The following is a 55,979-nucleotide window of genomic DNA, read 5'->3' as shown; positions in this document are numbered from 1 at the left end:
TCCCAACAGGATTGCTACCTCAGCCTCGACCAGGAAGCTGTTTCTGCCAAAGCGCCCTTTCCTCCTCCGAGAACACCCCGAGCTCCCCCAGGCCCCGCACCAGGCGGGCCCTCACCTCCTCATCACTCCTCAGGGCCGCCGCCCGCCGCTCGGCCCGGTGCATCAGGGCCCAGGCCTCCATCTCCCGCTCGCCGTTCCAGAGGAGGAGGGAAAGAAGTGCCCCAATCTGGTCCCAGAAGCCCCGCCCTTCCAGAAGATCCCGAGCCTTTTGCAGGCACTCCTTGGTGTCCTCCCGGGCGTCCCGCTTCTTCTGGTCGTCCTCCTGACCCTCTTCCCACCCCTCCACGTGCTCGGCCCAAAGCCCCTCCAGCTGGGCCCGGGCCAGGGCCCGGGAGGGGCAGGCGATAAGGTACGTGCGGGCGAAGAGGAAGAGGAGGAGGTAGCCCAGGGCCAGGAGGGAAAGGGGAAGCCCCGGGGCTCCCCCGGGAGAGGCCGGCTCCTGGAGGAGGTCCTGCGCCAGGGCCAGGCTAGCGCAGGCGGACCACCAGGCCGCGGCCATCCGTGCTGCTCCCGTAGGCGTAGACCCGCCCTTCGGGGTCCTTGAAAACAAGGTCACAGTTTACCTCCAGGTTCAGGGCGTAGGGCCCTTCCGTGCCCCCGAGGAGAGCCCACGGGCGCTTCCCCCGGTTGGTGTTGTAGCTGAAGCGCACCAGCCCCTCCGGGAAGCCCGGCAGGAAGAGAAGAGCTCCTCCATTGTTCCCCCCAGGCACCGGCATGTCAAGTCGCGATTTTTGTGGGTTTTTCTTCCACGGCCCAAAGCGGGCCCATGTCCAGGTAACGCCGGAAAGCCCAGTCCTCCGTGGCCCTCAGCATCACCACCGTGGCCAGATTCACCAGGCTCCCCTCGCCGGGGAAGACCCCAACCACCCTGGTCCGCCGCTTCACCTCACGGATAAGCCGCTCCAGCACATTCGTGCTCTTAATGTGCCTCTGGTGGCCGCTGGGAAAGTCCAGGTAGGTCAGGGCCTCCCCCAGACCCTGGGTAAACACCTCCACCGCCCGCTTAAACCGGTCCCGGTAGCGCTCAACGAACCCCCGGGCCAGAGATTCCGCCGTGCCCCGCCGCCGCGCCACAAACACCTCCTGGAGCTCCTCGGCCACCACGCCCCGCTCCGACTGCGGCACATGAGCTAAAACGTTCCGCATAAAGTGCACCACGCACCGCTGCCAGCTGGCCCCAGGAAGCTCCGCCATCACCGCTTGGCGGATGGAAGGGTGGTCGTCGGAAATGACCAGCCTCACCCCCCGAAGCCCCCGCTCCACCAGGCCCTTCAGGAGGTTCCTCCAGGCCTCCTTCCGCTCCCCGCCCGCCGGCTCCACCACCAGCACCTCCCGGTAGCCCTCCGCGTTCACCCCCACCGCCACCAGAAGGGCCAGGTCCACCACCCGCCCGCCCCAGTTCACCTTGAAGTAGGCCGCGTCCAGGTAGAGGTAGGGGTAGGCCAGCTCCAAAGGCCGGCCGCGCCAGGCGGAGAGTTCCTCCTCCAGGCGCTGGGCTACCCTGGAGACCGCGTCCTTACCGATGCGCACCCGGGACAGGCCCTCCGTGATAGCCGCTACCTTGCGGGTGGAGACCCCTTGCAGGTACATCTCCAGCACCGCCTCTTCTACCTCCCCGGTCATCCGCTTGTACCGCTCAAAGCCCTCGGTCAGGAAAGTCCCCTCCCGGTCCCGGGGTACCCGGAGCTGGGCGATCCTGCCCGCCGGCGTGATGAGGTCCCGGGTGTAGTAGCCGTTCCGCTCCCCGCGGCGGCTTTCGGTGCGCTCACGGTAACCCGCAGCCAGGTGCTCGGTCATCTCTTCTTCCAACACCTGCTCAATGACGGCCTTGACCCCTTCCCGGATGCGCCGGCTGATCTCCTCCTTGGTCAACCTCTTGAGCTCCTCTCGGTCCATTCCGCCCTCCATGCTTAACCCACAAAATACGCGACACTACCGCCACAGATCACCGGAGTGCGGCAATGGCTACTCAACTGGATGTGGAAGACATTCGAGGGATCCGATCGGTTGCTGAGGTGGCTGGTCTCTTTGCATCTCTGGGGTACGCTCTGGTGGGGCAACCGTTGGATATAGCAGCGCTGGAGCTACCCGCTGATTTTGACAGACCTCGGGCTGCATATTTCCTGGCGGAATATCGACAGCGGTATTTCCGTCAGGTGGTGCTGCTGCTTGAGTTTGAGGTAAAGCCCAGCCCTACAGGTCGCTTCCCTTCGGGGAAGTGGAATTTAATGAAAACAAACAAACTATGGCAGCCAGGGAAACTGGCGAAAGTTAGGTGGGCGCTTTTCCAAAAAGGCGCGTTTGCCCTCAGCAGCTTCTTCGGTCATGTAGAACAGCAACGTCGCATCTCCGGCCAGCTCCTGCAGCCCCACCTGCCCATCGCAGTCGGCGTTGAAGGCGGCTTTGAGGCAGCGGATGGCTAAGGGGCTGTGCTGGAGAATTTCTTGCGCCCAGCGGATCCCTTCAGCTTCTAGCTCTTCCACTGGCACCACGGCATTGACCAGACCCATCTCTAGGGCTTGGGCTGCGGTGTATTGGCGGCAGAGGAACCAAATCTCGCGGGCTTTTTTTTGCCCCACCACTCGCGCCAGGTAGGCGGCCCCAAAGCCCCCATCGAAGCTGCCCACCCTAGGGCCGGTTTGCCCAAAGATGGCATTATCGGCGGCAATGGTCAGGTCGCAGATGAGATGCAAAACATGGCCACCCCCAATGGCGTAGCCTGCCACTAGGGCAATCACCACCTTGGGCAAAGAGCGGATGATGCGCTGCAGATCCAGCACATTGAGACGAGGGATCCCGGCCTCATCCAGGTAACCGGCCTCGCCCCGTACGCTTTGATCCCCGCCGGCGCAGAAGGCGTACTTCCCATCGGTATGGGGCCCGGCGCCTGTTAAGAGCACTACTCCAATCCTGGGATCCTCTCGCACATCGGCAAACGCATCAATCAGCTCGGCAATGGTCTTGGGGCGGAAGGCGTTGCGCTTGTGGGGACGGTTGATGGTGATCTTGGCAATGCCATCCGTTTTTTCGTAAAGAATGTCTTCGTAGAGCTTGGCCGTCTGCCACATGGTGTCTGGGTGTATCTATTGGGATACCGGGCCAGGAGAGTTCCGTTTGGCTGATGGGGGCTCACTATGAGGAGCACCTGGGTACTCTGCACCGCTACCGCGAACGGCCTGAAAAGGCTAGGTAGAACGGTTGGTCGCTTGGATGAGGGCTTCCACCAATCCTTCCAAAGTATACTCCTGGGCTGCGATGTCCACTCGACCAAATGCAGCCTTGCAGGTTGCGGCCGTCTTGGGGCCAATGGCGGCAATCTGCACGGGTGGATCCCAGATCTCAGGGCCTAGCCCTGCCTGCTGGATCAAGTGGGCAAAATGCTGTACTGTCTTGGAGCTGGCAAAGGTGAGGATGTCCACCTGGTGGGCTTTAAGAGCTTCCAGGACCTGGGGATCCGCTGCTGCTGGACAGGCGGACTGATAGGCGGCCACCTCCACCACCTCTGCTCCTCGCTGCCGCAACCCCTGTACCAGCTCCTCCCGCCCTCCTGACTCAACGCGGGGAAAGAGGATGCGCTGCCCTGAGATCGGCTCCGGCCAAACTTGAAGCAGGGCCTCGGCCACAAACTCTTGGGGCATGAGATCGGGATGGATGCCGTACTGGGCGAGCACGGAAGCGGTCTTGGATCCCACCACCGCCACTTGCAGGGAGTGGAGTGCTCGGCTATCTCGCCCCTGCCGCTGCAGCCGCTCAAAGAAAGCCTGCACTCCATTGGCAGAGGTCAGCAGCAGCCAGTCGAATTGTTCCAGGTTGGCAATGGCTGTATCCAAGGGATCCCAGCTCGTGGGCGGCTGGATCACCAGGGTCGGCATCTCCAGCACCCGCGCCCCCTGGGCCTGCAGCAACTCACAAAAAGCTGGTGATTGCCCCTCAGAACGGGTAACCAGCACCGTCTTGCCTGCCAAAGGAGCCGGTGGCGGCAAGGGTGGGATCCCCGGCAAAAAGTCCTGCCGCAACCGGATCACCTCCCCGACCACCAGCAGACCCGGCAACTTCGCCTGACCCGCCTCCTGCTGCAGCTCCGCCAAGGTGCCTACCCACACCTGTTGCTCTGCTTGCCCCGCCCCCCAGATCAAGGCCACCGGTCGGTCTGCCGGGATCCCAGACTCCACTAGCCGTGCGCCAATGTGCTGTCGCTGCCGGGATCCCATCAAAATCACCAAAGTATCCAACTGGGCCAGGGCGCTCCAGGGCAAGGCCTCTAGATCGTGGGCAGTCAGCACGGCAAAAACGCGGCTTAAGTGCTTATCGGTCAGGGGGATCCCTGCCCAGAGGGGGCCAGCCAGGGCCGACGACAACCCCGGCCAAATCTCAAAGGGACAGCCCGCCTCCCTAAGGGCTTGGATCTCCTCGCGAGCGCGGCCAAAGATCAAGGGATCCCCTGACTTGAGGTGAACCACCTGTTTGCCTTCTCGGCAGCGCTGGATGAGCCAATGGATGCCCTCCTGGAGGCTTCCTGGCCCAGAGCGCCGCCACACCTGCGCCTGAGAGGGTAACTCCGCCAGCAAACGCTCATCCACCAGCTCGTCGATCCAGATAGCCTCAGCCTGCCGTAGGATCTCCAGTGCTCCCTGCGTCAGGCCCGCCCGCCCGCCCAGCCCTGCCCCCACTAGATACACCTTGCCCATGCCCTACCCCTTGGAATGTCGATCTTGCCCCTTGTAAGAAGGGGATCCCGCTTGCTTTGCAAATATAAATCGAAGACGCCTCCCAACAGCTCCTCTTCCAAGGGGTGGCCAGCCTGAGGAAAAACTGGTCTACTTGCGAGATACTGAAAGCGTGGCCGCCTGAGGATCCCTGCCTATGTCCGGTGTAACTCCAGAGCCTTGGCCGCGGCGGCGTTTTTTGGCCAGTGGAGCTGCTCTGCTAGCAGTAGGAGCGGGCTCCCGCCCCTCTTCGGCCAGATCCCGGCCCTTGCGACTGGTCACTAACTGGTACGCCCAGGCCGAACACGGCGGCTTTTACCAAGCCCTGGCCACCGGCATCTACGCCGACTACGGTCTGCAGGTGGAAATCCGCATGGGGGGAACGGCGGTTAACGTGCTGCAACTGCTAGCCGGGGGAGCGGCAGATTTTGTGCTCGGCGGCAGCCCCGACGCTCTGGCGGCTCTGCAAGCTGGGATCCCTGTTCTCACCGTGGCCGCCTTTTTCCAGAAGGATCCCCAGTGTCTCTTGGCCCATCCAGGGGTGGGCATCGAGCGCCTGGAAGACCTGCGGGGCAAGCCCATCTGGGTGTCACCGGGGGCCAACCTCACCTACTGGCCTTTTTTGCGGGCCAAATTTGGCTTTACCGACGAGCAGAAGCGCCCCTACAACCTCAGCCTCACGCCCTTCTTGCTGGACAAGTCTTCTGCCCAGCAGGGCTATGTGACCTCCGAGCCCTTCCGCGTGCGCCAGGAGGGGGGCTTTGATCCCGTCGTTTTTCTGCTGGCCGACTACGGCTATTCCCCCTACGCCACCACCCTGGAGACCACCCGCCCCTTTGCCGAACAGCACCCGGAGCAGGTGCGAAAATTTGTAGCTGCCTCCATCCAGGGCTGGCAGAGCTACCTAGAGGATCCCCGCCCCGGCAATCGCCTCATCCGCCAAGACAACCCCAACATGAGCGAGGCCCTCCTGGCCTACGCCCACCAAGCCCTAAAAGACTACGGCCTTCTCACCAGTGGAGATGCCGCCACGCTGGGGATCGGCGCCATGACCCACCAGCGCTGGCAAACCTACTTTCAGGAGATGGTGGCCCTGGGGATCGGCGCAGCGGGTCTGGAGGTTCGCCAAGCCTATACCCTCGACTTCCTCCCCGGCCCCACTGCCTAAGGGATCCCCACTTCCATCGCCGCCAAACTGTGCAAAAGCGGGGATCCCTGCATCCCCAGCTCATGGCGCCGGTGCATTTGGTTTGTCAGCAAGTAGGCCAAAGGTGGGTGGCCGCTCAGCCGTTGGCGGGGGTGGGGCAGATGGTCGTTGCCGAACTGGTGGCGGTACTCCTCCGAGTCGATAAAGGCATTGACCATGGCCTGCAAGCCCTGGTGCACCAAAATGTCGTGGTAGGCGGCCACCTCCTCCTTGCTGGCCGGGGCCCGTCCCAAAAAGTGCTTGAAGCCCTGCTCTACACAGCGGGTGTTGCAGCCGGCACTGAAAAAGAGTTGCCGGTAGAGCCGGGATCCCCCAATCTGGCGAACCAAGCGCTTAATCCCGATCCGCCCCCGCAAGAAGTCCTGCTCGATTTTCTCCAGCTCTCCTGTTTTCTCGTGCTGGTAGGGCTGGCGTTCCAAAAGCTGTTGGTAGGCAGCCCGCAACAGGTTTTGCAACGTTTGCGGATCCTGCCGGCGCTGGCGCGATTCCATAACCCTAGCTCCCAATCGACGAAGCCAACAAAAACAGAAAAGATCGATTTACAGACAAAATGGGGGACTACTTTAAAGAAATTATGAAGGGAATAGCAAATGGCTCGATACGCTTTTACGGCAAACTTCAGCACATCCTTCTGTAACAAAATTGCCAATAAAAGACCGTGAAGGTTCTACTTAAGATTTACCTTGCCGACAGAACGACCGGGGGAGATCTGCGATAAATATTTACGAAAGGATTGTCATTTTCTCCAATTTACGTGATTTCACTTTGTAACTTTCTAGCCGATAAAAAAATTCCGTGTTTATCCGTAGTTAAGGATTATGACATTTTCATCCAAGATGACCTCATCCAAATCCAAAATAAAGTAAAGAATATAGCCTTCCCCAGAGTTGCTTGTGCGGGACTCATCATCTGAGGTGACCTACATTTAACTTTAATCGACTGGGAAATCAGGTGTTGCCGTAGACCTGCAGAAGGACTGCAGGGAAGGGAGTTAATTGTTGTGATTTGTTTGCGTTGCTTTTACAGTAGATCTTGCCCGCCGGGGTTTCTTGCCTGCCCTTAGCGTTTGGATCCCATCTATGGTTAAACAAATCCGGCTAGAGCCTTTATCTCGCGTCTCAGAGGTCGATACCTACAGCAATCTTCTGTCGGCTATTTTGTCGGAGGAGCTGCATGTCTCGCGGGAATGTAGTGGTCGCGGCATCTGTGCCACCTGTCATGTTTACGTGAAAGAGGGGATGGATAGTCTCACTCCCATCACCCCCCGCGAGGCCAAGACTCTGGAGACCATTACCAGCGCCCGCAGCAATTCCCGGCTGGCCTGTCAGGCGCGGGTGGTTTCCGATGGCGTAGTGGTGGAGCTGCCGCCGGGGATGTACGTGAACTCGCTGAGGGATATCGAAGTGCTCATCGGTCGGCGGGCCGAACAAGACCTGCTGCACCCACGGACGGGGAAGGTTTTGGTGGAGCAGGGCAAGATCATCACTCGCTCTACTGTTAAGCAGCTAGAAAATGAGGACTTCCGCATCATTGGCAATACGCTGGCCCAAACTCGGGAAGTTTGATGGATTGTCGATATTCAGGGATCCCTTGAGCTCGGCAGGTGTTGTTTTATAAACAATCAAACAAGAGTTGAACAATGTTGGATCCCTCAGATAGCTGACCAAGTTTATCGAATGCTTAGCCATTCATTTTGTTGACTCATTGGCATTGTCTGGCCCAGTTGATCCCTACAAATCCCACCAAATCCTGTTGCTTTGCAATCTAGAATTATCCATTTTTTATCAGGAGAGCGCCATGGCCACCACATCTCGACCGGATCCCCGTCCTGCAGTCACCATGCCTGTGGGCCGCGACAAGCATGCCCACTACAGTTACCGCGATTTCTTCCGCTTCAACCGAGATCAGGGCACGATCATCGACTGGAACAACACACAAAATCTCCTGCTCAGCGAAGACTTTATTGTGGGCTTGCAAACAGGCCTGGAACGGGAAGTGGGAGATGCTTCGGCGGCGGTGATGTACACGATTGGCAGAGATTGGGGCATCCGCGATGCCAAGCACTTCTCCGAGTGGTACGAGCGGGAGTATGGGATTGGCGTAAAACAGTCCAACCTTTTGTTTTTGCTGGAGACTTGGTGGTGGCCTTTTACGGCTCAGGGCTGGGGCAAGTGGGAGGTGGAAACCGAATCCAAACAAAAAGGCTTCCTGTTTATCAACTTGTTTGACTCGATGGTGGCTCGCACCCTTGGGGATGTGGGCAAGCCGGTTTGTCATCTCTATGCCGGGCTATTTGCCGGGTTTTTCACCGCTATGACTTCCCGCGAGCTGGCCTGCATCGAGATCCAGTGCTACGCCATGGGGGAAACCTACTGCAAGTTCCTGTTGGGCGGGAAAGAACGCATTGATGCCGCCAATTTTTGGATCACCGAAGGGGCCAGCGCCCGCGAGATCGAGCAGCGTTTGCACCAGTTGTGAGGCTTGCTTGTGGCTTTTGAAGGCTCTCTGGGATCCCTCGACACTTTGGAGAAACGCCCATGGTCACCTTCAACTTAGACACCGATCTGGACTTAACCCAGCCGCTGGCGGTCTTTTTGCAGGGGTTGAACTGGGATAACCGACCCCCGGCCAAGGCTCCCTTTGCTCAAGAGCCGCCGCCGCAGTCCCCCATGCTCTTTGCCCAATCGGTGGGACAGTTTTTTGCCGGCTTCAATTGGTCGGGCATCTGCCCACGCTCAGAGCCGCTGCCGGAATTGCCGGCAGAGGATCCCTTTACTCTTGAGGATTTTGCCGCTTTGTTTGGCGGAGCTTTGCTCTAGCTCTGGTTTGTTCAGGGATCTCGGTTTTGTTTTGCCCTCTGTTTTTAAGGAGACTTCACCCATGGATGACCTTCACTCTTGGCCGGAGCGCATTGCCGATCGAGAAGGGGGTTACCTAACACCCGACGATCTGCAAGACCTGATTCGTTACTCGCTCTCTTTTGAAGAACGGCTGGAGCTCTACCAAGTCTTACAACAGCAAGAGCTGACCTGGATCCAAAAGGTTTGGCAACAGCAGGGGCCAACCCCCGTCGCGACAGCGTTGCTCAGCAGCAATCCCGCCAGAGAGGGGGCAGAACCTTCTCTAACCCCGGCTCAGCGCCTCTTGGCTCGTCAATTGGCCTTTTGTTTGCGCTCCCTGGGCCTGAGTCTGTTGCTGGGGGATCCCACCCCTGTGCAGCAGGTAACTCTTGGTGCGATGGAACAGTACCTAGGGTTGCCGCAAGCGCTCGCTCAGCTACGGGCAGTGGTTCAGGGATCCCTGCCAGCGGATCAGCAGGGTTTGCTTGCCCCCTACTGGCAAGAGCTACAAGCTGTCTGCGCAACTTCTCAGGCCCAATCTCCTTCCCCTTCTTCTTCTGAGATGGAGGTTGACCTGCCCACAGTTCCGCCGGAGAGGGCTCTCACCTTGGCGGAAATGTTTGTGTGAAGCCCACTGAAGGAGGCTCTATCTATGAATTCAAGGGTTGCCGAGCTGATGCAACAAAGCGAAGGCCGCTATCTGCGCCCGGACGAGTTGAAAACTCTACACGCCTACGTGGAAGGGATCCCGAAGCGGGTCCGCCTTTACCAGGTTCTGCAGGCCAAAGAACAAGAGCTGCTGGATCGGGTGATGGAGAAGTTTCAGCCGATGATGCCGAATTTAATCCGCCAGCATGGTCACCTGGCCTGGGAGCGCTGCCGCCGGGATCTGAGCATGGTGTGGCGCTACTGCTGCATGGCCATGCTGCTCAACGACGAAGACTACCTGAGGGATAAATTGCTCTACTGGCTGGAGACGATCCTGAAATCGTTCAAGATGCGCGACCAATGCCAGCCTGCCTACAAGTTAATGCTCGACTCCCTGACCTACATCTTTGGGGCAGAAGAGAGCGAGATGATCCGTCCTTATCTGCTTTTGGCCAAATCCATGCTGGTTAACTAGGTCCATTCGCCCTCAATCTATTCACCAAAGTTCCCTGCGCCCTCCGATAGCGACCTCCTTCTCCCGATTTACTGTATACAGCTTATACAGCTCACTCCTTAATCATTCATTCCCTCACGCCAAAAATTCCAGCCGCTCCCCAATCTATCCATCCCCGCCCTCTTGTCCACCTGACTGCGAGAATAGCCATGATCTCCCTGCAAGAGATTCTGCAAGACCAGATCTTGCCTGGGCACTGCTTTAGCCCTGCCTACTACATCCGCCCTGACATCCACACCGGACTGCTGTACAGCCGCGGAGGATACCGCTTGGCGGCCTTTCCCATGCCCCTGCTGGAAGCTCTCTACTCCGGCCTGCGCTATGAAACTGGCCAAGCCACCCGCGTCATTCTCTACAACTGTGGCCGCGATTGGGGAGAGGCATTTTTCCGCCGTGTTGAAGACGAGCTTTCCGGCTACTACCAGCAGCCGCTGCAGGAATTGCCGATGGGGATCTTCCTGGATGCCCTCAGCGACCTCTGGGCCACCCACGGTTGGGGACGCCTGGAGCTGGACTTTTCCGCTGCTGACCACGGCTTGGTTCAAGCCGGGATCCGCCATTCCGGGTTTGCCCTGGCCGCTCGCGCCAGCTTCAACCTGGAGGAAGCTTCTACACGGCAAGAGCCTGCCGGATACCTAGAGGCGGGAATGCTGGCCAGCCTCTTCTCATTGCTTTCGGGGCGGGATCTCATCTGCGTACAGACCACCTGCGAATCCCTGGGGGCCGACCTCAACCGCTTCCTCATCGGCACGGCTCAGCGGCTGCACCACTGCGAGGAATGGGTGCGCAAGGGCCTCTCCCACGACGAGATTTTGGATCGGCTCACGGCCAGTCCCTAGAAAGGGATCCCTGGCCAGAGCTGTTTTCAGAAGCTCGCTAGGGCAGGTAGGGCTGAAAATCTTGGGTGACCGTCAGCGTCAAGTTGGCATTGGCGTCGATCACCGCCACTTCCGGCGCCGTTACATTGCCGATGACAGCCCCTGCCGCCGCTCCACCCAGCACTTTCTCCGTCGAGATCACGCGGTCGCCGAACAAGCCTCCCAAGATGGCCCCCGCAGCTGCCCCAATCAAGGCATCTTGCACAATCGCTTCCCCGGAAGTGTGGCGGGGATCCTTGCGCAGCGGGATAACCTGGCTCTGAGCGTAGAGGGGGTAGGATTGGCCGTTGAAAATCAAAGCCCGCGAAACAAACTGGGTGCCGCCGCTCACCGGCTGAAATTGGCCTTCCAAAACAGCCCCCGCCGGGACGACCATGTTGCCGTAGATGTCCCGCAGAGGGGTATCCAAGCTAAGGCTGACGGCGCGGGTTTCCCCAGGGGCAATCAAGAGGGTTTCTGGGGAGCGATGCACCGCCTGGATCAGATCCCCAGAGCGCAATAGCAACGTGGTTTGCAGTTGAAAGGGCTGGCCAGGTTGCAGGGGTTGAGGGCCAGGGGGAAGGGGGCGAGGATTCACAGGACGCCATCCCTCACCGGCAGGCGGTGGTGGCAAGGGCCCCATTTGGGCCAAAACTGGGGCGGCCATCTGCGCTGAGAGCAATCCGCCAAGCAGAGGAGCCAACAGGCGGCTGGCTGGGTTGGTCATGGTCTTACCCCCATTCATCATTCCTACGCTAGCTGCAAACCGGACAAAACCGGGAGCCTTTCGGGCCTTACCTATCTTTTACCTATCTTGATCAAAGCCAACTGAATGGAAATGGGCTACCTCAGGTGAGCAGATTCCGCTGCTCTTCGCTCCAGATAGAAGTACGGAAAAACGCTAGGGTTGCCCACTCTGGGATCCCTGCTGTCCATGTTAGATTAGGCCCTAGGTTTCTCCCCCTGCGTGGGGCCGAAGTCTTGCAGCATCCCAACCCTCTTCTTGTAGCTATGAAGCGCAGCACATCCATGCCGGGCCAGCCCTCTCCCGGGTCAGAAGCTTCCGCCCAACCTGCTCAATCCTCTTTCCAGCCTTTTGCCATCTCCACTTGGAAGTCTCTTCTCTCGTCGGTGCTGCTGGTGCTGCTGGGCATTGGGCTGGGAGCAGCTCTGATGGGGGGCAAGGGGGTATCTGCCCAGACGACGGCAACCCCGCCCCAACTGAACCTGAATTTCATCGCCGATGTGGCGCAAAAGGTGGGGCCGGCGGTGGTTCGCATCGATGCTGAGCGGACGGTGCGCGCCCCTGCCCCTTTTCCGGAGGAGTTTTTCAGCGATCCCTTTTTCCGGGATTTCTTTGGCCAAGCGATCCCTTCCATCCCTCGGCAGCGGCGACAGCAGGGAACCGGCTCTGGGTTCATCATCAGCCCAGACGGCCAGATCATCACCAATGCCCATGTGGTCGAGGGATCCGACAAGGTAACGGTGACGCTCAAGGATACCCGCAGCTTTGATGGGCAGGTAATCGGTTCGGATCCGGTTACGGACATCGCCGTGGTGAAGATCAACGCCCAGAACCTGCCGACCGTGAAGCTGGGGCGCTCGGAAACCCTGGAGCCGGGCCAGTGGGCCATTGCCATCGGCAACCCCCTGGGTTTGGATAACACCGTTACGGCTGGGATCATCAGCGCTTTGGGCCGTTCCAGCGGGGAGATTCGGGTGCCTGACAAGCGGGTATCTTTTATCCAAACGGATGCGGCCATTAACCCCGGCAACTCCGGCGGCCCGCTGCTCAACGCTCAAGGGGAGGTGATAGGGGTGAACACCGCCATCATCCAGGGAGCGCAAGGGTTGGGCTTCGCCATCCCCATTGAGACGGCCCAGCGGGTGGCCAATCAGTTGATCACTCGCGGCAAGGTGGATCACCCCTACCTGGGCATCCGCATGCTCACGCTGACTCCAGAGCTGAAGGAGCGCCTCAACCAGGATCCCAATAGCCGCATTTTGATAACGGTGGATCAGGGTGTACTGATTGGCGAAGTCATCCAGGGATCCCCAGCGGAACGGGCAGGGCTGCGGTCTGGGGATGTCATTCTCTCCATCAATGGTCGTGCCGTAACCACAGCCGATCAGGTGCAACAGGAGGTGGAGCGCACTGAGGTGGGCAGCACCCTGGAGCTGGAGATCGAGCGAGCCGGGCGGCGACAGAAGATCCGCGCGGTAACAGGCTCTTTCCCGGCCCCCAGCGGAGGCTGAAAGGACTCCGTCCCGCTGGCGCGATTGGACGTTGTTCACCACCCCTCCGAGACCCCAGCGACACAGCAGGGTTGTTCTCAATGGGGGTGAACTTCCCTCTTCCCCTGGGAGAGGGGCTGGGGCGGTGCTGATCGCGCCAGCGGGACGGAGTCCTTTCGCGCCAGCGGGACGGAGTCCTTTCGCGCCAGCGGGACGGAGTCCTTACACTTGGGCTATTTCAAACCAACTTGCAGTGACCGTACTGGCGATCTCTACGGTTGGTTCTTGCAGTTACGGCTCAGGGAAAATAATGGTTTAATGGTGACTTAACAGTCGAAACTTCCTGGCCCAGGCCGGAACGCTCTCGGCAGGGCCTCTTGTCATTAGCCTGGGATCCCTTCTCCCCTTGCCTATGCTGAAAACCACTCGTCGCTTGGCTTTGCTGGCCCTGTCGGGGCTGGCAGCTCTTGTTCTCACTCCCCATCGCGCCAGCGGGACGGAGTCCTTAGGGGGCCTCGCCAAGCCCATTACCTTCGGCTCCAAGGACTTTACCGAGCAGTTTATTTTGGGGGAAATGTACGCCTTAGCCCTGGAGGCGGCAGGGTTCACGGTGGAGCGCAAGCTCAACCTGGGCGGAACACCGGTAGCCCATGCGGGCTTGTTGAGCGGCGAGATCGATCTCTACCCCGAGTACACCGGCACTGGCCTGCTGACAGTGCTCAAGTTGCCCAGCAGCGGCGACCCGGCAGAGGTGTACGCGACGGTGGCCCGCGAGTACGAGAGCCAGTTCCAACTGATTTGGCTGGATCCCGCCCCCCTGAACAACACCCAGGCCCTGGCCATGACCCGCGCCAGAGCGGCTGAGCTGGGCATTGCCACCATCTCGGACATGGTGGCCAAAGCGGGCGAGCTGGTGATGATCGGGCCGCCGGAGTTTCAAGCCCGCGAGGATGGCCTACCTGGGATCCAAGCCGTCTACGGTAATTTCCGGCTCAAGGCCTACAAAGCAGTGGATCCCGGCCTCCGCTACCAGGGCTTGGTCAATGGGGAAGCGGATGTGGCAGTGGCCTTCGGCACCGATGGAGAAATTGCCGCCTTTGACCTGGTGCTGCTGGAGGATGACAAGCAGCTTTTCCCCCCCTACCAGGTGGCGCCGGTGGTGCGCAAGGACACCCTAGAGGCCAACCCCGGCATTGCCGCTGCCTTAAATGCCCTTTCCCCCCTGCTGACGGACGAGGTGATGCAGCGGTTGAACTACGAGGTGAGCGGCAACCGCAAGGAGCCGGCGGAGGTGGCCAGAACTTTCTTGGTGGAAGCCGGCATTCTCAAGAAATAACCTTGCCTGTTGCATGAGACCCTGAGGTGAGCACCGTCGAGTTCGAGCGGGTATCGCTGCGCTTTCCCCACAGTTCCCAGCCGGCTGTGGAGGAGTGCAGTTTTTCCATAGAATCGGGCCAGTTGGTGGTCATTTTGGGGCCTTCTGGCTGCGGCAAAACCACCCTTCTGAAAATGGTGAATCGCTTGCTGGATCCCACCCAGGGGCAGATTCGCTTGGACGGGCGGGATATCCGCCAGTTTCCCATCACGGCTCTGCGGCAGCGGATCGGCTATGTTATCCAGCAATCGGGGCTGTTTCCCCACATGACGGTGGCCCAGAATGTGGCGGTAGTGCCGCGACTTTTGGGGTGGCCGAAGGAGCGCATCCGCGAGCGGGTGGACGAGCTGCTCAGCTTGGTTAATTTGCCCCCCCACGAGTACCGCCACCGCTACCCTGCCCAACTGTCGGGTGGACAACAACAGCGGGTCGGTCTGGCTCGGGCGCTGGCCGGGGATCCAGGGCTGCTGCTGATGGACGAGCCCTTTGGGGCCATCGATGCCATTACCCGCAGCAAGCTGCAAGAGGAGATCCTGCGCCTGCAACGGCAATTGAAAAAAACCATCCTGTTCGTCTCCCACGATGTGGAGGAGGCGCTGCGCCTGGCGGATCGCATTTTGGTGATGCAGAAGGGGCGGGTGGTGCAGTTCGATACTCCCTTTCGGCTGCTCACCCAACCGGCTACTCCCTTTGTCAGGGAACTGCTGGGGGCAGATGACATGGTGCGGCAGTTGAGTGTGCTGCGGGTAGAAACGGCGATGGCCCGGATCCCTCACAACCACAAAATCCAAGAGGGAGCGATGGTGAGGCCCCAGGCCACTTTGCGGCAAGCCTTGTCCCTGCTGTTGCGCACAGGGGCGGCAGCCCTGACGGTGTGGGAAGACGGGCGGGCCATCGGCGTTTTGACCTTGGATCACATTCGCAGCTTGGCCATGCTGGAGGGGGGATCCGCGTGAGCTATCTCCTCAACCACCCCGGCCTGATGTGGCAGCTCACCCAAGAGCATCTGGCGATGGTGGGGATGACCTTGGGCATGGCGGTGGTGCTGGCGGTGCCGCTGGCTCTGCTGGTTCACCACGTGCGCTGGTTGGCCCTGCCGGTCATGGGGATCCTCAGCATCCTGTACACAGTGCCCAGCCTGGCTTTGATCATTTTGTTGGTGCCCTGGCTTGGCCTCAATGCCCGCTCGGTGGTGGTGGCGATGGTGATCTACACGCAGGTGATCTTGGTGCGCCATTTTTGCGTGGGCCTGCGCTCGGTCGAGCCTGCCATCCTGGAAGCTGCCAAGGGCATGGGGATGAACCTCTGGCAACGGTGGTGGCAGGTGCAGGTGCCGCTCATGCTGCCCATTGTTTTGGCAGGGCTGCGGCTGGCGGCAATTGTGGCCATTGCCATTGCCACCGTGGGCGCCAAGTTTGGGGCAGGGGGACTGGGAACCCTGCTGTTCGATGGCATTGCCCAGGCCGGTCGCTACGACAAGATCTGGGCCGGATCCCTGGCGGTGGGATCCCTGGCCTTGCTGGTGAACACAGCCTTGCTCAGCCTGGAATGGGCGGCCCGTCGTGGCTGAGGGGGTAGACTTAAGGACTCCGTCCCGCTGGCGCGATCGGGCAGGTTTATCCTCTAGTTGTGTGGGGCGAAACTGGGTGTAGCATGGGTGAGCAACCAGGGACTCCGTCCCGCTGGCGTGAGCGGGTGAGAGATTGGTCATCCCGCGCCGATTGGGAGCTGATGGAAGCGCTCAAGGCGGGGCAACCTGCTGCTCTGGCTGCGCTCTACGATCGCTATGCCGGCTTGGTCTATGGGCTGGCCTTCAAGATCCTGGGCCACGTGGCCGAGGCAGAAGACCTGACTCAGGAGGTGTTTGTCGAGCTGTGGCGCAAGGTTGGCTGTGATCCAAGGACTCCGTCCGAGTCGCGCGAGCGGCGGGGATCCCTGAGCAGTTTTTTGTGCATCCTGACCCGCTCGCGGGCCATTGACCGTCTGCGTTCTCAGGGCAGCCACCAACTTCTTTTGAAACGCTGGCAGACCATTCTCAGCGCCGATAGCAAGACTCGGTTCCCTTTTGAGCAGGTTTCCATCGAGGAGCGGCGGCAAGCGGTGCAAGCGGCCCTCAGCCAATTGCCCGAAAACCAACGGCAGATCCTGGAGTTGCTCTATTACCAAGGGTTGAGCCAGGCGGACATTGCTCGCCAATTGGGGATCCCGTTGGGGACGGTTAAGACCCGCTCTCGCCAAGCCCTCTGCAAATTGCGGGGATCCCTGCGCGCCCTTCTGGGTTTCTGCTCGCGTTAGCGGGACCGCGTCCTTTCGCGTTAGCGGGACGGAGTCCTAGGTTTGGAGTTGAGTTCTGGTGTCGGGATGGCCATGTCTGATCGCGTCAGCGGGACGGAGTCCTATCGCGTCGGCGGGACGGAGTCCTTATCCACCTCGCCCCCTTTAACAGAGGAACGGGAAGAACTGGCCGGCTATCTGCTGGGGGACTTGTCTCCCGAGCAGGCGAGTGCTCTAGAGGCACGCCTAACTCAAGACCCTCGGCTGGTGGCCGAACTGCAAGCCTTGCAAGAAACCTTGGAATTGTTGCCCTACGGATTGCCAGGAGTACTCCCGCCTGCCAGCTTGCGCGACCAGGTGATGGCAGAGGTGGGGGCTATGGGCTTGCGCGAACAGGAGATGGCCATCCCCCTTCACTCTCCACTGCCTGCTTTTGGGGTGGGGTGGCGCTGGCTGGGAGGCTTGGTGGCGGCAATTTTGGTTCTGCTCAGCTTAGACAACTGGCGACTGCGGCAAGCACTGCAACTGGCCCAGCTAGAATCGGTGCGGGCATTATCCCATCTCTTGCAACAGCCGGGATCCCGTCTGGTGCATTTGCAGGGGGAGGTGGGGACGGCCAATGTGCTGTTTCGCCCAGGAGACTGGCAGGAGGTTATCTTGGCCGCACGGGATCTGCCCCAACCGGTGGCGGGGGAGCGCTACTCCCTCTGGCTCAAGCTGGATAATGGCGAGTTCCTCCACTGTGGTGACTTTCAGGTGGATGCCCAAGGCTCTGCTCTGGTGGCCCTACGCCCATCCCGCACGTTGCCGGCAGGTACCCGCGCCCAAGAGCTGCTGGTCGCGACCGGCTCCCGCCAACTGCCCGCTCGCGCTACTCGGACGGAGTCCTTGAAACCCCTTCTGACGGGCAAGGTGTGAGGTGAGAGGAAGGGTTGACCTGCGGAGGTTGGCTGTGCTGGTGGGGGCGCTACTGGCCCTTCTGGCCTTGTGGTGGACGGATCCCACGCCAACAACCCTAAGCCAATACGTTACTTCTTTGCAGGAGCGCACTCCTTCTCAACTCCACAACATTCGCCGAGCCGTCCAAAGCCTGGATGGAGTTTACATCATGCCTGCGACACGCTCACAGGAACAGGCAGAAGTGATTTTTTCCTTCAACCAAGTGGTGGGGCCGCGCAGCCTGGAACGAGGCTATGTGCCCGCGCCGGTGTTTATGGTGGCCGAAACCCTGGATTCGGTTGGGGGAGGAATCTGTCAGGTGTCCTCTAGCCTTTACAATGCCGCTCTGTTGGCAGGGCTGGAGGTGGTGGAGAGGCACCCCCATTACCGGCAGGTAGAGTCGGTGCCCCCTGGCTTAGATGCCACCGTTTGGTACGGCTTGGCCGACCTCAAGCTGCGCAACCCTTTCCCCTGGCCGGTGCGCGTACGAGTTCAGATCCGCGGCCCAAACCTGATTGTGTCCGTGCTGGGACGGGGATCCCGCCACGCCCTGAGGATCCCACCCATCCGTGTAGAGGGGCACCGGCTGGATCCCCAGCATTTGCAGGTGAGCGTGTATCGGGGTAACGAGCGCCTCTCCCAAGATCGCTATGTCGTTGCTCCCTAGCCTCTCATCGCGCCAGCGGGACGGAGTCCTTTTTTCGCCCCATTGGCCCCCTACTTCAGCGTCTCAGGAGCAGCTCCCCAGCAACCTCCACACAGGGATCCATGTTAATTTCTACACCAACATGGTTAGCGACAGGGTCGGCGACAAGCCTCAAACCCTGATTCTTCCGTTGACCCGGTCGATCCCGCTCTGGGCAAGGGTTTCAGGCCCCTCGGCGGAGAAAAATAAGGGGAAATTGCAGCCGTTCGCGCCAGCGGGACGGAGTCCTTTCGCGCCAGCGGGACGGAGTCCTTAAACGAGACCCTGTCGATCTAGGCCCCTGGATCCCGCTCTGGGCAAGGGTTATAATCGGCGGGAGTCGCTTCCCTTCGGGGAAGTGGAATTAATGGAAACACTCAAAGCAGACGGCCCAAGCGTTGCCGCAATTCGGTGGCAGCCAGCTCTAGGTGCTCGGGGGTGTAGCCGGTGGTTTCTACTCTGACAGCGAGGTGGGTGTCCTGGCTCTCGTGGAGGTGGATCCACAGAATGTGGCGGCCATCTTCGGTTTTGCGGTTTGAGGCTTTGACGCTGTTTTTGGGGGCAGCGTAGGCGTGTGGATCGTATCGAACCAGATCCACCCAGGGAATGTCTCGCAGGAGTCTTTCCACTTTGGCCCAACTGCGGGGTCGGTGATGGCTGGCATCGCTTCGGATTTGGATGATCTGGGAGCGATCTCGGCCTGAATCGGGGAGATCTGCCCGTGGGATCCGGGGCTGAACTTGCGGCTGTAGGTAGGGCAAGTAGACCAGGGATTTGTATTGCTCATGGATGTAGCAAACCGGGACCCCCAATTGGCTGCCCACCACGGCCATGATCATGGCTTGGGCTTTAAACCCGCCGGTAGCGGCAAAGGTGACGATCCCCCTGGCGCTCTCTGCCAACTGTTTCAACAGCTCGGCCATCCGCTCCAGTGAGGATCCCTCTAGCTCGTAGTTGATGCCGGGAAGGGGAACCAAAGAGACCTGCTGCTGACCCAGCTCTTGCTCAAAAAAGAGCTTCAAAATCTGGGCACACTCCAATCCGTCGGGGGTTTCTGAGTGCAGCAAAATCAAGGCATCATTCGAGGTGGGATCCAGCCGCAAGTAGGTGTTGGTTTCGGCGCTGATCAATTCCAGGTCTGCTTCTTTCATCCAGGCCAGAGCACGCTGGGGATCCCCGATGTTTTTTTGTCCCACCCAGGGGCGCTGCGGCTGCAGGTCTTTGTCAAGGTTGGTGAGCAAGGAGGTGCCCACAGTCATGATGATGGTCTGCATGATAGGCGGTTAACTCAAACTTTTCGAGGGCTCTGTTCCGCTTTGCGCCCAGAGCAGCTTGGCCTTGCGGATTCTGCCATCTTCCTTTAGATCCAGAACTTCCACCTGCACCTCTTGCCCCACCGAGAGGGATCCCGCCTGTTTGGGCTCCTTCTGGGTGAGCTTGGTGTCTGTGTCCAGAATCTGGAAGGTGACTTCGTTGCCCTTGATGTTGGTGATGGTGGCCTTCAGCTTTTGCCCGGTCTGGAAGCGGGCTTTGCGGGCCTGATGCTGGGCCTGGTCTTGTTGGTGTTGATGGTTTTGTTGTTGTCTGTCGTCCTGGGATTTGTTTCCCGCCCCTTGGGGAACGGAGTCCTTGCAACCGGAGTTGTCGTTGGGTTGGGATCCCTGAGGTGGTGAAATCTCGCCAATGGGGATCCCTCCATCCTTGTAGTAGCGAGCCAGCCGGGCTGCCCAGCCCAGGATCTGCAGCATCTCCGCCGGCCTGTCTTGCAGAGGTTGCAAGTACCTTTTGCAGGTTTCGTCAATGAGCTGATGGTACCTTCTGGTTTGTTGGGTACGGCATAGGCCATTTTCCCGCACCAGCTCGCCGGTGAATCGGAAAAAGCGGGATCCCGCGTCAGGGTGATGGGCAACCGAGCGCAGATAGGCGACGCATTTGCTCAACTCGTTGACATCCACCCTTTCCTTGGCCAAGGTCAGGGCGATGCCGTGGGCGAGATCCCAAGATTGGGGGCTGAGATCGACAGTGTCTGACAGCATGGGGGAACCCTCAGTACACTCCGGTGGGCGGCTCGCGCAGAGCAGTGGGACTCAGGATGGCGGCCAATCGCTTGAGTTGTTCGGGCAAGATGTAGCCCTGGGCAGCTCCAATTTGCTCTTGCACAAAGGCTTGGAGGCGTTTTCCTTCCAGGGTATCGGCTTCTGGGGGATCGTAGCGGCTGTAGCGATCTTTTAGGTTGCCGGGCCGCTCGATCTTGTCGAGGGTGACCTGCAGGGATCCCAGGCCCACGGGCTTACCGCCCCCCACCTTCAGCAGCATGGGATGGTTGGGATCCTGCCCCAAAACCGTGAGCAAGGTGCCCAGCTCGGCAGGGGTGAGGTTTTTGAAGTGGATTTGGGTTTTGAAAACTGTGTTTTGTATCGCTTGCTGGGTGGGCGTTCCCCTTGAACTGTTCTGCAACGCGTTTCTGTGGGTGTAGTAGAACTTGCGCCCGATGACTCTGCCGTTTTCCCTCTGAAAATAAGCTTTGCACTGATCCGGGCGTGGACGGTACAGGGGGGGCAGGGATCCGCCGCCGGATCCGGCACTGGTGGCAATGGCATCCCTGAACTCCACCAATCCCTGCCAGTTCAGGGCACCGAAAACGCGGCTGGCCGGACAAAGCTGCTCCTTGTTGCGGCAGGGGTGCCGCTCCGGGGGGATCTGATTTTTGTACCGGCTCGTCATCACCGCAAGGGTGCTGTTGGTGATCGCCTCGTACATGGCCCGGATGGCCCCCTTGAGGGAGCTGCCCTGGATTTTAAGCCTTCCGTTGGGAGTGGTGGTCATGGTTTTGAGCACCGGGATCCCTTTCACCCCGACATCGCTGCCCAAGGCCAAGTGGCCGGTGGAGATGTGGACGGCAGTCTGCACCGTTAGGGTGAGGAAGAGGGTGCCGTGCAACCTATCGGGATGGAACTGGGCGTGGCCGGCGGGCCGCTCCAGCGTGGGGCGCTGGGTGGGAAACGGGATCAGCTCGTAGGGTTTGGGAAACACGGTTGGTTTGCCTCCACTGGGAAACACGGTTGGTTTGCCTCCACCTCGACTGCTGTTGCCGGCAGACGATCTTGCAGATGCGGCCTGGTTGGGCAATGGGCGAGGGCCTTGGGGGGTCATGGTCACCTCGGAATCAGGGCAATAAAGTGAACGCGGGCAGTTCGCTCATCTCGGAAGTAGCGCTGGCCCACCTTGAGATCTTGGGGATGGCTGAGGGGCTTGGGAAAGCGGGTTTCTCGATTTTGGGATCCGTACAGGTCGGCTGCGTGATCCTCCCACCGCCACTCTCCCGGCAGAGGGATAAAGGAGTCCGAGGGAGCTTGGATCCCCAGATACAGCAGATCCCAGCCGTGGGGGGTGCTTTTCCAGCGCAGTTCCCCTTGTTGGGAGAAAACTTGCCCCTCTGGACAGACGGGATCCGCCGGGATCCCCACCTGAATGCCGCTGACTCGATGGGGCCAGCGCAGAAAGGAGTAGGTTTTTTCAGAAGTGGAAAAACAAGCCGAGAGCACTTGGGAAAGCGAGGACTCTGCCCCATCTTGAATCTTGAGGGAGGCGACGTAGGCTGGTTTCATACGGCTTTGGCCTCCGCTTGCAGGAGTTTGGCCCAACTGTTTACGGCGGTGGCGAGCAGATGTTCCACCTTGGCCTCAGACGTCTGATCCCAGGTCAGCCGCGCCCCAAATCCCAAAGGCATTGGCTCCGCTCCCACCGGCACCGCTTGGCAATCGGGTTTGGGGAAGCCGTATTTGCCTGCCTCTTCGGGGGTTAAAAATTCGCCCGCCCCCAACAGGGATCCCTGTGGCCAGGTCAGGGGGGATCCCAGCAGTCGAATCTGCTTGTTTGCCTCATCCACCAGGCAGCCCGGATAGTCCACCACCGCCCACTCGTACTCAACCCGAACGGTGCCCATGCCGCGGGACTTGGCAAAGCCGATGCCAAACCAGCCTTCATCCAGATCCCGCAACGCCAGTCCCAGCAGACCCAGTTGGGCCAGGGTAAAGTTTTTCAGGTGGATCTTGGTTTGAAAGGATCCCTCTACGCACACTTGATAGCTGAACGGCCCCACCGCCACTGAGCCGAAGACGCGGTCGATGGCCACCCCATTACGTTCCTCCAGGCGCAGAGGGGTTCCCGGCTTGGGATAGGCATCTTCGATGCGGACCCGGCTGGCGATGGCTGTGTTGCCGAACATCTGATCCGTAAAGGAAGAAAGGGCGTAAACCTGGTGGGGCTCTTCAATTTTTTCCAGCCATTGATTGACCTTTTGGTCGAGGGGATCGCTGGCCCAGAGTTTGAAGCCTCCCCCCTCAGGACGTCTGTCGCTGCCCACCGTTCGGACGATGCGCTCCGCATGGGCGCGAATTGCCCCTTTGAGGGAGCTGCCGGGAAAATAGACCGTTCGCCCGCCGCCGTGATAGGTTTCGACGAACTCCATATCCGGCTTCGTCGGGTCAGCCCCTTCTTTGCCCGCCTTGATGAGAACAGGGCCATCGGGCTTGAGGGTGAGGCAGAGGGTGCAATGGTTAACGTAGCGTTTGTGCATAGCCTGGGATCCTTCACACCAGAACAGGAGCTTTTGGTTGAGGGGCTTGGGGCGGCAAGCAGTCTGTCCAGTTTGTCAACCGATAGGGGTGGAAAACGCTGACCGTATCGCCAACCGTTGTAGAGTCCATGAAGACCATCGGGATCCCTCCTGACATGAAATAGGGCTAGCGGCGGGGGCCGACCGATTGCCGTTGAGAGGCCGTTGTTAATTTGGCAACCAGGGCTTCCACCCAGTCTTGGCGCAAAGCGGCAGCCTGCTCCGGGCTGAGCGGCTGTCGGGATCCGGCCACCAGCTCTTGAAGGTAGGCCAGCAGCCGTCTTGGATCCCCTTCCGAGTCGAACCAATAGATTGCCGAGATCTGCAGGCGGACAACCCCCAAGCCACGGGAGCGCCCCCCTCCCAGGGGGATCTGTTCCGTTTCCAATTGGTGCAAGCCAATGGCCAAGAGGCCCAGTTCCCATTCCTCGGCATTTTCGACGACGGCATGAAACCGGAAGGGGGTGCTGGCAGGCACCACTTGCAAGTCGTACAGCTTGCCATCTGCCGCCGTTTCCGTATCCCGATCGATGGCCACGCCATCCCGCTCTTGGTACTGGCCAAACCAGGCTTCCGGCACCACGGGCAAATCTCGGATCTGCACCTTGCCGGCCAACCAAGGGGATCCAAACACCTGCGAGACCCAGTCGGTGGCCTCAATGAGCTTTTGAGTCAGAGCCGCATCGTCCCCTTTGTAGTCATTTTTAATTTGGTTGATGATCTGAAATTGCTCGCTGCTGGTCAATTCGCCGGGATCCCTGGCCAGCTCTGGGTTGATGCCCCGCAAGAAACTTTCCAGGCGAGAGCGCATCGCCCCCTTCAAACTGGAGCCGGGAATGAGCGGACGGCCCAGCGCATCCTTGAGAACCGGCAAATCCGAGCCGATGGGTTCGGTGGAGCGGCCCACCCCGATGTGCAGAGCGGTCACGGTGGTGAGGGTGCCGGTGATTTCCAAGCGGTTTTTGAAAACGTCGAACATTGTTCCCTCAAATGGCTGCTCAAGTTAAGGCTTGTACTGCAGAGGTTTGCCATTCCCGAAGCGAGACGGAGCCCTTAATAAAACTCAAGAGGATCCCTAGGATCTGAGCAATTTCTGAGATAAAGTACTCCCTGTCATCGATAAAGAGTTGGTCACCCTCGAGTTTTGCAAATCGCCAGTTGGTTCCTGAGGTTACTGCTCCATAGACACTGTCTACTTGAGAATTGGAGTTCTTGTTAAAGACCTGTGCCCCCACCATACCGGCAACGCACTGGCCCAGACCCCCGATCAAGTCTTCTTTTTTGGCCTCAACGATAATCACCACCGGATCTTGAATGTAGAGTTGGAGAGGGGATAGGCAAATGATGTAGTCGCATAGGCCCACCAACCCCCTCTCGGGATCCACGTTGAATTCCTTGCCGGAAAACAGCGAGATTTGATCCCGACATAGGTACTTCACCTCTCCCAGCACAGGGGCGATGATAAACTCGGAGCGGGCTTTTTCGCTGTTGACCGAGGTGGCCAAGCCGAGATAGCGATCTAGGGTTATTTTCAAGTAATCGGAGCACTCAGTCGGTGGAACCTCTGCAAACAGGCCATGGATGATTCTTGACCTGAGCTGAAAGGTCGAAATGGCTCTCTCAAGGGTAAAACTGCTGTAGGTCACGGTCTAGGATCCTCCTCCCTCTCGCTTGTACTTGAGGTAGCGGGCCCCATAGCCCAGGTAGCGCCGAATCAAGTCAATTTTGATCTCGTTGACTTTGGGGGATGCTCTTTCAATTCCGGCTTCCCTGGCGATGGCTATAGCCCTTTGATGAATCCAGTTGTCGATGTCTTTGATGATGGCTTCTGCCAAAGAGTCTTTGCCCCGCCCCCACTTGTCATCGCGCCCCACCTGGTAGCGCAAAAAGTTCTTGATCACCTCTGAGCTTTCGGTGGAAGCTGCCACGTGCAATAGGTTGCGATATTGGGCCTCTTCCAATCTGTTGAGACCTCTGAAGTTATCCAAGGCGGCTTGAATTCTGGCGACCAGATCATCTTCGGCCAGCCGGATTTGCCGTTGGATCTTGAGCTCTTGTTCCGATGTGATCTCGCTGGTGGCGAAGGTCATAGCGGGTTCTCCCAGAAATGATGATGGAACGGACTGCAAACTTCGATTTGGCCGAATCCTTCAGCAGTGCGTTCGCCAATCCCCCAGTATTCCATCTCCGCCAAAATCGGGATCCAACGCTCCAGTTGCGTGGTGCTCAGCAGAAAGACGCTGCCCTGCGTGGTTACCAATTCTACATCTTTGAACAGACCCCAGGCAGCGTTCCAGCCGGAGACATAGGCGTAGCTGCTGAAGGCCAGCTCCAAAGCCAGGGATCCATCTTCGCAGTTGGCCTCTTCCTGGAGCATCTGGGGGGTGAGCACGGTGGTGCGTTGCCAGCGCTCTTTGAGAATGGCCCCCGACTGCAGCCCAATGGAGAAATACTGCCGCTCCGGCGGAAGGGGCTGCCAGGGATCCCCGAACACCTGCCATTGTTGCCAGCGCTGCCGCAGCTTTTGGTTGAAGGCTTCCACCCGCTGGGCCAGGGAAGGCCGGGGAGCAGCCAGACGCCGAGCCGTGACGTTGACCCGGCCCAATCCCCGCGACACCCCTCCTCCCAAGCGCAGCAGGTGGGCGTGGGCGTTGAGGTAGCGGGTGAGGGTCTCGGCCAGCTTGGGATCCCGCAGGTAGATGTAGCCGCTGAAAAGGGAGCGCTCCAGATGCCCATTGGGGCGGGCTTTGCCCTCGTTCATCACCTCTAGGCTGTAGAGGATTTGGTCGGCAGCAGTGGCGCGGCGACGGTTGATCCCCACCCGCGTGAGCAGGCGTTTGGACACAGCAGCTCGTTCGTAGCGGGGCCCCAGGTCAGACTCCTGCTGGCTGTAGAACCCCCCGAAGGGCTCCACTCTTCCCCCGGAACCGTCCGGCTCTGTGGGATCGAACGGGATTCCCAGCCGCTGTGAGCAGAAGCGATCCAGGAGCGTGTCGAACACCCCCGTTTTGCCCGCCTCTGAGCGGAAGCCGGGATTGTTTTTCGAGCTGAAGGCCGTGGCCGGCAAGACCTTGCTGCCGGATCCCGGATAGGCGTGGGTAAACACAGCAGGCCGAGCTGCCGTAAACAGGGCGGCCAAATCTCCTTGCAGCGCCTCGGCAGGGCGATGTTGGGTTTGGCTGAGCATGAGGTCGGCCAGAGCACCGCGAATCACGCTGCCGGGAATGTAATCCTGGGCCTCGCTGATGGAGCCGCCCGGCTTTTGCCGACCGATGGCCAAGGGAGACTGAGCCGTTAGGGTGAGTTGAATGGCTTCCATCAGCTCCCTCCCTGGGCCAAGAAAGCCCAATCGGCTGCGGTGGGCTGGAGAGCCTGCAGGGATCCAGGATCCCAGTGCAGCCAGCCCAAACCTGCGGATTTGCTGCCCCCCAGCGCGATCAGGTGGTGCAGGGCCGCCAACAGGAGAGTTTTGCCCCAGGAAGGGCAATCGGGCAAAAGCTGCAGGGATCCGGAAAAAGTCAGCTCAGCCGCGGGAGAGGTCTCAATGAGGTAGAGCCGCTGATCCTCGGCGGTGCGGCGGCGGCGGTTGAGGGTGACCCCAGGGCGAAGGGTTGGTTCCAGAGCTGCTGGCGGCACCTCGCAGACGAGATCCTCCACCCACAGGCGGGCAGGCAGGGCCGGATTGCCGAATATCTGGCAGACCAGACAATGGGATCCGGCGTAGCCCTCCACCTGGTATTCGGGGCGGTGGAAATTTCCTGCGCTGCCCTCCCGCTGCGGACACATGCGCTCTGGGTCGGGAGAGCGGCAAATGGCCCAGCCCAGGCCACGGGCCAGTTTCTCGCACTCGTGGCGCAGCCGCCCCTTCAGTTGGGAGCCGGGAATGATCAGCCTGCCAAAGGCATCTTTGAGCAGGGGCTTATCCGCCAGGGAGCCGCTGGAGCCGCCGGCTCCCACCGCCAGGGCAGAGGCGAGGGTGGCCCTCAAAGGGATAGAGGTGATCGTTCGCCCCGCTTGGGGCAGCTCTGCCAGTCTCACCATCACTCCACCTCCGCCAGAACGGGCCGACCCTCGGCCTGGGGCTGTTTTTGCACAAAGGCGTACAAATCCACCAGATCCCGCCAGATGGTTTCATAGGTTGGCGTTGACGAGGATACCTGTGGCTCAACATACATCCAGGGGGGAAGGTGGCCGTCGTTGGTTTTGGCCTTGCACCAGGTGCGCTCAAAAGCCTCCATCAGCGGCTGCCCCTTTTTGCCCAGGCGGCTGCGGAAATAGAGATAGTTGAGGGTGGCGGTGCGTTTGCCTTTTTCCAAGAAGCTGCGAATCTGATAAAGCTGGGAGCGAGGAAAATTGGCCTCCTGCAGGGCTTGTACCGTTCTCAGCAACCCGTGGATTTCCGGGACGGTATAGGGGCCGGCGTAGAGCTTGAGGGTGTGGCTGTTCTGGCGGATCTCCAGAGCTTCCCGACGAAAATCCTGGATGCTGGAGACAACCAGGGCGACCGACTTCAACGAGAGAAAGTCGATGGTGGCCACAGAGCAGTCCTTGTCTTTGGGCTTCAGCTTTTTCGCGTAGCTCTTGGCGGATTTCAACAGTTGTTCGGTGAGCTTTTCGGCGTAGTAAATGGGGGTGTCTTCCGAGGCGATCAGCACCCCCACCGAGGCGGAGAGCCGACAGAGCTTCCGATCTGCCGCCGGGTAGCGGTGAGGCACCTTGCCGGAAGATTGAGCTGCATAGGTTGCCGAGGTGTCCAGCAGGAGCTGCTCAAACTGCTCACAGAAGGTGGCGGCAATTTCCAGGGCTTTGTGGGCAGGCACCACCACCAACACATCGTCTCCGCCGATGGTCAGGATCTCGAAGGGGTGGATCCACTCGCCGTTGCGGTCTCTGCCGGTTTCCGGATCTGGGGATAGGCCGTGCAGCCGATGGGCCTGCAGGTGCTGGGCGAGGGCGTGGTAAACGGCTTTTTCCGTTGCCTCGGAAACATCCCGGCTAAATTGTCGGTAGGCTTCTGGGGTTTGGATCTGCTGCACATAGCCCCCCATGTCGTTGCCATCGGCGTAAAGGTAAGCCACAAAGCCCTGGCTGCCCAGGCTGGCGTTGGCCACTTCCCGTAGAGATTGGGCCTCGCCGATCCCCTGGACAGATCCCTGATGGGGCTGCAAATAGCGCTCCCGGTAGGGCTCGCCGGCGGGAGAGTTGAGAAAGCGGGCAAATCGCGTTACCCAGCTTTCCACAAAGCCGGGATCCCAGGTGGGGAACTTGCGGAACCACCCTTGCTTGCCTGTTTCAATGCGCTTGGCCTGGCGACCCACCAGGGCTTTGCGAGCGGTGGCTTCCGAGAGCCAGGGCTGATCGACCAGGTCGGCTTTGGCGATGGCAGGGCGACGGTCGGTGCTGTCGCGGCGCAGGTAGGGATGGGTTTCAAAAAAGGCGGGATGGGCGCGGCTGGGGCGACCGGGATCCGGATTGCCGTTGCGGCGGTGGTTGAAGCGGGCGGCCAGGTAACCCACCAACTCGTTGAAACTTTTGCGGTCTTGAAATCTGGCTTCGCTGCCATCCCCAAAATAGGCTCTCACCAGGGGATGGGTTTTGTGTTGCGCCAGCCAATCCAGCCAGGGGGTGCGTTCGATGGGATCCCGCAACAGGCCGTAGCGCAGTTCCAGCAGCCGAAAGGCGGATCCCACGGCGCAGGCGTTAGCGGTGAGGGTTTCTTCGGTGTAGCGCCGCTCGATGGCCTCACAGAGATCGTCCACATGGGCCGCCGGGCAAAAGGCCAGGAGATTGCCCCCGGTGGAGTAGATGATGAGCTCCGGGATCAGGGCTTGCGCCAAAGCCGGGTAGTGCTGCTGCAGCCAAGGCCGGATCTGCTCGGCCACATAGGCCCTCAGCTCTGCTTGAGACTCTTTCCCCAAACCTTCCCATCCCAGGTAGGTTTGCTCGGGATCCCCGAAAAAGGCGGGCAGATCCACTAGGTTAATGCGATCCAACAAAGCGGAGGCCCCGCGGATTTCCGACAGCTTGGCCGACTCGAAGACATAGCTCTTGATCTTGGTGGCCCCCCCGTAAACCAAGCCGATGCGGGTTGTCTGCTGCCACAGCTCCGGGTAGCGGGATTGCAGCTCCGCCGGGGTTCTGGGAAAGGTCTTCGCCGCCATGCTCTCCTGAAATTGGCGCACCTGAGCCAAAATGGGCCGTAGCTCTTCTGGGATCCCGGCCTCGTTGTCGGCGCGAACGGCGGCCCGCATCTGCTGCAAGGTCTCCAGGGCAAACTGGGGATCCCGCTGTTCTCCCCACGCCAGGCACCAGGCCAAGGCAACAGGAACGGGAGAGGGAGCAGAAGTAGGGGTCATGAGCAGCACCTGCGAAATGCGAAAAAGGAAGACAAGTCTTGGACAGGGCTTCCATCGGCTGCGACGGACAGATCCCTAAAGGCTGGGGGCAATTGGCCTCGATTTTTAATCCTTCGCGGAAGACCAAAGCCCTTCAAAAAAGGGTTTGCCGGTTGGGTGGGTAACCAATCGAATCAAGCCGAGAGATGCCATTGAGGTTACCGATTGTTTCAGCCATATCCGATAAACGCTCTCGCCTCATGGTTTTCAGTCCTCTAGCTTGCTAGCAGTATAGATCGAGTGCGATGGGTTGCAGACGATTTCAAGGCTTTCTTCAGATTGTGAGATTTTTTCTGCCTGTACAACGGGCAATTCGAGAGTAAACCCAATAAGAAGGGATCCCTTCTAAAATTTTCTCAATGGAAAGTTGGGTTTTGTGTTGATTGTTGCTGTGGACTGGGAATGGGCTGTGCCTATGCTGAGTTTCTCAGAGCCATCTGCTGATAGAGAAGCGAACGGCAAGTGGCCGACGGGATCCGAGTTGGTGGGGATCACCTTGGAAGTTCAGGCTCCTCGGTCTTACCTGCTGGATCCCCACTATGCCAAAGGGCTGCACGCCTGGTTCTTGAGCCAGGTGCAAGAGACAGACCCGCAGCTATCGGCCTATTTGCACGATGGAGAATCGGAGAAACCTTTTACCCTCTCCCGGCTGATGGGGCCGTTCCGCGAGCAGGGGGGGCGACCGCTGATCCCGCCTCATCTCCCCTTCCGCTGGTGGATCACCGGCCTCAACCCGCCGGTGGTGGAGTGGCTGCGAGGGTGGTGCCAACGGCTGCCCACCTGGCTGGAATTGCGGGGATCCCCGCTGCAGATCCTGGGATGGCAGATCTCGATCCCCCCGCGCACCTATCGTCAACTGTTGGAGCAGCCTCTTTCCCCCCGCTCCTGGAGCCTTTCCTTCGTCTCGCCCACCAGCTTTCGCCACCGGGGCCACCATCTGCCGCTGCCGATCCCTCGCAACCTGTTCCACAGCTATCTGCGCCGTTGGAACGATTTTTCCGGTCTGCCCATCGAGGCGGAGCCTTTTCTGGATTGGGTGGATGGGGAAGTGATCATCCAGCGGCACCGTCTGGAATCGGTCAAAACCACCGCAGGTCGCCAGGGATCCGTGACGGGATTCATCGGCTGTGTGCAGTTGGCTGTCTCCTCCCGTGCGCCTGAGCTGTTGCAGCAGCAGCTCCAAGCCCTGATCCACCTTGCCCCCTACTGCGGCACCGGCCACAAAACCCCCTTTGGGCTAGGGCAAACCCGCCTGGGTTGGTTGGCCGAAGAGCTACCCGCCTCCCCTGTCCCTTCCCGGGAAGAGCAGGTGGCCCAGCGGATCGAGGAGCTGAGCGCCCTCTTTCTCAGCCAGCGGCAACGACAAGGGGGATCCCGCGCCGAAAAAACTGCCCAACTGTGGGCGACGATCCTGGCCCGCCGCGAAGGTGGAGAGAGCTTACAACAGATCGCCGCTGATTTGGAGATGCCCTACGAGACGGTGAAGACCTATGCCAAGCTGGCCCGCCGCTCTCTCCAGTCTGGATCCCAGGACTACTCGTCGAGCAGTCTTCCCTAGATGACTTGAGGTACTTTGTTGAGCCTGATACATTCACGCTGAACTCTCCTGAACATGGTTCAGGAAAGAAGCGATCGCATCCTGCCTATCTCTGAGCAGGAAGGCGGTATCCCGCAAAGCCCTGAGGAATACCCCCCGAGCGCTTTCCCCCTTCACTTCCCGGCAACCGTTGCGGTGGACTCAAGGATCAGGGGGAAACTTGGTCTACTATATCCCTCTCAATGACTTTTGCCAAACCGCCTAAAGCTCAGTAAATTCAGCAAAGTTCAGGGTTTTGGGGGTTAGAGGCATGCTCTTGCAGGGAGAAGGTAGAGATCAACCTCACTTCTCTTTGCTCATTACTCGCTTCTCTCTAGTTTCCGTCCCCTTGCGGGGAAAAGGTAGGGATCAACTTTGACTTCTACAACACTAGAGATGCCCAGATGACTAGGTTTCCGTCCCCTTGCGGGGAAAAGGTAGGGATCAACGGATCAATGGTCGACGCCATATTGGCATCGGTCAGTAGTCCGGCTGTCGTTTCCGTCCCCTTGCGGGGAAAAGGTAGGGATCAACGACGGGTGGTACCTAGAGGAAGTCGGAGTCCTGGACAAGTTTCCGTCCCCTTGCGGGGAAAAGGTAGGGATCAACTGGGTCTCGCTCCAGACTGAGCTCAATATTTACAAAGGGTTTCCGTCCCCTTGCGGGGAAAAGGTAGGGATCAACTAACGGTCCTATCCCTCCGGTGCAGTATCCATACTGCACAATGTTTCCGTCCCCTTGCGGGGAAAAGGTAGGGATCAACGGTTTCTGGATGATTGAGGACCGCTACGACTGGCATGTGCCGTTTCCGTCCCCTTGCGGGGAAAAGGTAGGGATCAACCAGCCTGTCGGCCAAGATAAAGCCCGCACAGATCCAGGTGTGGTTTCCGTCCCCTTGCGGGGAAAAGGTAGGGATCAACGTGACACTCCTTATATATAGAGTCAGACTACAGCAGAGGTTTCCGTCCCCTTGCGGGGAAAAGGTAGGGATCAACACGATGGTGCGCAACGACCAAAACCTAACTGGTATCAGGTTTCCGTCCCCTTGCGGGGAAAAGGTAGGGATCAACTATGCTCTGTCCAAAGCAAGTGCGGTGCATTACACGCAGTTTCCGTCCCCTTGCGGGGAAAAGGTAGGGATCAACGGTTGACTATGTATTACACCAAAGAGCAAATCCTGCGGTTTCCGTCCCCTTGCGGGGAAAAGGTAGGGATCAACAGCGGCCATTCGAGAGTCGGTACTCCGGGAGCTGACGTTTCCGTCCCCTTGCGGGGAAAAGGTAGGGATCAACCTCCCTCACCTGCGATCTAGAGTAGTGTGAACTAGCCGTTTCCGTCCCCTTGCGGGGAAAAGGTAGGGATCAACTACCTCAGAAGGAATCCAGAGTACGTAACTAACTGCATACGTTTCCGTCCCCTTGCGGGGAAAAGGTAGGGATCAACAGGTGCTTTCGTACCTCGTTCAAGGGAGTATGCGCCTACGGTTTCCGTCCCCTTGCGGGGAAAAGGTAGGGATCAACCCTATGGACTGGCTCACCGACCTCGAAAGTTGGGACCCCGTGTTTCCGTCCCCTTGCGGGGAAAAGGTAGGGATCAACGAATAACTAACCTCTCCCCAAACGCACCCAGGTTTACACACCTGGTTTCCGTCCCCTTGCGGGGAAAAGGTAGGGATCAACTATTTGGGACGAAGTTGATTACGTCAAGTCCCTGACGTTTCCGTCCCCTTGCGGGGAAAAGGTAGGGATCAACATTACCGGTTGTTCACCGCGGTTTGTAGGGACGTGTCTGTGGAGGTTTCCGTCCCCTTGCGGGAAAAAGGTAGGGATCAACCGTGAACTCGACCGTGCAGCGAAGGAGCGGATCCGGAAGGCGTTTCCGTCCCCTTGCGGGGAAAAGGTAGGGATCAACCTCAGAAAATTATCAAAGGCCAAACACGTATCCTAAAGTTAGGTTTCCGTCCCCTTGCGGGGAAAAGGTAGGGATCAACCATCCCTACCCTCGGAAAAGCCTGAATTCATGAGGTTTTCAAGGTGCGTTCGCGAGGGAGTACGGAGATTCCTCGACACAGATATTAACATTGTCCTCGCGGCCAAGCGCAAGCGGGGAAATTGAGCTTGCTACGGCCATTATGTCACGTTTTTGGGCCAATCGGGGCAAAAGATCTAAAGTTTCCCTTAAAATCTTGTGCCGGCAGAGTCAGGCTGGTGATGGCTCGCCCCGACAGATCGCGCACAAAACTTTACAATTTCGGCCCGGTGGAGCCTCAGAAGATCAGGTAGTCCGGCGGCTCATAGGGGGGAGGCCCCCCGAAGACTTTGGCCTGCTTCTTGGCCGCGGCATCCAAAGGGTAGGCCCGCAGACTGTCTTCCTTGAGATTCAGCAGGGGCAACCACGACTGTTCCAGCTTGTTTTCCAACTCTGCAGTGTCCAGTGGGCATTCGAACACGGAGCGATCCAACTGTTGCAGGTAGGCGGCGATAACATCAATACCCTCCTGTAAGGGGGCAATTTGGCCGCGGGTAGCCCGGTTGTGCAGTTGTAGAATTGCCCGTTGGTTGCGAATCTTGCCGCGCACAATCACCTTGGCCCACCTCAGCCCCCAGGGGGAGTAGGCCCGCTGATACTGGGCCAGACGGATCTCAGAGTTGGTGGAGAAGGATCCCTGCAGGCGACCGCGAAAACCGCCATCCGCACGCAAAAAAATGGTTTCGATGCCTCGATCCAGCAGTTGGGCCAAAGCTGCGCTGGTCAATTGGATCCCGGGCAACACCACCACCAGCTCCACCTCCGCAAGGCGGCAAAGCTGCTCTTGACCACGGCGGCGAATGAGCAGGGTTTGGTTTTGGCAGTGAACCACAGTCCCCGGCTCGGTTAGGTAGAGGGTGGTCATGGGCAGGCAGGTCAAGAAAGCTTCAGGTCGGGGCGATAAAACTGCAGCTCTGCCTGGGCTTCCCGAGCCATCTGTTCCCGGTAGGCCGGGGGAGCGATCACCTCGCCGTTGGGCCGCCAATCCCGCAGGCGCATGGTGAAATTGGTATCTCCCACCCGTACCCAGGCGCGGAAGTACCGGTCGCTGGCTGGTCTTTGCCGGACAATGTTCAAAATCTGTTCGCGCTCCCGCGCATCCGCCACTGCCTGCTGCACCAAAGCCGGGATCCGCTCGTAGGCAATGGGCTGGAAGGTGGGATGTCGCACTGTGCTTTCCACATAGCGACGGGCAAACTCCGGGGAAAACCGGAGAATCAACAAAGCCTTGGGCAAGTAAAAATCGGATCCCCAGGCTTCTTCCCATGCTGCTTGGACTTCCTCTGGGCTGGGCAGCTTCCTCTGCCGTTTGCGGGTTGCCAGCTCTGGCGGAATGGAAGGAGCGTCCCAGGGAATCACCGCCAGGCGCTCAGACTGGATCCGATCCAGCCGAAAATTGTGCCAGCCCAGGGATCCTTCGGGGGTGGGGAGCTGGCCAAAGGCTGCCAGATACTTGGCGCGGCGGGCATAAAACAGGCAGACCGGATAGGTGAGAATACGCCGGATCCCATGTTGGCGGGTGGCGTAGTCAAAACCGATCACCCCTGCTTCTGGGTTGGCCCAAAAGGCTTCCAGCTGGTTTTGATATTCGTCCACCCGTTCTTGCTGTTCGTCCGAGAGGATGTACTCAAACCAGACAAAAAGCCGCCGCTGCGAGTGCTGATCGCGCCAGCGGGACGGAGTCCTTTCGCGCCAGCGGGACGGAGTCCTTTGATTTTCCCAGATTTCATCCAGCAAAACCTGCACATCTGGATGTACAAAGGCCACATCGCTGAGGATGTGATAGATCTGTTCCAGTTGATGGCCCGATAAGGTCAAAGCCGATGAAGATACGGGCAGTTGGGGACGATCCCCCGGCGCACGGCAGCGAAAATTATCTCTCCGCCTAGAGTTGGCCTGAATTTGTTGCAGCCAACCCCGGGCAGCCAGGTAATCCAGCTCTTTGCGCAGTGTGCGATGGGTCTTGTGAAAGGGTCGGGCAGCTAGCAGCGTTTCCAGATCCGGAACTTCTGCTTTTAAGGCGGCCAATAGGTTGGGATCCTTCAGCCAAAACCTCAAGGGTTTCCAGCAAATGCAGTCAACATCAGGACAGGGTGAAGGGATCCCTTGTGCCAGATCCTGCTTGGGGTGCCGTGGTGAAAGCAAGCGATCCCGGATGTGGGTGTAGCCAAAGGTTTCCGGCAGGTCTGGCCAGCGGTTTTCGCCATAGAGGCAGTGGAGCAGTACCCACAGGCGCACGGCCCGCTCCAGGCGCTCGGCCAACTGACCGCCGGCCAGCCAGCGCAACACCTCTACCGTCAAAGGCAGCTCAAATCCGCTCATCCGACAGTTCCCTCGGTTCTTAGGTCAACCAGTTGATGGCACTCCAGGCCAGGGGTTTTCTTGGAGCAAGGCGCAAGTGAGAGCCTGACCACTCTGACATGAGTTGGAACCTTCCACTTCCAATCTCTTCCATACTGAAGTCAACCTGTCTCGTCAAATCTGCCCATGGCTGCTGTGGCACTGCATTTGCTTTCCGGTTGTCTGGCCGCTCGCGCCAGCGGGACGGAGTCCTTTCGCGCCAGCGGGACGGAGTCCTTGGACCCTCGAAGATCCCATTCTTCGGAACTGTCTTTTCAGGTCATCGAAATTGAGCTGACCCGACCGGATCGCCTGGTTTTTCCAGAGGATTTGGCTCAGCTTCAGCTGCCTGCCGGGATCAATGCCCAGTTGGGGGTGGTTCTGACGGGGCGGGCCCCCATTTGGCTGTATGGCTGGCTGGTGCATGAGTGCCACTTCACCCGTTGGGTGGCCTGTTATGACCCACGCTTGGGCGCGGTGGTGGTCTCCAGCCATACCCCCGAAGTGCGGGTGGGCCAGGTCATCCCCTGGGTGCAGGGAAGGCCGGGCAAGGCCTACGGCCCGCTGACGCGAACAGAATTGGCAGCGGCGGTGATGGTGGTGGGCCCCCCCGACAGTGGCAAAAGCCGTCTTGCCCGCGCCCTCTTCGAAGCTCTGCTGCCGGAGCATCCCGATATTTATCTGCAACGGGCCCATTGGGATGGGGAAGGCAATTGGACTCTGGACTTACCCCTAGAACAGGCCGAAGCCCTCAAGCAGCGGTACCGGGGCCGTTCAACCCCTGAGTTTTTTGGCTTCCATGCCCAGGCCATTCTGGCTTTGCGCCGGCAAAAGAGTTTGGTGATTGTGGATGTGGGCGGCAAGGTGGATCCGCAAAAGCAGCCGATCCTGGAAGCCTGCTCCCACTACCTGGTGGTCAGCCGGGATCCCGAGGCTATCCCTCTCTGGCACGAGTTTTGTCGAGACCGGGGCAATTTGCGCTGTGTGGCCATCCTGCACACCTCGCCCGGCCCTCCTCAAGTGCTCAAAGACTCACCTGAGTTGGAAATTCGCTGGGATCCCAACTCTCCTCCCCCCGCGGAGCTGCTTCGGGCGGTGCGCCGCCTCATTCACTAGAGCTGCAGGTTCAGAATTGGAGGGGCGGGTCAGCATATATCGCATCCCGGACGCTGGCCGTTTTGGACGAGCGGTTGCACGGCGTTGTGTGCGAGTTCCAAGAGAGGTTTGCGGATCGCCTGACCAGGGGCTGCACCTGATGGCCAAGGTGTGTGGTTTTTGGGTTTTGGGTTGCCTTGTCGCCCTCTCGCTCCGTCAACTGCTCCAGGTTGGATTTACCGGTAAGCCGCCTCTGGGTTGGCTTCATGGCCGTAGAGATAGCTGAGAACCGAGTTGCGCAGGCGGTAGTACTGCGGATCTTCAAGAATCCGCTCGCGATCCCGAGGGCGCGGGAAGGGGATGGTCACGATCTGCCCGATGGTGGCTGCAGGGCCATTGGTCAAAGGACTCCGTCCCGCTGGCGCGAAAGGACTCCGTCCCGCTAGCGCGATCAGCACCAGGCGGTCGGCCAAAAACAGCGCCTCATCAATGTCGTGGGTAATCATCAAAACCGTGCAGCGATGTTCATCCCAAATGCGCAACAGCTCCTCTTGCAGCTCCTCTTTGGTAATGGCATCCAAGGCCCCGAAGGGTTCATCCAAAATCAGCACTTCTGGACGGATGGCCAACGCACGAGCAATGGCTACCCGCTGTTTCATCCCTCCCGAAATTTGCGAGGGATATTTCTGAGCGGCTTCCCCCAGCCCCACCAAATCCAAATGTTCTTCCACAATTCGATGCTTTTCCGACTGGCTCTTTTGGGGAAATACCGACCGAACGGCCAAATAAACATTTTCATAAACCGTGAGCCAAGGCAACAGGGCATACCCTTGAAACACTACCATGCGCTCCGGGCCAGGAGCTGTAATCGGCTGCCCTTTCAGCTTCACCGAGCCACTGGTGGGCTGGGCAAATCCGGAAACCATATTCAGCAGGGTGGTTTTGCCACAGCCGGAATGCCCAACCAAGCAGACAAACTCTCCCTCGTTCACACTGAGGTTGATATCTCGCAAGACGGGATAATCCCCCTTGGGAGTTGAGTAGGTCTTGCTGACATTCTCAAGGCTTAGGTAGGGTTCTGCGGCTACGTTCGCTGGGGTAGAGGTTGTCAAGAGGGCAGTCATCGGGGGGTGCTCCAACTCATGATTTTCTCACAACGGGGAATGTGCTTTTGCAAGGGTGCCCAAGTGGGTATCTAGAGCAACACAGGACGACGATCTAAGGCAACCTCGGCTACATAAATATCGTGCTTAATCGCCAAACTGTTGAGGTAGGCCAGGGGATCCTCGCCATTAAAGGGGATCCCATCGAACAACTGAATGGGCTGCCTTTGGTAGGAGACATCCAGTCCCAGCTCGCGGGCTGCCGTGCTGAACACCCCCACCTGACATACCCGCTCCACGATCTCCACCCAGTTGCGGGGGAAGGGCAGCTCCCCCCAGCGGGCCATTTGGGTCATCATCCACAGATGCTCGGTGCGGCTGGGACGGTTGCCGGCTCCCAGAAAGAAGCGGTGGTGGGCATATTCCCGCATCGGCCTGTCCAAGTCACAGATCAGACGCTGGGGATCCCCCAGATGAATGTAGGAGGGGTCGGTGCTCAGGTAGGCGCGGCGGCTGAGCAGCTCGCGAATCTCGTCGTGATGGGCCGGGTCTTCACAGTAGCGACAGGCTTCCAACAGCGCTTTCACCAAGGCAATGTGGGTGTTGGGGTAGGCTCTGGCCCAATCTTCTCGCACCCCCAACACTTTGCCGGGATGGCCCAGCCAAATCTCCAGGTCTGTAGCCACCGTAAAGCCACTGCCCTCCAGGGCTGCCCGCAAATTCCAGGGCTCTCCCACACAGTAGCCATCGATGTTGCCGGCTGTCAGGTTGGCCACCATCTGAGCCGGAGGCAGCGTTTTCAGCACCACGTCATGATCCGGGTGGATCCCGCCGGCTGCCAGCCAATAGCGCAACAGCAAATTGTGCATAGAGCTGGGATGCACCACCCCAAAGGTAAGCCGACGGCTGGGACTATCCAGAATGTAAGCCTTCAACTGGCTGAGGGTGTGGATCCCTTGCTCGTAGAACCGCTTATGCAAGGTGATGGCATTGCCGTTGCGGGTCAAGGTGAGGGCAGTAACCACCGGCTGAGGCGGGTTATCCCCTCCACCCAAGGACATCCACACCGGCATACCGGCGGGCATTTGGGCCGCATCCAGATAACCTCCCTGAATGCCGTCTTGGATCCCTCGCCAACTGGTTTCCCGCACCAAATTCACTTCTTCCAAGCCGTGTTTGGCAAAAAACCCTTTTTCTTTAGCTACAGCCAAGGGAGCACAGGCAGTGAGGGGCACAAAGCCAATCTCCAGGTTGATCTTTTCCAAGCCATGCCTGGCCACCACAGTGCTGCGGCGAGCACGCCATTGCTTGATGCGTTTTTGTTGGTTCAAAAAGTAGATGATCTCGCTGCGGTAGCTGTAGTAGCTGGGATGGTTGACCACCTCCAGCCGACGGCGGGGCCGAGGAATGTCAATGGTCAAAATGTTCCCAATTCGGGATCCCGGCCCGTTGGTGAGCATAACCACACGATCTGACAGAAGAACCGCTTCGTCCACATCGTGGGTGACCATGAGGGTGGTCATCTGATGTTCTTCACAGATGCGCATCAACTGCTCTTGTAAGTTCCCGCGCGTGAGCGCGTCCAAAGCGCCAAACGGCTCATCCAACAACAACACTTTGGGCCGCAAAGCCAGGGCACGGGCAATGGCCACCCGCTGCTTCATCCCCCCGGACAATTGGGCTGGGGGCTTATCTGCGGCATGGCGCAAACCCACCAGATCGATGTGCTCTTCCACGATCTGCTGACGCTCCGCCGGAGAATGGTTTTTAAGAACGGCATTCACCGCCAGCGCAATGTTTTGCCGAACCGTTAGCCAAGGCAAAAGCGAGTAATGCTGAAACACCACCATGCGATCGGGGCCGGGAGCCGTAATGGTATGTCCATCCAAAGCTACGATCCCCCCTGTCGGCAAAGACAGACCCGCCACCATGTTTAACAGGGTGGATTTGCCACAGCCAGAGTGGCCGATTAAGGAGACAAACTCCCCTCGATGGATTTGCAGATCGATCCCTTTGAGAGCAAGGTATTCCTGCCCTCCGGGCAGAGCAAAAGATTTTTCCACCTGCTCCACACTGACCAATACAGACACAGAAAACCTCCCAACCTATCACCCGTCTAGCCTCAAACCAACCACATACTGACAACACATCCAACACATCATTGGTTGGCTATCTTGTTTTGCAAAACAGACATCAGGCGATCCAAAAGCAATCCCACCGCTCCGATGTAGATGACGGCAACGATGATCTCCGTAACGTAGTTCTGCTGGTAGGCATCCCAGATGAAAAAGCCGATCCCCGGCACACCCGACATCACAATCTCTGCGGCAATAATCGCCAGCCAAGACAGGCCGATGCCGATGCGCAGACCTGTGAACATGTAGGGCAGGGCTGAGGGCAGCAACACCTTAAAAAAGAAGTCCACTTTGGAGAGCTTGAGCACTTTGGAGACGTTGATGTAGTCTTCCGGGATCTGTCTCACCCCTACAGCCGTGTTGATGAGAATGGGCCAAATTGAGGTAATAAAAATAACGAACAGGGCAGCCGGCTCATTGCGTTGCAAAGCAGCCAAAGATATGGGCACCCAAGCCAAGGGAGCTACCATGCGCAAAAATTGGAAAATGGGATCCAAAGCTCGGTTGATCCACACACTGCTTCCCACCAAAATGCCCAACGTGATGCCCACCAAAGCGGCACTGCAATAGCCGATGGCCACCCTTTGTAGGCTGGCCAAGGTTTGGCGCAGCAGCCCTTGGTCGAGGTCGCTGTTGCGATACAAAGGATGCAGGATCAGATATCGGCTGCGCTCGTCCATCCACACATCCCAGGGCCCCGGCAGCCGAATAAGGTTGGCACTGGCCAAGAGCTGCCAGATGAGCAGAAATCCAACAATGCCCACCACAGGGGGGAGAATCTGATCTCGGTACTTCGCCAAATCGAGCTTCGCCGTTGCAGATTTTGCCGGAGAAGAAAGTGTTGTCGTCATAGCTCCTAGAGGAGGATAGGGTTTTACAAGGTTCTCTGTTGTCGCGCTCTCAGAACATTCCAGCCGCAGGGTTCTACAACGTGTTGGAAACAGAGCATGAACTGGGATTGTCCTTGCCTTTTCTTTGGATGGGCAAACACAGGGATTGCAAACTCAACAAAACTCTCACGACAATTAGAAAGCTCAGCGCCCCCACGGCTATCGAGAGAATGAGCTTGTCCCAGCGGGGCTGGGCCGGCCTCTCAAAAGGAGGATCCCTGAAGAGTTCGCGCGGAACGTGAAGTAGAGCCAACATAGCCGATCCTCAACATGGCATTCAAAGTTATTCAAAAAGTGCGAGGCTCATAGCATCCATCAACTTTCCATCGTTTGGGCAGAAAGCTCGGCACCGCTTTTTTCGACCTCGTGGGATCCCACAGGTAGGCAGGATCCCTGTTGTGCAAGAGATGCGTCTGTGTTGGCCGGGGTTGATATTAGACCCTTTTGATTTTCAGGCTGTTCAGGTAAGCCTGCGGATCCTGTGGGTCAAACACCACACCGTCAAAGAAACGCTCTGTTCCCCGCGAGGTGTTGTTGGGGATGTTCTTCACCCCCAGTGCCTGGGCGGCCTCACGCCAGAGATCTTCACGGTTCACTTCATCCACCAGACGACGGGCAGTATCCAGATCGGTCAGGAAGCGAGCGTGGAAGCCCCAACGCAAGGATTCCGTCAGGAACCAAAGGTCATGGCTCTTATAGGGGTAAGAGACGCTGCCCCGGCCATCTTCCCAGTACAAGGGCCCGGCATTGAAATCTTGAACAGCTGGCTTGCCGTCTCCCAATTCGTAGTTGCCTTGAAAGGGAGGGGTGAGAACTTCAACCGGCACATTCAGGTAGGCACGCCCTGAGAGAATGCGTGTCAGTTCTTCTCGGTTGGCCGGATCGTCGCACCATTGCTGCGCTTCCATCACCGCCATCAAAGTGGCTTGTGTGGCCCTGGGGTTTTGCTCTACCCAATCGGCGCGAATGGCCAAGTATTCTTCGGGGTGAAAGGGCCAAATCTGTTGGGTAAGGGCCGCCATAAACCCGATCCCATCGGCCACAATCCGGTAGGGCCAGGGATCCCCGGTGCTAAAAGCATCCATGGTGCCATTGCGCATTCCCTGCACCGTTTCGGCAGAGGGAACCGCCAACAGGTCAATGTCTTGATCCGGATCTACCCCCCCAGCAGCAAACCAGTAACGGATCCAAAAATCTTGATTGACGTTGGGGAAGGTATGAGCGGCCTTGAATTTGCGTCCGTTGCTGGCGCTGAAATTTTTGATGTAGTCTGCAGCTCCAGAAACATCTAGCCCCAAACCCTTGCCAGCATGCATTCCGGCAATGGCAATCCCGTTGCCTTGGGTGATCAGCTGACACAGAACTGCCATGCGCACCGGCTGATTGTTGGTGATGGCGCCAATGTGGATCATGTGAGGCATCGGCATCTGCCACTGGCCACCGTCGATTCCCCCACCCGCTGAGCCGATGACCACATTGTCACGGGCTGCCGGCCAACTGGCCTGTTTCAACACCTCTACACCGGTCATGCCATGCTTGTCGAAAAAGCCCTTCTCCTTGGCGATGATCAGGGGGGCAGACTCCACAATCGGTATAAAGCCTAACCTGAGATTGGGGGTTTCTGGGCCGCTGGCCTGGGCAACCCAGTAGCCTGTGCTGGCCCGTGCTAAGCTGCCACTCACGAGTCCACCCACGGTGGCCGCACCCGCAGACAGCAAAAAGTTACGACGTGACGTCATGCTCACCTCATCGAAAGGATATGTGAAGGCAAGATGGAAGCTTTCCAGTTCAAGTCGCCTGACCCATGGATTTCCTTCGTGAAATCTCAAGAAATCCTTAAATCTCAGCTTGGTTGATATCCTAAGGGCAAATTAAATATAGAAACAATACAATTATTATTTTGGTAAGCATAGACTTCCGTTTATCATTTTTGCGATGGCTTAGGTCTCAATGGCGTTTCCTCCAACGGCGGCTTGCTCTGGGCAAAACAACTCAACAGATTGGGGATCCCTGCCCCATGCCGGCTATCACTGGGATGGCTGCACAGAGCGGTTTTTTGAGGGCTGGTACAGCCGCGTCACCTTGCCCGGGGATCCGCCCATTAGCTTTGCCTTCATGTACGCCATCGATCCCAAGCGCGGGGGCATGGCGCAGGTGTTGGGGCCAGAGGAGGAGCTGCATTGGCGCACCTTCCCCAATCCCCGCCGCTTTTGGGCCAGCTCAACCCATCTGGCCTTGGGGCACTCAGGGATCCCAGGCCCCGGCTGTCGCGGCCTTCAGGATCCCCTCACCTTCTTCCAGCGCACCGCCAGTGGCTACCAATACACCGCCCACCTCAACCAGGGGATTTTGCCGGATCCCTTGGTCTCTGAGCCTATTCGCTGGCTCTACCGCATTCAACCTCGTTTTGCCTATGGGATCCCACCCCGAGCCACCATGGGAGCCTGGTCTTATCTGCCCATCTTTGAGCCGGGCTGGCAGATCCTCATGAGCCACGGCTTGGCCACCGGCTGGGTGGAGTGGAGAGGCAGGCGCTATGCATTTCAGCAGGCTCCTGCCTATGCCGAAAAAAATTGGGGCCAAAACTTTCCTCGCCGCTGGTTTTGGATCCAGTGCAACGCCTTTCCCCAACATCCCGGCCTTAGCCTCACCTGTGCCGGAGCTGAGCGGCAGGTGCTCACCCGCCCCGAAGAAGTGGCCCTGATCAGCTTGCATGGATGGGGATCCCAGCCCTTTTTGGAATGGCGACCCGGATCCGCTCGGCTGACCTGGCAAGTGGATCCCTGGGGATCCTGGCGAATCTGGGGAGAAAGTGCCCTCTGGTGTATTCAGCTAGAAGGGCACACGCGGCGGCCTGGCCAAACTGTATTCACTCCTGGCCCAGAAGGGATGCAGCGCAACTGTCGGGATAGCCTGGCAGGACATCTGCACCTGCAGCTTTGGCAGCGCAACGGCCAAGTCTGGACGCCGGTGATCAAGGCCACCAGCCCCCAAGCTGGCCTGGAAGTGGGGGGAGAAGTCCGGCAACCTTGGCAAGGGCAATGTTAACGCTGGCGGATATCTACACCCCCGTTGGACTTTCCAAAAAACGCTCTTGTGCTAGAATGCCTAAGCCACATTGATAGATGTCCATCTCTGTCTCTGGATAGTACTGGATAGTATCTGAGTAACTATGGACAGATAGTATGGACAGACAGTCAACCGTGGTTGGCCCGCCCCTCTTGCGCCTGTAGCTCAGTGGACTAGAGCACGTGGCTACGGACCACGGTGTCGGGAGTTCAAATCTCTCCAGGCGCGTTTTGGCCCCAGACAGCTTCCGTCTGGGGTATTTACCGTCCCTTGGTTTCGCCAGAACTTGTGCTAGGATTACCCCTATCAAGTCCGCCTTGATGCAGGCGTAGGGAGCCCGAGGATCATGTTTGAACGCTTTACAGAAAAAGCCATCAAGGTGATCATGCTGGCCCAAGAAGAAGCCAGACGGTTAGGTCACAATTTCGTTGGCACCGAGCAAATTTTGTTGGGGTTAATCGGCGAGGGCACTGGGGTCGCCGCCAAAGTTCTCAAGTCCATGGGAGTGAACTTGAAGGACGCCCGTATTGAGGTCGAGAAAATCATCGGTCGGGGATCCGGTTTTGTGGCCGTCGAGATCCCTTTCACTCCCCGCGCCAAGCGAGTGCTGGAACTCTCCCTAGAAGAGGCCCGCCAGCTCGGCCACAACTACATCGGCACTGAGCACCTGCTCCTGGGCCTAATCCGAGAAGGGGAAGGGGTGGCAGCCCGCGTTTTGGAAAACCTGGGGGTGGATCTGTCCAAGGTGCGCACCCAGGTGATCCGCATGTTGGGCGAGACCGCCGAAGTGACGGCAGGGGGGGGATCCTCCAGCCGCACCAAAACGCCCACCCTGGACGAATTCGGCTCCAACCTCACCCAACTGGCCCAGGAGGGCAAGCTGGATCCGGTGGTCGGTCGGACGCGGGAGATCGAGCGGGTGATCCAGATCTTGGGCCGCCGCACCAAGAACAACCCCGTCCTCATTGGCGAGCCGGGGGTAGGCAAAACCGCCATCGCCGAGGGTTTGGCCCAGCGCATCGTGCAGGGGGATGTGCCCGATATTTTGGCCGACAAGCGGGTGATCAGCCTGGATATTGGCTTGCTGGTGGCCGGCACCAAGTACCGCGGCGAGTTTGAAGAGCGCCTCAAGAAAATCATGGATGAGATCCGCAATGCCGGCAACATCATCCTGGTCATCGACGAGGTGCATACCCTGATCGGGGCCGGGGCTGCGGAAGGGGCGATTGATGCCGCCAACATCCTCAAGCCTGCTTTGGCCCGCGGCGAGCTGCAGTGCATCGGCGCCACCACCCTGGATGAGTACCGCAAGCACATCGAACGGGATGCCGCCCTGGAGCGTCGCTTCCAGCCCATCATGGTGGGCGAGCCGACGGTCTCCGAGACCATCGAGATCCTGTTTGGCTTGCGGGAGCGCTACGAGCAGCACCACAAGCTGAAGATCTCCGATGCCGCCTTGGATGCAGCCGCCAAGCTGGCCGACCAGTACATCTCCGACCGGTTCTTGCCAGATAAGGCCATCGATTTGATCGACGAGGCTGCTTCGCGGGTGCGCCTGATCAACTCTCAACTGCCCCCGGCGGCCCGGGAGCTGGATCAAGAGTTGCGGCGAGTGCTCAAGGAGAAAGACGCTGCGGTGCGGGCCCAGAACTTCGACAAGGCTGGTGAGCTGCGGGATCGGGAGATGGAGATCAAGCAGCAGATCCGCGCCATTGCCGCTGCCAAAAAAGCCGAGGAGAGCAGCCGCAGCGAAATGCCTGAGGTAACCGAAGAGGACGTGGCCCAAGTGGTCAGTGCCTGGACGGGGGTGCCGGTGGCCAAGCTGACGGAAAGCGAGTCGGTGAAGTTGCTGAACATGGAAGAAACCCTGCACCAGCGCATCATCGGCCAAGACGAAGCGGTGCGGGCCATCTCCCGGGCCATCCGCCGCGCTCGGGTGGGGCTGAAAAATCCCAACCGCCCCATCGCCAGCTTCATCTTCTCCGGCCCAACAGGGGTGGGCAAAACCGAGCTGACCAAGGCTTTGGCAGCCTACTTCTTCGGTTCTGAGTCGGCCATGATCCGCCTCGACATGTCGGAATACATGGAGCGGCACACGGTCAGCAAGCTGATCGGATCCCCGCCGGGGTATGTGGGCTACAACGAGGGAGGTCAGCTCACCGAGGCGGTACGCCGTCGCCCCTACACGGTGGTGCTTTTCGATGAGATCGAGAAGGCGCACCCGGATGTGTTTAACCTATTGCTGCAAATCCTGGAGGATGGCCGCCTGACCGATGCCAAAGGCCGCACGGTGGACTTCAAGAACACCCTGATCGTGATGACCTCTAACATCGGCTCGAAGGTCATCGAGAAGGGCGGCGGCAGCCTCGGCTTCGAGTTCAACACCAACGACGAGGATGCCAACTACAACCGCATCCGCAACCTGGTGAATGAGGAGCTGAAGCAGTACTTCCGTCCGGAGTTCCTCAACCGCGTGGACGAGATCATCGTCTTCCGGCAACTGACCAAGGATGAGGTGAAGCAGATTGCCGACATCCTGCTCAAGGAAGTGTTTGACCGCATGACGGAGAAGAAAATCCGCCTCTCGGTTAGCGATCGCTTCAAAGACTTGGTGGTGGAGGAGGGGTATAACCCCAGCTACGGGGCACGCCCGCTGCGCCGCGCCATCCAACGCTTGCTGGAAGACATCCTGGCGGAAGAGATCCTGACTGGGCATGTCCGGGAGGGATCGGAGGTGCTCATCGATGTGGATGAGGAGCGCAAGCCCAAGGTGTTGGTCACGGAGCCGGAGCGGGTTCTCTTGCCTCAAGGGGCGGAGTAAAGCTGGCTTTGAGAGGTCCTCAGACTGCAAGGGATCCGTTGGGATGCTGCGGATCCCTTGTGGTCCTCAAGTGTTGTTTTTCAGTTGAACAGACCCAGGCGTAGGAGATCTCTGGCATGGTGCAATCGACCTACTACTACTATGGCGGCGCTCCGGTTCGTACCCCACCCCCAGATTTGGCTTCGCTGCTGCTGCAGGAGCGCATTGTCTACCTGGGCTTGCCCCTTGCAGAGGAGTCGAATGCCAACGTCACCAAGCTGATCATCGAGCAACTGCTGTATCTGCAGTACGAGGATCGGGAAAAGCCGATCAAGATGTACATCAACTCGACGGGCACCTATAACTACGACACAGCGGCCTTTGCCATTCTGGACACCATGAACTACATCAAGCCGCCTGTGCATACTATCTGCATCGGCAATGCCATTGGGATGGCGGCCATGTTATTGGCAGCAGGAGCCAAAGGATTTCGGGCCAGTCTGCCCAATGCCACGATCGTGCTCCACCAGCCCTATGGGGGCACCCGTGGACAGGCCAGCGACATCGAAATTCGCACCCGCGAGATTCTGACTTTGCGCAACATGATGCTGGAGCAACTGTCCCGCAGCACGGGCCAGCCTATGGAGCGCATCAAGAAGGACACAGAGCGGCTATTTTTCATGACACCAGAGGAAGCCAAAGCCTACGGCCTCATCGATCAGGTGCTGACCAGTTCCAAAGGCGTGCCGAAGTTGGCAACAGCCAAAAACTGAAGCAGAGGGATCCGTCGATGGTTCAAGTTCCCGTACAGCCTTTGACGGTGGGGGAGTACCTACGCCTCACGGACGGGCTTTATGAAGGACGGGTTGAACCTGAAGACGGGTCTATTCGGGAAGTGCCAACCGAGGAGCGCATCAACACCCTCATTGAGCTGTTTCTGATTGCGGAATTGCTCAAGTTTTTGCCCATCCAACGCCTGAGCTTGGGCCAAGTTGAGGTCGAAGTGCCCGCAGCCAAGGCTCGGTTTCGCAACCCAGATGTGATGGTTTTGCATCCCGCTCATGTGAGCTTGCTGGGAAACGGTCGCGGAACCATTGGGCTGCCCATGCCCCCGCCGCTGCTGGTGGAGGAGGTGGTTTGCCCCGGAGTGGACCATGAAAAACGCGATGATCAAGACAAGCGCAAAGATTATGCTGCCCGTGGGATCCCGGAATACTGGATTGTGGATCCCGCCAAGCAGTCCGTTTCCGCGGTGCGCTGGGTTGGCGGAGAATACGAAGGCGAGGTCAAAACTGGATCTGGACGCATTGTTTCCTCGGTTTTGCCCCAGCTGGATTTGAGCGCGGAAGATATCTTACAAGCGCGTCGTTCTGTGTTTCATACTTTGCCAGGAGAAACTTATGCCGATTGGAGTGCCTCGGGTTCCCTACCGTTTGCCCGGCGAGCCCTATAGCCAGTGGATTAGCCTTGACGATCGCCTGTACCAAGAGCGGATTTTGTTTATCGGCGAGCCCATTGACGATAGCTTGGCCAATACCATCGTGGGGGTGATGCTCTACCTCAACTCGCAGGATCCGCAAAAGGACATTGTGATGTACATCAATTCTCCCGGTGGCTCTGTGACGGCGGGCATGGCCATCTACGACACCATGAACCACATCAAGCCAGATATCGTTACGGTTTGCGTGGGCCAAGCAGCTTCAATGGGAGCCTTTTTGTTGGCTGCTGGCACCAAGGGCAAGCGGTTTGCCCTGCCCCACTCCCGCATCATGCTGCACCAGCCTTCGCTGGGCACGATCCAAGGCCAAGCCAGCGACATTGAAATTCGCGCCCGCGAAACGCTGCGGGTCAAACGGCGCATGAACGAGATCTTGGCACAAACCACCGGCCAGCCGCTGGAGAAAATCGAGCGGGATGTGGAGCGAGACTTTTACCTCTCGGCCACGGAAGCTCAGGCTTACGGCATCGTGGATCGGGTGATCCAAGAGCGCTCGGAAGCCATGGCCAGCTAGGATGGCTGGATCCAAAAAATAGCCTGGGCAAGCTCCTGAGTCGGATGTTGAAGAATTGAACCCGCGAGGAATACACCTGGGATCCTTTCATGATCTCACCGTGCCGGTTCTGCGGTGCCGAGAGACGGGCTGAGGTCTTTGGGGTGGCTAGGATTAGGGTGGAGTTAGCCGGGAGATCCGACCAGGTGAACCGACAGCATTGGGCCAGAAGGAGCGGTGGATGGGCCAGTCTGCTGGTGTTCCTGCTGTATCCCCCAGATCAGGCTTTGGCTCTGCCCCCCGCTTCTGAGATCCCTGAGGAGGTGCTGCGGGCGCAGCCAGATTTGCGGGCTCGCTCTCCGGTCGATAATCAGCCCCTCACCGCCGACGAAGCTCTAGAACTCCAGGAAGCCTTGGCAGCTCGGCCCGAAACCGGATCTGTCTCTCCAGAGGTGGAGCGGCTGATCTTTTTGCTCAGGCTGCGCAAAGGGTTTCGAGATCTGTTTCCCTTCCTGTTTTGAAGGTTCAGACCTGAAGAGGAGCCGGTGGGATCCCTTTTTGGTAACGGTAGGGTCCGGCGCGGGATCCCCAGGTTTGTTGGCCAGTGGCGGCGTCAAAGCCCCGATCCCAGGTGATGAATTCGCTGGGGGTGAGGTCGAACTCGATGTGGATATAGGTGCTATCCCCGGGGTTCAGACGACATTCTCCACCTGGCAGCATTTCGCCGTGGTAGCAGTCTGGGCGCTTTTCCACCAAAATGCGACAACCGGGCAAATGCTCCAGGTCGGCCAAGGAGAGCTGCGCCAAGCGCTGCGGATCCTGAGAGGCACCTGCCCAAGCTGCTTGATCCCGCAATTTGTAGTTCTCGATCCGCAAGGGATCCCCCAATACCTGGAGCACCCGGCTGCGATAAAACTGGCCCGGCGTGTGCTGGTTAAATTGCTCGGTAAAAAAGCCGATCCCCTCCGAGAACAGGTGGGGAAGGCGCACGTACCAAAGGCTGACCGGCACAAACCACACCGGCTCTGCCATCGCCTGGGTGCGGTTGCTGTAGTAGCCCTCCAGCCAGTTGGCCAGGGTGTGCAAGTCGGAAGCGGATTTTTCGTCTACCATAGGGAGCTATGACAAAACTTACCCCCAGCTCTAGCTATAGCATTGCCCTGCGCATTCGCCTGCTCAACCAGCCGGGAGCCCTAGCCCGCGTCACCCAGGCCATTGCGGAAGTGGGAGGCAGCCTCAGCCAGATCGATCTCATCCACCAATCGGCAGCAGAAACGGTGCGAGAAATCTGTGTAGATGCCGTCAGCAGCGAGCATGCTCAGCAAATTTACGCCGCCGTTGCCTCCTTGGCCAATGTGAAGGTGGAGCGGGCGGTGGACCGCACCTTTGAGCTGCACCGCGGGGGAAAGCTGCAGGTGGTGGCCAAAAGCCCCCTGGAGAGCGCCGCCGATCTGGCCATGGCCTACACGCCGGGGGTGGGGCGGGTTTCCCTAGAAATTGCTGCCAACCCCGCCGCGGTCTATGAGTACACCATCAAGGGCAACAGTGTAGGCATTGTAACCGATGGCAGTGCGGTGCTGGGCTTGGGGAATGTCGGCCCGGAGGCAGCTTTGCCGGTGATGGAGGGGAAGGCGGCGCTGTTCAAGCGCTTTGCCGATATCGATGCCTTTCCTCTGTGCCTGGCCACTCAGGAGGTGGGGGAAATTGTAGAGACGGTGGTGCGCCTGGCGCCGGGATTTGGCGGCTTTAACCTGGAAGACATCAGCGCCCCTCGCTGCTTTGCCATTGAGTCTCAGCTCAAGGCCCGCCTCAACCTGCCGGTGTTTCACGACGATCAGCACGGCACCGCCATTGTGGTGCTGGCGGCGCTGCTGAATGCCCTGAAAGTGGTGAAAAAGAGCCTAGACGAGGTGCGCATTGTCCTCAACGGGGCCGGGGCAGCCGGCATTGCCGTGACGCAACTGCTGCGGCGGGCCGGGGCAGCCCACATCCTGGTCTGCGACCGCCAAGGGATCCTCAGCCGCTCCCGTTCCGATCTCACCCCCGAGAAGGCGGCCATTGCCGTCGAGGAGAAGGGATCCCTGGCGGAAGCCTTGGTGGGAGCGGATGTGTTTATTGGGGTGAGCGTGGCCAATGCCCTGACAGTGGAGATGGTGGAAAAGATGGCCCCGGATCCCATCCTGTTTGCTTTGGCCAATCCGGTGCCGGAGATTCAGCCCGAGCTGGTGAGCGATCAGGTGGCGGTGATGGCCACTGGGCGGAGCGACTACCCCAACCAGATCAACAACGTGCTGGCCTTTCCCGGCGTGTTTCGGGGAGCGCTCGATTGCCGGGCCAAGCAGATCAACACCGAGATGTGTGTGGCTGCCGCTCAGGCCATTGCTGCCTTGATCCCTGCCGAAGAGTTGGATCCCCAGTGGATCATCCCCTCGGTCTTCGACGGGCGGGTGGTTCCTCAGGTGGCCGCTGCGGTAATCCAGGCTGCCCGCCAAACCGGCGTGGCCGGGATCCCTTGAGGGCTACCTAGGGCACCAGGTGACAAGCCACAAAATGCCCCGCGCTCACCTCGCGAAAGGCCGGGGGTGGATCTTGGCCTGTTCCTTCCCTGGGGGGAACTCACACCAGACGACCCAAGCGCTCCCGCAACTCAGCGGCGGCCTGCTCCAGGTGCTCAGGGGTGTAACCGGTGGTCTCTACCCTGACAGCAAGGTGGGTGTCCTGGCTCTGGTGGAGATGGATCCACAAGGGCCGTCCTCTGTTTTGCGGTTTGCAGCTTTGACGCTGTTTTTGGGGGCAGAGTAAGCGTGCGGGTCGTAGCGGACCAGATCCACCCAGGGAATGTCTCGCAGGAGTTTTTCCACCTTGACCCAGCTGCGAGGACGGTGGCGGCTGCTGTCGACCTGCAGCTGGATGACTTCGGAGCGAGGTCGGCCTGAAAAGGACTCCGTCCCGCTGGCGCGATCGGGAAGACCTGCCCGAGGGATCCGGGGCTGAACTTCCGGCTGTAGGTAGGGCAGGTAGACCAAAGACTTGTATTGCTCATGGATGTAGCAAACTGGGATCCCCAATTGGCTGCCCACCACAGCCATGATCATGGCTTGGGCTTTGAACCCACCGGTGGCGGCAAAGGTGACGATCCCCTTGGCGCTCTCTGCCAACTGTTTCAACAGCTCGGCCATCCGCTCCAGAGAGGATCCCTCTAGCTCGTAGTCGATGCCGGGAAGGGGCACCAGAGAAACCTGTTGTTGGCCCAGTTCTCTTTCAAAGAAGAGCTTCAAAATCCGGGCACACTCCAGCCTATTGCGGAGTGCAGCAGAACCAAAGCATCGCCGGGGGTCGGATCCAGGCGGTAGTAGGTGTTGGTTAAGGACTCCGTCCCGCTGGCGCGATCGGCGCTGATCAGCTCCAGATCGGTTCTTTTCATCCAGGCCAGCGCTTGCTCCGGATCTCCGATGGTTTTTTGTCCCACCCAGGGGCGCTGCGGCTGCAGGTCTTTGTCAAGGTTGGTGAGCAAGGAGGTGCCCACAGTCATGATGATGGTCTGCATGATAGGCGGTTAACTCAAATTTTTCGAGAGCTCTGTCTTGCTTTGCGCCCAGAGCAGCTGGACTTTGCCGATTCTGCTATCTTCTCTGATATCTTCAAATCTGGAAAGTAACTTCGTTGCCCTTGATGTTGGTGATGGTGGCCTTCAGTTTTTGACCAATCTGGAAGCAGGCTTGGCGGGCCCGCTGTTGGGTCTAGTCTTGTGGGTATTGGTTGTTTTGCTGTGGTCTGTCCTGCTGGGGCTCGTTTGCCGCGCCTTGGGGAACGGCGTCCCTGCGACCAGAGTGGCTGTTGGGCTGGGATCCCTGGTGTGGCGGAGTCTCGCCAGCAGGCATCCCCCCATTCCCGTAGTAGCGGGCCAGCCAGGCTGCCTAGCCCAGGATCTGCAGCACCTCTGCCGGCCTGTCCTGTAGGGCTACATCTTCAGAGACTACCGCAAGTGGAACATTCATACTGAACAGTATCTGCGCGACCTTTGCTTCGAGACTGTTGAAGAATCTAATCACATCAAAATTCGGTTTTATGGAGATCCGCGCTATCAAATCGTTATGGCTAAAACTCCTGGCGACTGGAGGGCTGGCCGCAATATTTCAAGGACTCCGTCCCGCTAACGCGATCGGGATATTCGCAACCTCATTTTTGGCCTTTGAGATCCTGAAACGAATAAAGTTTAGTTGCAAACCTAACTTTCTCAGGGGGCACGCAGCTGAGAAAAGTTGAACCGAGTCCTGATAGGCTGAAGAAAAGTTGGGATCCCTGCCATGTTCTACTTACCGGTCTCGCTGTTGTTGTTTGTAGTGCTGTTGCTGCTGCTGCCGCTGGTTTGGTTGGGGTTGGCGGTGGATGTGGTGGCGCTGGCAGTGGGGAAATTGGGCTTTTCCCGAGATGGGGCGTTGTTGCTGCTCTTGGCAGTGCTTGTGGGCAGCTCGGTCAATATTCCCCTCTATCGGGTGAAATGCGAGGTGACGCTGGTAGAAGACCTAGCTAGCTTGTGGATGCGGCAGTTCTGGGGGATCCCTTTGACCAAGCTTTCCCAGGAGACGGTGATTGCCTTAAACGTGGGCGGGGGGCTGATCCCGGTGCTCTTGGCCCTATACCAATTTGGGCGGGCCGATAGCGTGCTGATCCTGGCGGTAACGGCGCTGGTAACCTTGGTCAGCTACTATGCTTCCCACGTGGTGCCCGGGATCGGCATTCAGATGAATCCTCTAATTGCCCCAGCTACAGCAGCCTTGGCCGCTTTGTTCTGGGCTGGGGATCAGGCGCCAGCGGTGGCCTTTGCCGGCGGGGTTTTGGGTACCCTTATCGGGGCGGATCTCCTGCACTTGCCGGAGGTGTTGCGGCGCAATTGCTCAGGCATTCTCAGCATTGGCGGGGCCGGGGTTTTCGATGGTATTGCCCTCTGTGGCTTGTTTGCCCTGCTGCTGAGCTAAACCAGCAAATAGGTAAGGGAAAGGGTGATGGATTGGGCGGGATCCAGCCAACGCAAGTCGGGATCCCCTAAGGACTCCGTCCCGCTGGCGCGATCGGAGGCACGCTGAGTCAACTCCTCGAGGAGCGTTTGCGTCCATTCCAGCGGCCCATTGAGCAACATCGGCGAACGGGCTACCCCCAGTTTGCGGGCCATAGCCTTGAGGGCTTCCAAGCTGGCGGACAGGGGGCGGGTGCTGGCCACAAACAACAGCTCCGTCAGCCCTTGGGCATGACAGGTGAGCAAGTCAGAGCTCACAGCAGAGCGCAGCTCGCCATCGACCTCCGGCAAGGGTGGCAAAGTTAAACTGCTCTTGGCTTCCAAGCGAAGAGGTGTGGTGAAGTTGTCCTGAGGCAGGGGGGCCAGCAGGTGCAGTTGTCCGGTCGGGTCGATCAGCAACAGGTAGCCGTAGAGATCCTGCTCGCTGTTGTTGCAAAGGGTGAGATGCAAGGGATCCCCTCGCGTAAACCGCTGCATACCCACCTCAGCAGGAGCGGAAGTTGCGGACTGGACAAGGCGTGCCGCCAACGAGGGAGCTAAGGACTCCGTCCCGCTGGCGCGATTGGCAGCTCTACCTTTGACGGCCAACTCCGCCACCACCGCCAAGGAAGAGGAAACAGCATTGAGAGTGGTGCGCAAACGTTTGGCAGCCAGCAGATGGGCAAGACGGGGAGCTAACCGCTGGACGGCCATTGCTGCAGCCTCTCCTGCTGGGCCACAGGAATTCAGGAGCAATTCTCGCCCCGGCCAGAACAGGCTGTAGCTGTTCACTTCCAGAGGCTTGAGCAGGGTGTCCGACCGTTCGCGCCAGCGGGACGGAGTCCTAAAAGCAGTGGCCATTTCCGGGGTGATGCGGCCCAACAAACAGTCCACCTGTCGCTCGCGGGGGTTGGCCGTTTCCATCCAGCTGTAGCCGGCAATGGCATTGGTCAGATCCACCTTTTCAATGCGGCCCAGGTTCTCCTCTAGGCCAACCAAAAGCTTGAGCGTGCTGGAGAGGCCGCGCAGCTGCTCCCGCAAAGGTGTGCCCACAGGGGGAAACTGCCCTTCCGGGCTGGCCACCTGAACCTGAGCCAACAGCCCACTTCGAGAACGCATGAGCAGCGGCGTCGGCGAAGAGGCGGAAGGATCGGCGGGAATGGGAACCAAAAGAGTACCCGGCTGCAAACCACACAGGGCCGCCGATGGGATCCCGCCCAACCACACCTGAGCCCGATTCCCCTTCACTTCTTGGACTACCCCGCTCACCCCTGCCTGCGTGGGCGCAAGAAAATAGGGGTGAATGCGTCGGGCAGTGTCTTGGCCTTCCAAGGTGGGGCGTTGGCAGGCGAAGAGGCCCAGCTCCCGCCGGCTGACCACCTGGTTAAAGGCCACCAGCAGACGGGTGGCAGGCGTGGTTTCCCACAGGTACTGCGTCAGCAGATAGGTGAGTACCCCGGCATAGAATCCCGGCCAAGCAGCTTCTGCTGCCAAGTCCTGGGGAGTGGTGGCCGAAATCAGCAAGCCCTTGGGCGGAGACGGCCAAACCCGCTGGGGTTCCGAGGAGTCCGAGATCGCGGCTGGGGGACGGGAACGCAGTTGCAAGTTGCCTCGCACCGACGGCGAGACATAGGTAAAGCCACAGTCCAGAAGGGTGGTGATCTGGGCAGTGCCCAAGCCTTCCAAAAGCCGGAAAAAGCTGTCTAGCTCCATTGCTGCCACTCCCTCAGAGCCAGACAACAGCAGCACCGGCTGCCAACAGTTGGGCGCGGATCCCAGCCGCCACTGGCCATAGCCGCTAAACTGCACCACTACCGTTTCAGCCGTGTGACCTTGACCCCCCAAGTGCTCTGCAAAGGCCGATTGGATCCCAGCCGGCGTGGCTGCCCCATCGGTAAGGGTGAGAATGTCTGCCGGGTCAAAACCAAAGCGATAGAGGAGTAGCTCCCGCTGCAACTCCACATCTGTCAAACACCCTTGTAGCGCGGATCCCTCGCCAAGGTAGCGGTTAATACCGATGAGAACAGCCAGCTTGCGGGAGCCAGCCGCCAAAGCTTGCCCATATCGCTCAGCCCGGCCCCTCAACCAGCCAGGGGATAGGCCAAGACCGGCAGCAACCAGGAGGAGTTTTTGCAGAAAAGACCGCCTTTCCATGTTGACCCTCTGGGCTGACCCCCGGCCCAACGACTACCCCATCGGCCAGCGAGCCACAGCTAAACTTTGCACTGGAATCTGTTGCTGCCTATTTCAGGATATCCCCATCCACACAGCTTTTTCCCGAGATCGAGTGACAGTTTTTGGCGTTTTCTTTGCATTCCTTATCAATCAAACCTCCGCTACTTCCCATGGGGATCCCACGGCAGCGCTCTTCTGTCAGCTAGAAATCGCAGGAGCCCCGCACTGTACCCGTAGGGTCAGTGTCGGGAGGAATGCGCTTTGATGAAGTACAATGAACTTATGAGCCAAGTCCTGACCATATCCTGCAAGCTCAAGGTGTCCCAGTCGCAGGCCGCCAAATTGGACGCGACTTTGGAGGCTTTTGGCCAAGCCTTGAACTGGGTCAACCAAAACACACCCGAGAAAGTCGCCAACGCCGTTAAGCT

The 55,979-nt window shown here is 59.0% G+C and carries 51 protein-coding genes, 1 tRNA gene, 1 pseudogene and 1 CRISPR repeat array; of the genes and pseudogenes, 26 read left to right on the top strand and 27 right to left on the bottom strand.

Features of this window, described 5'->3' with window-relative positions:
• Positions 1–19: 19 nt before the first annotated feature.
• The 4 genes from ACVWY9_RS10600 to cobA all read right to left on the bottom strand — a co-directional run bounded on the left by ACVWY9_RS10600 (position 20) and on the right by cobA (position 4,748).
• Positions 20–559 (bottom strand): hypothetical protein, encoded by a 540-nt coding sequence (locus ACVWY9_RS10600; RefSeq protein WP_457388315.1) that lies wholly within the window; start codon positions 557–559, stop codon positions 20–22.
• Positions 560–777: 218 nt separating this feature from the next.
• Entirely contained in the window at positions 778–1,956 is a 1,179-nt protein-coding gene (locus ACVWY9_RS10595) for an IS256 family transposase (protein ID WP_457388314.1), read from the bottom strand.
• Positions 1,957–2,303: 347 nt separating this feature from the next.
• The gene (menB, locus tag ACVWY9_RS10590; protein WP_011432215.1) at positions 2,304–3,128 is read right to left on the bottom strand and encodes a 1,4-dihydroxy-2-naphthoyl-CoA synthase; all 825 of its coding nucleotides are present in this window, start codon (positions 3,126–3,128) and stop codon (positions 2,304–2,306) included.
• A gap of 117 nt (positions 3,129–3,245) precedes the next feature.
• Positions 3,246–4,748, bottom strand: a complete 1,503-nt coding sequence (cobA, locus tag ACVWY9_RS10585; protein WP_457388313.1) for a uroporphyrinogen-III C-methyltransferase — start codon at positions 4,746–4,748, stop codon at positions 3,246–3,248.
• 175 nt (positions 4,749–4,923) lie between these two features.
• Here cobA and ACVWY9_RS10580 point away from each other — a divergent pair, with 175 nt between their 5' ends.
• Positions 4,924–5,934, top strand: coding sequence for an ABC transporter substrate-binding protein (locus ACVWY9_RS10580; RefSeq protein ID WP_414344061.1), 1,011 nt, complete (start codon positions 4,924–4,926; stop codon positions 5,932–5,934).
• On the opposite strand, the gene ACVWY9_RS10575 is transcribed toward ACVWY9_RS10580, so the two are convergent.
• A complete protein-coding gene (locus ACVWY9_RS10575; protein WP_011432219.1) occupies positions 5,931–6,464 on the bottom strand; it encodes a phycobilisome rod-core linker polypeptide in 534 nt (177 codons plus the stop codon). The two genes, ACVWY9_RS10580 and ACVWY9_RS10575, sit on opposite strands and share 4 nt — an antisense overlap.
• 588 nt (positions 6,465–7,052) lie before the next feature.
• Here ACVWY9_RS10575 and ACVWY9_RS10570 point away from each other — a divergent pair.
• The 6 genes from ACVWY9_RS10570 (at position 7,053) to ACVWY9_RS10545 (ending at position 10,814) form a co-directional block, all read left to right on the top strand.
• Positions 7,053–7,538 (top strand): 2Fe-2S iron-sulfur cluster-binding protein, encoded by a 486-nt coding sequence (locus ACVWY9_RS10570; RefSeq protein WP_457388312.1) that lies wholly within the window; start codon positions 7,053–7,055, stop codon positions 7,536–7,538.
• A gap of 232 nt (positions 7,539–7,770) precedes the next feature.
• Positions 7,771–8,451 (top strand): V4R domain-containing protein, encoded by a 681-nt coding sequence (locus ACVWY9_RS10565; RefSeq protein ID WP_457388311.1) that lies wholly within the window; start codon positions 7,771–7,773, stop codon positions 8,449–8,451.
• A 59-nt stretch (positions 8,452–8,510) separates the two neighbouring features.
• A complete protein-coding gene (locus tag ACVWY9_RS10560; RefSeq protein ID WP_414331880.1) occupies positions 8,511–8,792 on the top strand; it encodes a hypothetical protein in 282 nt (93 codons plus the stop codon).
• Positions 8,793–8,853: 61 nt separating this feature from the next.
• Entirely contained in the window at positions 8,854–9,441 is a 588-nt protein-coding gene (locus tag ACVWY9_RS10555; RefSeq protein ID WP_457388310.1) for a hypothetical protein, read from the top strand.
• A gap of 24 nt (positions 9,442–9,465) precedes the next feature.
• Positions 9,466–9,936, top strand: a complete 471-nt coding sequence (locus tag ACVWY9_RS10550) for a globin family protein (RefSeq protein ID WP_414344046.1) — start codon at positions 9,466–9,468, stop codon at positions 9,934–9,936.
• Between the two features lie 188 nt (positions 9,937–10,124).
• Positions 10,125–10,814 (top strand): V4R domain-containing protein, encoded by a 690-nt coding sequence (locus ACVWY9_RS10545; RefSeq protein WP_414424583.1) that lies wholly within the window; start codon positions 10,125–10,127, stop codon positions 10,812–10,814.
• Positions 10,815–10,851: 37 nt separating this feature from the next.
• Here ACVWY9_RS10545 and ACVWY9_RS10540 read toward each other — a convergent pair whose 3' ends face one another.
• Positions 10,852–11,559 carry a hypothetical protein gene (locus ACVWY9_RS10540; RefSeq protein WP_011432227.1) on the bottom strand — a complete coding sequence of 236 codons (708 nt, stop codon included), beginning with the start codon at positions 11,557–11,559 and terminating at the stop codon, positions 10,852–10,854.
• A 284-nt stretch (positions 11,560–11,843) separates the two neighbouring features.
• Between ACVWY9_RS10540 and ACVWY9_RS10535 the strand changes: the two genes are divergently transcribed.
• The 7 genes from ACVWY9_RS10535 (at position 11,844) to ACVWY9_RS10505 (ending at position 18,322) form a co-directional block, all read left to right on the top strand.
• Positions 11,844–13,088, top strand: coding sequence for an HhoA/HhoB/HtrA family serine endopeptidase (locus ACVWY9_RS10535; RefSeq protein WP_457388309.1), 1,245 nt, complete (start codon positions 11,844–11,846; stop codon positions 13,086–13,088).
• 391 nt (positions 13,089–13,479) lie between these two features.
• Positions 13,480–14,403 carry a glycine betaine ABC transporter substrate-binding protein gene (locus ACVWY9_RS10530; RefSeq protein WP_457388308.1) on the top strand — a complete coding sequence of 308 codons (924 nt, stop codon included), beginning with the start codon at positions 13,480–13,482 and terminating at the stop codon, positions 14,401–14,403.
• Positions 14,404–14,429: 26 nt separating this feature from the next.
• Entirely contained in the window at positions 14,430–15,398 is a 969-nt protein-coding gene (locus ACVWY9_RS10525) for an ABC transporter ATP-binding protein (RefSeq protein WP_457388307.1), read from the top strand.
• Positions 15,395–16,012, top strand: a complete 618-nt coding sequence (locus tag ACVWY9_RS10520; protein ID WP_414344038.1) for an ABC transporter permease — start codon at positions 15,395–15,397, stop codon at positions 16,010–16,012. Before ACVWY9_RS10525 ends, ACVWY9_RS10520 begins: the two co-directional genes overlap by 4 nt.
• Positions 16,013–16,095: 83 nt before the next feature.
• Entirely contained in the window at positions 16,096–16,737 is a 642-nt protein-coding gene (locus tag ACVWY9_RS10515) for a sigma-70 family RNA polymerase sigma factor (protein ID WP_457388306.1), read from the top strand.
• 72 nt (positions 16,738–16,809) lie between these two features.
• Positions 16,810–17,634 (top strand): anti-sigma factor domain-containing protein, encoded by an 825-nt coding sequence (locus ACVWY9_RS10510; RefSeq protein WP_457388305.1) that lies wholly within the window; start codon positions 16,810–16,812, stop codon positions 17,632–17,634.
• A 1-nt stretch (position 17,635) separates the two neighbouring features.
• Complete coding sequence (locus ACVWY9_RS10505; RefSeq protein ID WP_457388304.1) at positions 17,636–18,322, top strand: VanW family protein; 687 nt, start codon at positions 17,636–17,638, stop codon at positions 18,320–18,322.
• 395 nt (positions 18,323–18,717) lie between these two features.
• Here the strand turns inward: ACVWY9_RS10505 and ACVWY9_RS10500 are convergent, their stop codons facing one another.
• From ACVWY9_RS10500 to cas10, 11 genes are all read right to left on the bottom strand, one after another.
• Entirely contained in the window at positions 18,718–19,614 is an 897-nt protein-coding gene (locus tag ACVWY9_RS10500) for a putative CRISPR-associated protein (RefSeq protein WP_457388303.1), read from the bottom strand.
• A 9-nt stretch (positions 19,615–19,623) separates the two neighbouring features.
• Positions 19,624–20,376, bottom strand: a complete 753-nt coding sequence (locus ACVWY9_RS10495; RefSeq protein ID WP_457388302.1) for a hypothetical protein — start codon at positions 20,374–20,376, stop codon at positions 19,624–19,626.
• Positions 20,377–20,386: 10 nt separating this feature from the next.
• Complete coding sequence (locus tag ACVWY9_RS10490; protein ID WP_457388301.1) at positions 20,387–21,373, bottom strand: RAMP superfamily CRISPR-associated protein; 987 nt, start codon at positions 21,371–21,373, stop codon at positions 20,387–20,389.
• Between the two features lie 122 nt (positions 21,374–21,495).
• Positions 21,496–21,948 carry a hypothetical protein gene (locus ACVWY9_RS10485; RefSeq protein WP_457388300.1) on the bottom strand — a complete coding sequence of 151 codons (453 nt, stop codon included), beginning with the start codon at positions 21,946–21,948 and terminating at the stop codon, positions 21,496–21,498.
• Entirely contained in the window at positions 21,945–22,919 is a 975-nt protein-coding gene (locus ACVWY9_RS10480) for an RAMP superfamily CRISPR-associated protein (RefSeq protein ID WP_457388299.1), read from the bottom strand. Before ACVWY9_RS10480 ends, ACVWY9_RS10485 begins: the two co-directional genes overlap by 4 nt.
• 166 nt (positions 22,920–23,085) lie before the next feature.
• Positions 23,086–23,937 (bottom strand): type III CRISPR-associated RAMP protein Csx7, encoded by an 852-nt coding sequence (gene csx7, locus ACVWY9_RS10475; protein ID WP_011432239.1) that lies wholly within the window; start codon positions 23,935–23,937, stop codon positions 23,086–23,088.
• A gap of 19 nt (positions 23,938–23,956) precedes the next feature.
• Complete coding sequence (locus ACVWY9_RS10470; protein ID WP_414329367.1) at positions 23,957–24,604, bottom strand: hypothetical protein; 648 nt, start codon at positions 24,602–24,604, stop codon at positions 23,957–23,959.
• A 3-nt stretch (positions 24,605–24,607) separates the two neighbouring features.
• A complete protein-coding gene (locus tag ACVWY9_RS10465) occupies positions 24,608–25,048 on the bottom strand; it encodes a hypothetical protein (protein ID WP_414344023.1) in 441 nt (146 codons plus the stop codon).
• Positions 25,045–26,277 carry a type III-D CRISPR-associated RAMP protein Csx10 gene (gene csx10 / locus ACVWY9_RS10460; protein WP_457388298.1) on the bottom strand — a complete coding sequence of 411 codons (1,233 nt, stop codon included), beginning with the start codon at positions 26,275–26,277 and terminating at the stop codon, positions 25,045–25,047. The genes ACVWY9_RS10465 and csx10 overlap by 4 nt, the downstream gene beginning before the upstream one ends.
• On the bottom strand, positions 26,277–26,999 hold the full coding sequence (locus tag ACVWY9_RS10455; RefSeq protein ID WP_011432243.1) for an RAMP superfamily CRISPR-associated protein: 723 nt from the start codon (positions 26,997–26,999) through the stop codon (positions 26,277–26,279). Before ACVWY9_RS10455 ends, csx10 begins: the two co-directional genes overlap by 1 nt.
• Positions 26,999–29,209 carry a type III-B CRISPR-associated protein Cas10/Cmr2 gene (gene cas10, locus ACVWY9_RS10450; RefSeq protein WP_011432244.1) on the bottom strand — a complete coding sequence of 737 codons (2,211 nt, stop codon included), beginning with the start codon at positions 29,207–29,209 and terminating at the stop codon, positions 26,999–27,001. The genes ACVWY9_RS10455 and cas10 overlap by 1 nt, the downstream gene beginning before the upstream one ends.
• A 559-nt stretch (positions 29,210–29,768) precedes the next feature.
• Here cas10 and cas6 point away from each other — a divergent pair.
• A complete protein-coding gene (gene cas6 / locus ACVWY9_RS10445; protein ID WP_041437102.1) occupies positions 29,769–30,911 on the top strand; it encodes a CRISPR-associated endoribonuclease Cas6 in 1,143 nt (380 codons plus the stop codon).
• Between the two features lie 355 nt (positions 30,912–31,266).
• Positions 31,267–32,919: direct repeats of the CRISPR family, unit length 37 nt; unit sequence GTTTCCGTCCCCTTGCGGGGAAAAGGTAGGGATCAAC.
• A 276-nt stretch (positions 32,920–33,195) separates the two neighbouring features.
• Here the strand turns inward: cas6 and cas1 are convergent.
• Positions 33,196–33,822 (bottom strand): CRISPR-associated endonuclease Cas1, encoded by a 627-nt coding sequence (gene cas1 / locus ACVWY9_RS10440; protein WP_457388323.1) that lies wholly within the window; start codon positions 33,820–33,822, stop codon positions 33,196–33,198.
• Positions 33,823–33,833: 11 nt separating this feature from the next.
• The gene (locus tag ACVWY9_RS10435; protein WP_457388297.1) at positions 33,834–35,279 is read right to left on the bottom strand and encodes a TIGR03985 family CRISPR-associated protein; all 1,446 of its coding nucleotides are present in this window, start codon (positions 35,277–35,279) and stop codon (positions 33,834–33,836) included.
• Between the two features lie 165 nt (positions 35,280–35,444).
• On the opposite strand from ACVWY9_RS10435, the gene crn3 reads away from it, so the two are divergent.
• Positions 35,445–36,413, top strand: coding sequence for a CRISPR-associated ring nuclease Crn3/Csx3 (gene crn3, locus ACVWY9_RS10430; RefSeq protein ID WP_457388296.1), 969 nt, complete (start codon positions 35,445–35,447; stop codon positions 36,411–36,413).
• 215 nt (positions 36,414–36,628) lie between these two features.
• Here the strand turns inward: crn3 and ACVWY9_RS10425 are convergent, their stop codons facing one another.
• The 4 genes from ACVWY9_RS10425 to ACVWY9_RS10410 form a co-directional block, all read right to left on the bottom strand.
• Positions 36,629–37,516: a nitrate ABC transporter ATP-binding protein gene (locus ACVWY9_RS10425; protein ID WP_457388295.1), complete on the bottom strand. Its 888-nt coding sequence runs from the start codon at positions 37,514–37,516 to the stop codon at positions 36,629–36,631.
• A 71-nt stretch (positions 37,517–37,587) separates the two neighbouring features.
• Positions 37,588–39,585, bottom strand: a complete 1,998-nt coding sequence (locus ACVWY9_RS10420) for an ABC transporter ATP-binding/substrate-binding protein (protein ID WP_414349581.1) — start codon at positions 39,583–39,585, stop codon at positions 37,588–37,590.
• 68 nt (positions 39,586–39,653) lie between these two features.
• On the bottom strand, positions 39,654–40,481 hold the full coding sequence (ntrB, locus tag ACVWY9_RS10415; RefSeq protein ID WP_414344145.1) for a nitrate ABC transporter permease: 828 nt from the start codon (positions 40,479–40,481) through the stop codon (positions 39,654–39,656).
• A 473-nt stretch (positions 40,482–40,954) separates the two neighbouring features.
• On the bottom strand, positions 40,955–42,265 hold the full coding sequence (locus tag ACVWY9_RS10410) for a CmpA/NrtA family ABC transporter substrate-binding protein (RefSeq protein ID WP_457388294.1): 1,311 nt from the start codon (positions 42,263–42,265) through the stop codon (positions 40,955–40,957).
• A gap of 205 nt (positions 42,266–42,470) precedes the next feature.
• Here ACVWY9_RS10410 and ACVWY9_RS10405 point away from each other — a divergent pair, with 205 nt between their 5' ends.
• From ACVWY9_RS10405 to ACVWY9_RS10375, 7 genes are all read left to right on the top strand, one after another.
• Positions 42,471–43,568 carry a tocopherol cyclase family protein gene (locus ACVWY9_RS10405; RefSeq protein ID WP_457388293.1) on the top strand — a complete coding sequence of 366 codons (1,098 nt, stop codon included), beginning with the start codon at positions 42,471–42,473 and terminating at the stop codon, positions 43,566–43,568.
• Positions 43,569–43,743: 175 nt separating this feature from the next.
• Positions 43,744–43,817 (top strand) — tRNA-Arg (locus ACVWY9_RS10400).
• 118 nt (positions 43,818–43,935) lie between these two features.
• Positions 43,936–46,410, top strand: a complete 2,475-nt coding sequence (locus ACVWY9_RS10395) for an ATP-dependent Clp protease ATP-binding subunit (protein WP_414522435.1) — start codon at positions 43,936–43,938, stop codon at positions 46,408–46,410.
• Between the two features lie 116 nt (positions 46,411–46,526).
• Positions 46,527–47,162 (top strand): ATP-dependent Clp protease proteolytic subunit, encoded by a 636-nt coding sequence (locus tag ACVWY9_RS10390; RefSeq protein ID WP_414349574.1) that lies wholly within the window; start codon positions 46,527–46,529, stop codon positions 47,160–47,162.
• 17 nt (positions 47,163–47,179) lie between these two features.
• Positions 47,180–47,842, top strand: a complete 663-nt coding sequence (locus tag ACVWY9_RS10385) for a Uma2 family endonuclease (protein ID WP_457388292.1) — start codon at positions 47,180–47,182, stop codon at positions 47,840–47,842.
• A complete protein-coding gene (locus tag ACVWY9_RS10380) occupies positions 47,790–48,401 on the top strand; it encodes an ATP-dependent Clp protease proteolytic subunit (RefSeq protein WP_011432257.1) in 612 nt (203 codons plus the stop codon). Before ACVWY9_RS10385 ends, ACVWY9_RS10380 begins: the two co-directional genes overlap by 53 nt.
• A gap of 89 nt (positions 48,402–48,490) precedes the next feature.
• Entirely contained in the window at positions 48,491–48,901 is a 411-nt protein-coding gene (locus ACVWY9_RS10375) for a hypothetical protein (protein WP_414407835.1), read from the top strand.
• 4 nt (positions 48,902–48,905) lie between these two features.
• Here ACVWY9_RS10375 and ACVWY9_RS10370 read toward each other — a convergent pair whose 3' ends face one another.
• Positions 48,906–49,493: a chromophore lyase CpcT/CpeT gene (locus tag ACVWY9_RS10370; RefSeq protein ID WP_011432259.1), complete on the bottom strand. Its 588-nt coding sequence runs from the start codon at positions 49,491–49,493 to the stop codon at positions 48,906–48,908.
• Positions 49,494–49,501: 8 nt separating this feature from the next.
• Here ACVWY9_RS10370 and ACVWY9_RS10365 point away from each other — a divergent pair, with 8 nt between their 5' ends.
• Positions 49,502–50,896 carry a malic enzyme-like NAD(P)-binding protein gene (locus ACVWY9_RS10365; protein WP_457388291.1) on the top strand — a complete coding sequence of 465 codons (1,395 nt, stop codon included), beginning with the start codon at positions 49,502–49,504 and terminating at the stop codon, positions 50,894–50,896.
• A gap of 177 nt (positions 50,897–51,073) precedes the next feature.
• On the opposite strand, the gene ACVWY9_RS10360 is transcribed toward ACVWY9_RS10365, so the two are convergent.
• Positions 51,074–51,658 (bottom strand): putative CRISPR-associated protein, encoded by a 585-nt coding sequence (locus tag ACVWY9_RS10360; protein WP_457388290.1) that lies wholly within the window; start codon positions 51,656–51,658, stop codon positions 51,074–51,076.
• The gene (locus tag ACVWY9_RS10355; RefSeq protein ID WP_457388289.1) at positions 51,655–51,927 is read right to left on the bottom strand and encodes a hypothetical protein; all 273 of its coding nucleotides are present in this window, start codon (positions 51,925–51,927) and stop codon (positions 51,655–51,657) included. The genes ACVWY9_RS10360 and ACVWY9_RS10355 overlap by 4 nt, the downstream gene beginning before the upstream one ends.
• Before the next feature lie 760 nt (positions 51,928–52,687).
• On the opposite strand from ACVWY9_RS10355, the gene ACVWY9_RS10350 reads away from it, so the two are divergent.
• Positions 52,688–53,359, top strand: coding sequence for a DUF1614 domain-containing protein (locus ACVWY9_RS10350; RefSeq protein ID WP_457385127.1), 672 nt, complete (start codon positions 52,688–52,690; stop codon positions 53,357–53,359).
• Here ACVWY9_RS10350 and ACVWY9_RS10345 read toward each other — a convergent pair.
• The gene (locus ACVWY9_RS10345) at positions 53,356–55,530 is read right to left on the bottom strand and encodes a caspase family protein (protein WP_457388288.1); all 2,175 of its coding nucleotides are present in this window, start codon (positions 55,528–55,530) and stop codon (positions 53,356–53,358) included. The genes ACVWY9_RS10350 and ACVWY9_RS10345 overlap by 4 nt on opposite strands.
• Before the next feature lie 303 nt (positions 55,531–55,833).
• On the opposite strand from ACVWY9_RS10345, the pseudogene ACVWY9_RS10340 reads away from it, so the two are divergent.
• A pseudogene (locus ACVWY9_RS10340) lies at positions 55,834–55,979 on the top strand (RNA-guided endonuclease TnpB family protein); the annotation flags it as partial.

The sequence above is a fragment of the Thermostichus sp. OS-CIW-31 genome (genome assembly GCF_054060305.1).
Note: the sequence above shows the minus strand (reverse complement) of the source record. Positions and strands in the feature narration are given on the sequence as shown.

Excerpts from the sequence above, each read along its gene's own strand:
- ACVWY9_RS10510 (WP_457388305.1), top strand. The coding sequence starts at position 16,810 with ATGTCTGATCGCGTCAGCGGGACGGAGTCCTATCGCGTCGGCGGGACG.
- ACVWY9_RS10560 (WP_414331880.1), top strand. The coding sequence starts at position 8,511 with ATGGTCACCTTCAACTTAGACACCGATCTGGACTTAACCCAGCCGCTG.
- ACVWY9_RS10565 (WP_457388311.1), top strand. The coding sequence starts at position 7,771 with ATGGCCACCACATCTCGACCGGATCCCCGTCCTGCAGTCACCATGCCT.
- ACVWY9_RS10555 (WP_457388310.1), top strand. The coding sequence starts at position 8,854 with ATGGATGACCTTCACTCTTGGCCGGAGCGCATTGCCGATCGAGAAGGG.
- cobA (WP_457388313.1), bottom strand. The coding sequence starts at position 4,748 with ATGGGCAAGGTGTATCTAGTGGGGGCAGGGCTGGGCGGGCGGGCGGGC.
- ACVWY9_RS10575 (WP_011432219.1), bottom strand. The coding sequence starts at position 6,464 with ATGGAATCGCGCCAGCGCCGGCAGGATCCGCAAACGTTGCAAAACCTG.
- ACVWY9_RS10465 (WP_414344023.1), bottom strand. The coding sequence starts at position 25,048 with ATGACCTTCGCCACCAGCGAGATCACATCGGAACAAGAGCTCAAGATC.
- csx7 (WP_011432239.1), bottom strand. The coding sequence starts at position 23,937 with ATGTTCGACGTTTTCAAAAACCGCTTGGAAATCACCGGCACCCTCACC.
- cas10 (WP_011432244.1), bottom strand. The coding sequence starts at position 29,209 with ATGCGGGCCGCCGTTCGCGCCGACAACGAGGCCGGGATCCCAGAAGAG.
- ACVWY9_RS10595 (WP_457388314.1), bottom strand. The coding sequence starts at position 1,956 with ATGGACCGAGAGGAGCTCAAGAGGTTGACCAAGGAGGAGATCAGCCGG.
- ACVWY9_RS10350 (WP_457385127.1), top strand. The coding sequence starts at position 52,688 with ATGTTCTACTTACCGGTCTCGCTGTTGTTGTTTGTAGTGCTGTTGCTG.
- ACVWY9_RS10370 (WP_011432259.1), bottom strand. The coding sequence starts at position 49,493 with ATGGTAGACGAAAAATCCGCTTCCGACTTGCACACCCTGGCCAACTGG.
- ACVWY9_RS10380 (WP_011432257.1), top strand. The coding sequence starts at position 47,790 with ATGCCGATTGGAGTGCCTCGGGTTCCCTACCGTTTGCCCGGCGAGCCC.
- ACVWY9_RS10545 (WP_414424583.1), top strand. The coding sequence starts at position 10,125 with ATGATCTCCCTGCAAGAGATTCTGCAAGACCAGATCTTGCCTGGGCAC.
- ACVWY9_RS10600 (WP_457388315.1), bottom strand. The coding sequence starts at position 559 with ATGGCCGCGGCCTGGTGGTCCGCCTGCGCTAGCCTGGCCCTGGCGCAG.
- cas6 (WP_041437102.1), top strand. The coding sequence starts at position 29,769 with ATGCTGAGTTTCTCAGAGCCATCTGCTGATAGAGAAGCGAACGGCAAG.
- ACVWY9_RS10540 (WP_011432227.1), bottom strand. The coding sequence starts at position 11,559 with ATGACCAACCCAGCCAGCCGCCTGTTGGCTCCTCTGCTTGGCGGATTG.
- ACVWY9_RS10570 (WP_457388312.1), top strand. The coding sequence starts at position 7,053 with ATGGTTAAACAAATCCGGCTAGAGCCTTTATCTCGCGTCTCAGAGGTC.
- ACVWY9_RS10345 (WP_457388288.1), bottom strand. The coding sequence starts at position 55,530 with ATGGAAAGGCGGTCTTTTCTGCAAAAACTCCTCCTGGTTGCTGCCGGT.
- cas1 (WP_457388323.1), bottom strand. The coding sequence starts at position 33,822 with ATGACCACCCTCTACCTAACCGAGCCGGGGACTGTGGTTCACTGCCAA.
- ACVWY9_RS10530 (WP_457388308.1), top strand. The coding sequence starts at position 13,480 with ATGCTGAAAACCACTCGTCGCTTGGCTTTGCTGGCCCTGTCGGGGCTG.
- ACVWY9_RS10405 (WP_457388293.1), top strand. The coding sequence starts at position 42,471 with ATGGCGTTTCCTCCAACGGCGGCTTGCTCTGGGCAAAACAACTCAACA.
- ACVWY9_RS10355 (WP_457388289.1), bottom strand. The coding sequence starts at position 51,927 with ATGCAGACCATCATCATGACTGTGGGCACCTCCTTGCTCACCAACCTT.
- ACVWY9_RS10425 (WP_457388295.1), bottom strand. The coding sequence starts at position 37,516 with ATGACTGCCCTCTTGACAACCTCTACCCCAGCGAACGTAGCCGCAGAA.
- ACVWY9_RS10495 (WP_457388302.1), bottom strand. The coding sequence starts at position 20,376 with ATGCTGTCAGACACTGTCGATCTCAGCCCCCAATCTTGGGATCTCGCC.
- ACVWY9_RS10375 (WP_414407835.1), top strand. The coding sequence starts at position 48,491 with ATGATCTCACCGTGCCGGTTCTGCGGTGCCGAGAGACGGGCTGAGGTC.
- ACVWY9_RS10515 (WP_457388306.1), top strand. The coding sequence starts at position 16,096 with ATGGGTGAGCAACCAGGGACTCCGTCCCGCTGGCGTGAGCGGGTGAGA.
- ACVWY9_RS10580 (WP_414344061.1), top strand. The coding sequence starts at position 4,924 with ATGTCCGGTGTAACTCCAGAGCCTTGGCCGCGGCGGCGTTTTTTGGCC.
- menB (WP_011432215.1), bottom strand. The coding sequence starts at position 3,128 with ATGTGGCAGACGGCCAAGCTCTACGAAGACATTCTTTACGAAAAAACG.
- ACVWY9_RS10395 (WP_414522435.1), top strand. The coding sequence starts at position 43,936 with ATGTTTGAACGCTTTACAGAAAAAGCCATCAAGGTGATCATGCTGGCC.
- ACVWY9_RS10535 (WP_457388309.1), top strand. The coding sequence starts at position 11,844 with ATGAAGCGCAGCACATCCATGCCGGGCCAGCCCTCTCCCGGGTCAGAA.
- ACVWY9_RS10480 (WP_457388299.1), bottom strand. The coding sequence starts at position 22,919 with ATGCACAAACGCTACGTTAACCATTGCACCCTCTGCCTCACCCTCAAG.
- csx10 (WP_457388298.1), bottom strand. The coding sequence starts at position 26,277 with ATGGAAGCCATTCAACTCACCCTAACGGCTCAGTCTCCCTTGGCCATC.
- ACVWY9_RS10435 (WP_457388297.1), bottom strand. The coding sequence starts at position 35,279 with ATGAGCGGATTTGAGCTGCCTTTGACGGTAGAGGTGTTGCGCTGGCTG.
- ACVWY9_RS10550 (WP_414344046.1), top strand. The coding sequence starts at position 9,466 with ATGAATTCAAGGGTTGCCGAGCTGATGCAACAAAGCGAAGGCCGCTAT.
- ACVWY9_RS10390 (WP_414349574.1), top strand. The coding sequence starts at position 46,527 with ATGGTGCAATCGACCTACTACTACTATGGCGGCGCTCCGGTTCGTACC.
- ntrB (WP_414344145.1), bottom strand. The coding sequence starts at position 40,481 with ATGACGACAACACTTTCTTCTCCGGCAAAATCTGCAACGGCGAAGCTC.
- crn3 (WP_457388296.1), top strand. The coding sequence starts at position 35,445 with ATGGCTGCTGTGGCACTGCATTTGCTTTCCGGTTGTCTGGCCGCTCGC.
- ACVWY9_RS10365 (WP_457388291.1), top strand. The coding sequence starts at position 49,502 with ATGACAAAACTTACCCCCAGCTCTAGCTATAGCATTGCCCTGCGCATT.
- ACVWY9_RS10500 (WP_457388303.1), bottom strand. The coding sequence starts at position 19,614 with ATGCAGACCATCATCATGACTGTGGGCACCTCCTTGCTCACCAACCTT.
- ACVWY9_RS10385 (WP_457388292.1), top strand. The coding sequence starts at position 47,180 with ATGGTTCAAGTTCCCGTACAGCCTTTGACGGTGGGGGAGTACCTACGC.
- ACVWY9_RS10455 (WP_011432243.1), bottom strand. The coding sequence starts at position 26,999 with ATGGTGAGACTGGCAGAGCTGCCCCAAGCGGGGCGAACGATCACCTCT.
- ACVWY9_RS10485 (WP_457388300.1), bottom strand. The coding sequence starts at position 21,948 with ATGAAACCAGCCTACGTCGCCTCCCTCAAGATTCAAGATGGGGCAGAG.